Below are 57,671 nucleotides of genomic sequence, written 5' to 3' on the forward strand. Positions count from 1 at the left end.
GACGCGGGAGCAGCCTCCTGTGCGGGAGCAGCCTCCTGTGCGGGAGCAGCCTCCTGTGCGGGAGCAGCCTCCTGTGCCGGGGCGGCGGCCTCTGCGGGTGCGGCCTCCTGCGCGGGAGCGGCGGCCTCGGCCGGGGCTGCTTCAGCAGCCGGTGCGGCTTCGGGGGCCGAGCCGGCGCCGGAGCCGTCGCCGATCGTCACGAGCGCGGTGCCCACCTCGACGGTCTCGTCCTCCTGCACCAGGATCGCCTCGATGACGCCCGCGATGGGCGAGGGGATCTCGGTGTCGACCTTGTCGGTCGAGACTTCGAGCAAGGGCTCGTCGACCTCGACACGGTCGCCAACGTTCTTCAGCCAGCGGGTGACCGTGCCTTCCGTGACACTCTCGCCGAGTGCCGGGAGGCTGACGGATTCGCTCATGAGCTTCTCTCCTTCAAAACCTGATCGTTCAGTAGCTTATTGCAGCCGCTTGCGCGGCGGACGTCTTCAGAGGGTGTGCAGCGGCTTGCCCGCGAGGTACAGGAATGCCTCGCCCAGCGACTCGTTCTGCGTCGGGTGCGCGTGGACGAACGGGGCGATGTCCTCCGGGTACGCCTCCCAGTTCACGACCAGCTGCGCCTCGCCGATGAGCTCGCCGACGCGCGCGCCGATCATGTGTACGCCGACGACGGGGCCCTCGTTGACGCGCACGACCTTGACCGAGCCGCTGGTGCCGATGATCTCGCTCTTGCCGTTGCCGGCCAGGCTGTAGTCATAGCTCGTGACCGAGTCGGTGCCGTACTGCTCGACCGCCTTGGCCTCGGTGAGGCCGATGGAGGCGACCTCCGGGTCGCAGTAGGTGACCTTGGGGATGTTGACGTCGGGGACGACGATCGGGTTGAGGCCCGCGATCTCCTCGGCCACGAAGATGCCCTGCTGGAAGCCGCGGTGCGCGAGCTGCAGGCCGGGGACGATGTCGCCGACGGCGTAGACGCCGGGGATGTTGGTCTGGAGGCGCTCGTCGGTGATGACGAAGCCGCGGTCGAGTGTGACGCCGACCTCGTCGTAGCCCATGCCCTGTGTGAGCGGGCCGCGGCCGACGGCGACGAGCAGGAGCTCGGCCTCGACGCTGCTGCCGTCTTCGAGCGAGACGACGACGCCGTTCTCGTTCTGGGTCACGCCGGAGAAGCGGACGCCGAGACGGTAGTCGATGCCGCGGCGGCGGAACGCGCGCTCGAGCGACTTGCTGATCGCCTCGTCCTCGTTGGGGACCAGGTGCGGCAGAGCCTCGATGATGGTCACCTCGGCGCCGAAGGACTTCCAGACGCTGGCGAACTCGACGCCGATCACGCCGCCGCCGAGCACGGCGACCTTCTTGGGCACGAAGTCGAGCTCGAGAGCCTGCTCGCTCGTGATCACGCGGCCGCCGATCTCGAGGCCCGGAAGGCTGCGCGAGTAGGAGCCGGTGGCGAGGATGACGTTCTTGCCGACGATGGTGTCGTCGCCGACCTGCACGGTGGTCGGGGAGGTGAGGCGGCCCTCACCCTCGATGACGGTGATGCCGCGGGCCTTCACCAGGCCCTGAAGGCCCTTGTACTTCTTGGCGATGATGCCCTGGCGGTACTCGGTCACGCCGTTGATGTCGACGCCCTGCAGCTGGGTGATGATGCCGTACTTCGCCGACTCGCGCGAGTAGTCCGCGACCTCGGCCGCGTGAAGCAGCGCCTTGGTGGGGATGCAGCCGCGGTGCAGGCAGGTGCCGCCGACCTTGTCCTTCTCGATCATGCCGACGGTGAAACCGAGTTCGGCCGCACGCAGCGCTGCTGCGTAGCCTCCACTCCCACCGCCGAGCACCACAATGTCAAAGTTCTGCTCAGACACCCAGCTACTCCCTCGCGTGCATCAGGATTCGTGACACGATCCTGCCCCGAGGGGTGGCTCGAGGCAGGTTTGCATGGGCAGGATTTTCCCGCCCATACGACCCTACTACCTCTGGGAAAAGTCCTCGGCCAAACGGATGAGCGCACGTACGCTCACGGCGGACGGTCCCTTGCCGGTGAATCCGTACGGCGCCGACGGTCCCTTGGCCGGGCCGGCGATGTCGAGGTGCGCCCACGGGATGCGCGGGGCGTCCTCCTCGTCGCCGGTGCGGCCGATGAACTCCTGCAGGAACACGCCGGCCAGCAGCATCCCGCCGGCGGTGACGCCCGGGTTGGCGTTGGCGATGTCGGCGACGTCGGAGTTGATGGTCGCGCGCAGCTCGCTCGCGAGCGGCATCGGCCAGAGCAGCTCGCCGGAGGCCTTGGCGGCGGCGAGGACGTCGCCCACCAGGTCGTCGCTGCCCATCACGGCCGCGTAGCGGGTGCCCAGCGCGACCATTGCGGCGCCGGTGAGCGTTGCGACGTCGACGATCGCGTCGGGGTGCTCCTCGCCGGCGGCGACGAGACCGTCCGCGAGCACGAGCCGGCCTTCGGCGTCGGTGTTGAGCACCTCGACGGTGCGGCCCCCACGGATGCGCAGCACGTCGTTGGGCCGGATCGCCGATCCGGAGGGCATGTTCTCGGCGAGGCAGAGCCACGCGGTGACGTGCACGGGCAGCGCCAGTCGCGCGGCAGCGAGGGCGACGGCCAGCACCGTGGCGGCGCCGGTCATGTCGTACTTCATCCCGACCATGCCGGAGGCCGGCTTGAGCGAGAGGCCGCCCGAGTCGAACGTGATGCCCTTGCCGACCAGCGCGAGGTGCTTCGCGGCGCCGGCCGGCGCATAGTCGACCTTCACCAGCCGCGGCGGACGCGTCGACCCCTGGCCGACGCCCAGGATGCCGCCGAACCCTTCGGCGGCGAGGCGGCGCTCGTCCCAGACCTCGACCGTGACGGGAAGACCCTCCACGGCCTCCTCGACCCGGGCGGCGAAGGACGCGGGGTAGAGGTCGAGCGGGGGAGTGTTGACCAGGTCCTTGACGAGGGAGGCGGCGCCCGACACCGCTCGGGCGCGGGCGACGAGCGCGTCACCGTCGCTGGACGACCCGATCGCCTCGATCGTCTCGACCGGCGCCTTCACCCCCGCGCGGCTCGCCGTGCGGTACTCGGTGAAGGCGTAGGCGCCGAGCGCCGCGCCTTCGAGCACCGCGCCGAGTTGGGCGTCGTCGGCGGTCGGGAGGTCGAGGGCGACGTGACCGACGCCTGCGAGCTGCCGGATCGCCGTTCCCGCCGCATACCGGAGGGCGTCCTCGTCGACCGGCTCGGGGAGGCCGACGACCGCGAGTCCGGGACCTCCCGCGACGCCCGGGAGGCGCACCAGCTCGTCCTTTCCTCCGCCGAAGCCGACCCCGGCCAGTTCGCCGGCGAGCCCGTCTCGTGCGCCCGGGGAGACCACGGTGACGCCGTCGGAACCGGTGCGCGCCGCGAGGACCAGGACGGCGGCGTCGGATGAGGGAGCAGACGAGAGGCGCAGTGAGGGAGCGGTCATGTCTCGACATTAGCCGTTGCCGACCATGTCCTCACGGATGCCGCCTGTTCGCTGTGGGCGTGCTGCGAGGGGGTCCGGCCGCAGGGTCCGGGCAGGGAGCTCGGCCTAGAGTTGAGATATGCGAGACCCCCGCGAACTGTACGAGCTGAACCCGGCACTGGAGGTGCCGGAGGGCCTTCCGCTGATCGCGGGGCTCACCGGGTTCGCCGACGCCGGCTCCGGGGTCAGCCAGCTGGGAACGTATCTGCTCGGCACGCTCGACAGCGAGATCGTCGCGACCTTCGACGCCGACATCCTCCTCGACTATCGCGCGCGTCGACCGATCATCTACTTCGATCAGGACCACCTCGCCGACTACCAGCCGTCGACGCTGCGCCTGCACCTCGTCTACGACGAGCTCCGCCAGCCGTTCCTCTTCCTCTCGGGATTCGAGCCCGACTTCCGCTGGGAGGCGTTCACGGACGCGGTCCTCGGCCTCATCGACCGCTTCAAGGTCAAGAGCGTGACCTGGGTTCACGCCATTCCGATGCCGGTGCCGCACACGCGCCCGATCGGCGTGACCGTCAGCGGCAACCGCAGCGACCTGATCGAGGCCATGTCGATCTGGAAGCCGCAGACCCAGGTGCCGGGCAATGCCCTCCACCTCCTCGAGTTCCGGCTGCAGCAGCTGTCCTACCCGATCGCAGGGTTCGTCCTCCTGATCCCGCACTACTTGGCCGACACCGAGTACCCTGCTGCCGCGATCGCCGGGCTCGAGAGCATCAGCGCCGCGACCGGGCTCATCTTCCCCACCGACCGCCTCCGTGAAGAGGACCGGGAGTTCGTCGCGAACATCGACGAGCAGGTCGCAGGCAACGCCGAGCTCGGCAAGCTGGTCGGCACGCTGGAGGAGCGACACGACAGCTACATGGAGGACACCCAGCTGCGCTCGCCGCTCACCGACCGCGACGGGGAGCTGCCGAGCGCCGACGAGATCGCCGCCGAGTTGGAGAACTTCCTCGCCTTCCGCCGCCATGGCGACGACGAGAACCCGCGCGGCGACCGCCACTGATACTCTGCGACCCACCTCCGGTGAGGGGGGAGCGTCGGCCCGGGCATAGGATCGTGGGGTGAATTCGCGGCGGTCCTGGGTCATCTTCGGGATCGGGGTGTTCGCGTATCTCGTCGCCGTCATGCAGCGCACGAGCATCGGAGTGGCCGGCGTCGCGGCCACCGAGCGGTTCCACGTCTCGGCCGCCGTACTCTCATCGCTCGCCGTCGTGCAGCTCATCGTGTACGCGGCCATGCAGGTGCCCGTCGGCGTCCTCATCGACCGGGTGGGCTCCCGTGCGCTCATGATCGCCGGCACCGCCCTGATGGTGGTCGGTCAGGTCACCGTCGCCTTCGCACCGACCATCACGCTGGCGATCGTCGGCCGCATCCTCGTCGGGGCGGGCGACGCCACGGTCTTCACGTCCTTGATGCGGCTGGTGAACTCCTGGTTCCGCGGCAAGCTGGTCCCTCAGCTCTCACAGTGGATCGGCAACATCGGCCAGCTCGGCCAGGTGCTGTCCGCCGTCCCCTTCGCCCTCCTGCTGCACCTGTCGGGCTGGACGACCGCGTTCTTGAGCGCGGCGTCGCTGTCGGTCGTCGCCCTCATCGGCATCCTCGCCGCCATTCGCGACCGGCCGGCGGGATCGAGCGAGGGGCCGCGCCCCGCGACCTGGCCGGAGTCGATCCGGCAGCTGCGCATCAGCCTCGCGCGGCCCGGCACCCAGCTCGGCTTCTGGTCGCACTTCACGACCCAGTCCTCCGGCACCGTCTTCAGCCTGATGTGGGGACTGCCGTTCATGGTGTTCGCACTGGGCATCGACCCGGCGGAGGCCAGCGGCCTCCTCATCGTGGCGGTCGCTGCCGGACTGATCGCCGGACCGATCCTCGGGCTGCTGACCGCGCGCTTCCCGCTGCGGCGCAGCAATCTGGTACTCGGGATCGTCGCGATGATGGGCCTGGTGTGGGCTGTGGTGCTGCTGTGGCCGGGAACGCCTCCGCTCTGGCTGCTGATCCTGCTGCTGGTGGCGATCGGGATCGGCGGACCCGGCTCGCTGATCGGCTTCGACTTCGCGCGCACGTCGAACCCGCTGCACAGTCTCGGTTCCGCCAACGGCATCGTGAACGTGGGCGGGTTCCTCGCCAGCTTCGTGATGATGTTCCTCATCGGCGTCGCTCTCGACGCCCAGAACACCGCCCACACCACCGCGGGGCTGTATGCGCTCGACTCCTTCCGCTGGGCATTCGCCGTGCAGTACGTGATCGTCGGGATCGGCGCGGTCTTCCTGGTGCGGGCACGCCGCCGCACCCGTCGGCGGCTGGCGGAGGACGAGGGAATAGAAGTAGGGCCTCTGTGGGTTGCACTCGTAGACGTTTGGCGGAGGCGAAGTGGTCGGGAGCCTGGCGATAACGTGCAATAATTGATACCTGGACCCGTTCATGTCCTGGGGTCGGAGCGCTTGATGGCGCCCGTCGCATTACACCCAGTACTTGACATGGGTCTTAGTAATGTCCGCACGCGACCTCAGTCCGGCGCCCGGTCGGCGCACCACAGCCCTCCGCCCGGTATGAAAGCCAGCTTTGTATGAAAGGTAGGCACATGGCAACCCGTGCAGCTACGAAGGCCCGCGAGGCCGACAGCGTAGAAGAAATCGACGAGGTCGCCGCGGCTGAGGGGACCGCGACGAAGAAGCCTGCGGCCAAGAAGGCCGCCAAAGCGCCCGCGAAGAAGGCGACCACCAAGAAGGCCGCCAAGGGCGACGACGACGAAGAGCTCGACGACGACGCCGAGGTCCAGATCGACGAGGACGACGCCGCCGAGAGTGACGACGCCGCGGACTCCGAGGAGACCGAAGGCGACGAGGGCGACGACTCCGAGGAGTCCGGCCCCAAGGGCGAGAGCGCGGCCGTGCAGGCCGCTGCCGACGCCCCGCTGCCCACCGACGCCCTCGTGCTCCGCGCGGTCGACGAGGACGACGACGTCCCGGTCTACTCGACGACGATCACCGGCGCGACGGCCGACCCGGTCAAGGACTACCTGAAGCAGATCGGCAAGGTCCCGCTGCTGAACGCCGCAGAGGAGGTCGAGCTCGCGATGCGTATCGAGGCCGGCCTGTTCGCGGAGGACAAGCTTGCGAACACGCCGAACATGCCCAAGGAGCTCGAGCGCGAGCTGCGCTGGGTCGCCCGCGACGGCCAGCGCGCCAAGAGCCACCTGCTCGGCGCGAACCTGCGCCTCGTGGTCAGCCTCGCCAAGCGCTACACCGGCCGCGGCATGCAGTTCCTCGACCTCATTCAGGAAGGCAACCTGGGCCTGATCCGTGCCGTCGAGAAGTTCGACTACACCAAGGGCTTCAAGTTCTCGACCTACGCCACCTGGTGGATCCGTCAGGCGATCACGCGCGCGATGGCCGACCAGGCCCGCACCATCCGCATCCCGGTGCACATGGTGGAGGTCATCAACAAGCTGGCGCGCGTGCAGCGCCAGATGCTGCAGGACCTGGGCCGCGAGCCCACCCCGGAAGAGCTGTCGAAGGAACTCGACATGACCCCGGAGAAGGTCATCGAGGTCCAGAAGTACGGTCGCGAGCCCATTTCGCTGCACACGCCGCTCGGTGAGGACGGCGACAGCGAGTTCGGCGACCTGATCGAGGACACCGAGGCGGTCGTCCCGGCCGACGCGGTCGGCTTCACCATGCTGCAGAAGCAGCTGGAGAGCCTCCTCGACTCCCTGTCCGAGCGCGAGGCGGGCGTGATCCGCATGCGCTTCGGCCTGGGCGACGGTATGCCGAAGACGCTCGACCAGATAGGCGACACCTTCGGCGTGACGCGTGAGCGCATCCGTCAGATCGAGTCGAAGACGATGGCGAAGCTCCGCCACCCGTCCCGCTCGCAGTCGCTGCGCGACTACCTCGAGTAAGGTGCGCTACCGACTGGCGGTCATCGCCGGCCGCCTCGCCCGCCGGCTTCTGCGCCTGCGGGGAGGCGGCTCTGCGGTGCCGGGGCGTGTCGCGCTCGCGATCGCGCCGAAGTTCCTCGAGCGCGCGGTCAGCCGCCTCCCGCTCGGCGTGGTCTTCGTCTCCGGGTCGAACGGAAAGTCGACCACGACGAACATGCTCACGGCGATCCTGCGTGAGCACGGGCTGAACGTCTTCACGAACCCGTCCGGAGGCAATCTCCCGCAGGGCATCGCCTCCGCCCTGCTGGCGGACGTGCCGCTCGACGGGTACGTGCGCGGCGACGTCGGCGTCATCGAGGTCGACGAGGCGTACGGTGTCGACCTGGCGACGGTGCTCAAGCCGCGCGGCTCTCTGCTGCTCAACGTGCAGATCGACCAGCTCAACCGGTTCTTCGAGCCCACCCGCGTGATCGGGATGCTCCGCACCATCGCGGAGCGATCGGGCGAGTTCGTCGTGGTGAACGCCGACGACGACAGTCTCGCGCGGATCGGGGCGGAGCTCGCGGCCGAGGAGCGGGACGTCACGACGTTCGCGGTCGCTCCCGCGATCATCGAGTCCTCTCCGAACGGCCTCGCCAACGTCACGGACTTCTCCGGTGCGGCGGCGGGAGCATTGCCGGTGCCGGCGGTGTTCGTCAGCAAGCTGGAGACCCAGAGCGCGCAGCTGACCATCGGCGGCGAGTCCGTCCGCATCGGTCTCCCTGCGCGCGGTCTCCACTACGCGGTCGACGCGGCCGGGGCGACGGCGACGGCCCGCCGGGTCCTGGGCGATGACTTCCGCCCGGAGGCCGTGGTCGCGGCGATGAGTTCGCTCCGCACGGTCTACGGTCGCGGTGAGACACTGCGGGTGGGCGACGAGGACATCGAGATCATCATGATGAAGAACCCGCCGAGCCTGCAGCTCAACCTCGACTACCTGAGCCACAGTCCCGAGCAGGTGTTCGTCTCCGTCGACGAGGGCACGCCCGACCCGTCCTGGGTGTACGACATCGACCTCTCCAAGCTGGAGCACGTCGACATCGTGTCGGGCACGAAAGCCTGGCAGTTCGCCACCCGATTCGCCTACGCCGGCATTGAGGTCGACCAGGTGATGCCCGAGCTCAGGCCGGCCCTGCAGGCGTTCCTCGCCCTGCCGAAGCCCGCGCGCGGCACCAAGACGATGATCGTGAATTACGAGCAGATGATGGCGATCCGCAAGCAGCTGGGCTTCCTCGACCTGGAAGGCGGAGCCGCATGACCGTTCTGCGCATCCTCCACCTCTACCCGCGCGAGCTCGGGATCAACGGCGACGCCGGCAACGTTCTCGCGCTGGCCGAGCGCGCCCGCTGGCGCGGCGTGGACGCCGAGGTCGTGTCGCACGCGCCGGGCGGCGAGCTGCCGACCAGCGTCGACATCGTGCACATCGGCTCCGGGCCGCTCTCGTCGCAGCGCGCCGTCGCCGGCGACGTCGCGCGCATCGCTCCTCAGCTGCGGCAGTGGCGGGATGCGGGCGTTCCGATCCTCGCGATCGCCGGCGGCTGGCAGTTGCTCGGCACCGAGATCGAGACACCGGAGGGCGAGACCATCGCGGGCGCGGGCGTCTTTCCCACGCGGGCAGCGCTGGGATCGCGTCGTCACGTGGCCGAGGTCGTCGTCAAGACGCGCGACGGCCTCACCCTCGCCGGGTTCGAGAACCACTCCGCGACGACGAAGCTGGACGGCGGCGAGCCGCTCGGCGACGTCGTGAGCGGCTTCGGCAACGGCGACCGCACCGAGGGCGTCGTCGTCGGCAGCGCGATCGGGACGCACCTGCACGGTCCCGTGCTGCCGATGAACCCCGCACTGGCCGACCGCCTGCTGCAGATGGCGCTGCGCGGCGAACTGCCGCCGGTCACGCAGACCGAGCGCGTCGACCGCTACGCGACCAACGCGCGCCGGGCGATCGCCGAGCGCCTCAGCGTCGCGCTCTGACACCCCTCGGCGGTCGTCAGTTCACGTAGACGCGGGGGACGCGCGAGCCGACGCCGGTGACCATCTCGTCGGCGATGGTCTCGGCCCAGTCGGCGTACTTCTCCGCGGTGACGTCACCGGAACGACCGGTTCCGAACAACACGGCTGTGTCGCCCACGTTCACCCGGGCGGAGCGGGCGTCGACGATCATCGAGTCGACCTCCACGTCGATCACGGGGCAGCGGTGGCCGCCCAGCAGGACCGAGGTCTTGGCGATGCCGAGCGTCGGCACCCCGTCGCCGAAACCGATCGCCAGTCGCGCCCGGGTCGTGCCGCCGACATGCACCTCGGTGACCGGAGCCTCGAGGCGCATCACGGGCTCCAGTCCCAGTTCGGCGCCCGCGGTGTCGTCGAACGGCGAGAAACCGTAGGCGGCGATGCCGAACCGCACGAGGTCGAAGCGCGCCTCCGGCATGCGGATGCCCGCCGAGCTCGCCGCCAGATGCAACACCTCGAACCGGGCGCCACGCTGCTCCGCCTCGGCGACGGCGCTGCGGAACTCCACGAGTGCAGCCTCGTCGTCGGCGATGGAGGCGTCGGCCAGATGCGACCACGCGGCACGGATCCGCACGATCCCGCGACGCTCCAGGTCGAGGGCGGCGTCGATCAGGTGCGGCCACTCCTCGCGGGTGGCGCCGTTGCGGCTGAGTCCGGTGTCGACCTTGAGGTGCACCACCGCCGGCCTGTCGGCGCCGGCCTCCGCGATCGCCTCCAGCTGCCAGATCGCGGAGATGCCGAGTTCGATGTCTGCCTCGATCGCAGTGCGCCAGTCGGTGTCGTGGCCGTGCAGCCACGCGAGCAGCGGCACGGTGACACCCGCGCTGCGCAGCACGAGCCCCGCCGACACCTCCAGCACCGCAAGGGAGGTCGCGCCGGCCTCCAGCCCGGCCTCCGCGATCGGGATCAGCCCGTGGCCGTATGCGTCGGCCTTCACGGCGAGCATGGTCTGCGCCGGGGCGATCAGGCTGGTCAGGTGCGCCACGTTGCGGCGGAGGGCCGCCAGATCGATGACCGCGCGGGGGAGCGGTTCGGCGATCGCGTCCACGATGGTCATGCGCTCGCGCTCCTCAATCTGTCGTCGTCTTCGCCGGTCACGGCGCGTAGACCCGTTCGATGCGCCGGCCCAGCCGGCTCGTGATGACCGGCGCGGCGACTCCGAGCGCGGCCTCCCAGTCGGCCGCAGAGGGCTCGCCCCGCGCCGGGTCGCCGAAGAGGACGACCGGGTCACCGGGTGCTGCGCCGGCGTCGCCGATGTCGACGACGAACTGGTCCATCGCGATGCGGCCCGTGATGCGCCCCGTCGTCTCGCCGACAAGCACGGGCGCCTTGTTCGACGCGACCCGCAGGATGCCGTCGGCGTAGCCGAGTGCGACCAGCACGAGCGTGCTCGGCCGCTCGGTGCGGTAGGTGTAGCCGTACGACACGCCACGGTCGGCGCCCACGCGCTTGACGGCGATGATCTCGCCGGTCAGCCGGAGGGCGGCCGCCGTCGGCCGGGAGCCGTCGAGACCGAGGAGCTCGGGCCCGAGCAGGTTCTCCGGGCCGCGGGCGTGCCGCCCGGCAGGATATCCGACGTGGGCGGGGACGGGGATGCCCTCATCGGCCAAGGCCGAAGCGTCCTCCACCCGGGAGACGAGAAAACCGCCGACCCCCGCGTCCGTCAGCGCACGTGCCACGGGGATGAGTCCGTGGCCGTACGCGTCGGCGCGGAGGTCGGCGGTGCAGTCGGGGAGGGGTGCGTTGGCCGCCTCCGAAGCGTTCGAGCGGATGGCGTCGAGGTCGACGAATGCGCGTCTGCGCACGCCGGTGGCTCCTGCCATCGCCCGATCAGCTCCGTCTCGAGGCTCGCCTGCGTTCCCGCGGCAGACCTAGGCGCGCTGCTCTTCGAAGAGACGCGCGGTCTCGTCGTGCCAGCTGTGCGCGATCTGCGAGAGCTTCTCCTGGTGCTTCTTGCCGTGGTGGGCGCAGAAGAGGAGTTCGCCGTTGTTGACGACGACGCGGATGTACGCCTGAGCGCCACAGCTGTCGCAGCGGTCCGCGGCCGTCAGTTGCGGCCCCGACTCGAGCTCGTCAACCGCACCGTTCTCCGAGGTGATAGTAGACATGTGATGCTCCTTTCCGTCGCAACCGGTGAACTCGGTATCTCTATAGAACCACGTAAACCCGGCTGCAAGGCGCGTATTGGCTGCTATTTCGCTCAACGCGTAGCCTCCGGCCTCGCGGGTGTCGATCGTGGGTTCACCCGGCGCAACGCTTACTCTGGAGGATGCACAGCGCCTGCGATCCATAACGGGCGCGCACGGAACATGCACGGAACACAAGGAGCGCTCGTGGCCAGCTCGGACTATTCGGCGAGACACCTCTCGGTGCTCGAGGGCCTGGAAGCGGTGCGCAAGCGCCCCGGCATGTACATCGGCTCCACCGACTCGCGCGGCCTCATGCACTGCCTCTGGGAGATCATCGACAACTCCGTCGACGAGGCGCTGGCCGGGCACGGCGAGGCGATCGAGGTCATCCTCCACCCGGACGACAGCGTCGAAGTGCGCGACAGCGCGCGCGGCATCCCCGTCGACGTCGAGCCCAAGACCGGCCTGACCGGCGTGGAGGTCGTGTTCACCAAGCTGCACGCCGGCGGCAAGTTCGGCACCGGGTCGTACGCGGCATCCGGCGGCCTCCACGGCGTCGGCGCGTCTGTCGTCAACGCGCTGTCCGAGCGGCTCGACGTGGAGGTCGACCGCGACGGCAAGACCTGGGCGATGTCCTTCCACCGCGGCGAGCCCGGCGTGTTCGCCGACGGCTCCGCCGCGCCGAGCCCCGACGCCACTTTCTCGCCGTTCGTGAGCGGCAGCGAGCTGCGCGTCGCCGGCAAGGTCGCCAAGGGGGTGACCGGCACGCGCATCCGCTACTGGGCCGACCGCCAGGTCTTCACGAAGGGCGCGGAGTTCTCGGTCGACGACCTGATCGGCCGCGCGCGGCAGACCGCTTTCCTGGTGCCGGGCCTCGCCATCACCATCGACGACAAGCGCTCGCCCGAGGGGGAGCGGACCACCTTCAGCTACGACGGCGGTATCTCGGAGTTCGTGGACTTCCTCGCTCCCGACAGCCCGATCACCGAGACCTGGCGGCTCACCGGCGAGGGCCACTTCACCGAGACGGTGCCGGTGCTGTCCGACAGCGGAGCGATGGTGCCGACCGAGCTCAAGCGCGAATGCCAGGTCGACATCGCGCTGCGCTGGGGGACGGGCTACGACACCGTGATGCGGTCCTTCGTCAACATCATCGCGACGCCGAAGGGCGGCAGCCACCAGACCGGTTTCGACCAGGGCCTCCTGAAGTTCCTGCGCCAGCAGGTGGAGCAGAACGCACGTCGCCTCAAGGCGGGCACGGACAAGCTCGAGAAGGACGACGTGATGGCCGGCCTCACCGCGGTGCTCACGGTGCGCCTCCCCGAGCCGCAGTTCGAGGGCCAGACCAAGGAGGTGCTCGGCACCCCGGCGGTGCGGACCATCGTCGCCAACGTGATCCAGAAGACTCTCGCCGAGCGCTTCTCGTCGTCGAAGCGCGACGACAAGACGCAGTCGGCGCTGGTGCTCGACAAGGTCGTCGCCGAGATGAAGTCGCGGATCTCCGCGCGGGCGCACAAGGAGACGCAGCGTCGCAAGAACGCACTGGAGACCTCCTCGCTCCCCGCGAAGCTCGTCGATTGCCGATCGAGCGACGTCGCCAACAGCGAGCTGTTCATCGTGGAGGGCGACTCGGCGCTCGGCACCGCGCGTCGCGCCCGCGACAGCGAGTACCAGGCGCTGCTGCCCATCCGCGGCAAGATCCTCAACGTGCAGAAGGCCTCGGTGTCCGACATGCTGTCGAACGCCGAGTGCGCGGCGATCATCCAGGTGATCGGTGCGGGCTCCGGCCGGTCGTTCGAGCTGGGCTCCGCCCGCTACGGCAAGGTCATCATCATGTCGGACGCCGACGTCGACGGGGCGCACATCCGTACCCTGCTGCTGACGCTGTTCTTCCGGTACATGCGCCCGATGATCGAGGAGGGGCGCGTGTTCGCGGCCGTGCCTCCACTTCACCGCGTGATCGTGGTGAACCCGGGGTCGAAGCCCAACGAGACGATCTACACCTACTCGGAGGCCGAGCTGCAGGCGGTGCTCGCAGACCTGAAGAAGCGCGGCAAGAAGTACCAGGAGCCGATCCAGCGCTACAAGGGCCTCGGTGAGATGGACGCGGACCAGTTGGCGACGACGACCATGGACCGCACGCACCGGACACTGCGCCGCGTGCGGGTCTCGGACGCGGAGGCCGCGAACCGGGTGTTCGAGCTGCTGATGGGCAACGACGTGGCTCCGCGCAAGGAGTTCATCATCGCGGGGGCCGACGACCTCAGCCGCGCCCGCATCGACGCGTAGCCGGTAACGGAGGAGGTCCGCTCCCTCATCCCACCGGAGAGCCGGTAACGGAGGAGATTCCGGCCAGATCTGGCTCGATCTCCTCCGTTAGCTGGAGGCGCGCCGGGTAGACGGCCGGAAGTCCTCCGTCTGCGGCTAGGCCAGGCGACGGCCGATGGAGCCCACGACCATGTCGAGAGGCGTGCCGGAGCCGTCGCGGCGGGCACCGCCCTCGGGAAGCACACGCGCCGCGCCGTCGGGTCCGACCGCGAGCGCCGGGGAGGCTCCCACCCAGGCGAGCGAGAGCTCGGTCTCACCCTTGAGGAAACGTTGCGAACGCACACCGCCGGTGGCTCGGCCCTTGGCCGGGAACTCGCCGAAATCGCTCACCTTGCCGCTGCCCGGGTCGGCGCCGGGCAGGGTCTGGTCGCTGACGGCGATCGTGACGACCTCCGCCTGGTCGCGCTCCGCGGCCTCCACCGCTCCGAAGAACACCACGCGCGCGTCGGCGGCGAGATTGATACCCGCCATGCCGCCCGCCGAACGGCCCTGCGGGCGGACCGACTTCGCGCCGAACCGAAGCAGTTGCGAGTCGCTCGCCACGAACACGAGCTCGGCGTCGTCGGAGGTCTGCACGGCGCCGACCACGGCGTCGCCGGCCTTCAGCGTGATGACCTCGAAGTCCGGCTTGTTGGCCCAGTCGCCCGGGGTGACGCGCTTGACGACGCCCTGCAGGGTGCCGAGCGCGATCGGCAGCGGCGACTCGAGCGAGACGACCGCGAGCACGCGCTCCTTGCGGTCGGCCAGAGCGAGGTAGTCGGCCACCTTGACCCCGGCCCCGAGCTGCACCGAGTTGAGCGGTGCGGCAGGGAGATCGACCGGAGAGAACCGGATGAGGCGGCCGCGGTCGGTGATCGCGCCGATCTCACTACGGCTCGTGGTGTCGAGCCGGGAGAGGATCGCGTCGTGCTTGCTGCGGCGCGCGGGAGGCTGGATGCGGTCCAGCCCCTCGCCCTCGGCGCCGGCGTCGACGCGGAGGATGCGACCCGTGGTCGACAGGTACACGCGGCAGGGGACGTCCGCGACCTCCAGCTGGACGGTCATGGCCTTGCTGCGGGAGCCGGCCCCGGCGATCGACGGCTTGGCCTCGGTGAGCAGTGTGCGGCGCGGGGTGCCGAACTTCGCGGCGACCTGCTCCAGCTCGTCGCCCACGAGCGCGTCGATGCGCGCACGGCTGGCGAGGAGCTCCTCCAGCTCTGCGATCTCGGCCTGCAACTGGTCGCGCTCGGTCTCGAGCTCGATGCGCGAGAACCGCGTCAGTCGGCGCAGGCGCAGCTCGAGGATGTAGTCGGCCTGCAGGGTGCTCAGGTCGAAGACCTGCTGCAGGCGGGTGCGCGCGGCGTCGGTGTCGTCGGAGGTGCGGATGACCTGGATGACCTCGTCGATGTCGAGGATCGCGACGAGGAGTCCCTCGACCAGGTGCAGGCGTTCCTTACGCCGGGCCAGCCGGAACTCCGAGCGCCGGGTGACGACACGGATGCGGTGGTCGAGGTAGACGCGCAGCAGCTCACGCAGGCCCAGGGTCTGCGGGCCGCCGGCGACGAGGGCGACGTTGTTGATCGCGAAGCCCTCTTCGAGCGGTGTGTGACGGTACAGCTGCTCGAGCACGGCCTCCGGGCTGAAGCCGGTCTTGATGCCGATGACGAGACGGAGGCCGTGCTGCCGGTCGGACAGGTCGGTGACGTCGGAGATGCCGTTCAGCTTCTTGGCGTTGACACCGTCTTTGATCTTCTCGATGACCTTCTCGGGGCCGACCATGTACGGCAGCTCGGTGACCACCAGGCCGCTCTTGCGGGCGGTGATCGACTCGACGGACACCTTGGCGCGCATCCGGAAGCTGCCCCGACCGGTGGCGTAGGCGTCGCGCACGCCGGCGAGTCCGGCGATGGTGCCGCCGCTCGGGAGGTCGGGGCCGGGGACGTAGTCCATCAGCTCGTCGAGCGTCGCCTCCGGGTTGGCCAGCAGGTGCCGCGCGGCGCCGACGACCTCCACGAGGTTGTGCGGGGCCATGTTGGTGGCCATGCCGACCGCGATACCGCTCGCGCCGTTGACGAGGAGGTTCGGGAAGGCCGCAGGCAGCACGTCCGGCTGCAGCAGCTGGTTGTCGTAATTGGGGACGAAGTCGACGACGTCCTCGTCGAGATCCTCTGTCAGCGCGAGCGCGGCGGCGGCGAGCCGGGCCTCCGTGTAGCGGGCGGCCGCGGGGCCGTCGTCGAGCGAGCCGAAGTTGCCGTGGCCGTCGACCAGCGGGACGCGAAGTGTGAAGTCTTGCGCCATGCGCACCAGGGCGTCGTAGATGGCGCTGTCGCCGTGCGGGTGCAGCTTTCCCATCACCTCGCCGGTGACGCGCGCGGACTTCACGTGACCGCGGTCGGGCCGCAGGCCCATCTCGGTCATCATGTAGAGGATGCGGCGCTGCACGGGCTTCAGACCGTCCCGGGCGTCGGGGAGGGCGCGCGAGTAGATGACCGAGTACGCGTACTCGAGGAACGACCCCTGCATCTCCGTCGTGACGTCGACGTCTTCGATGCGTTCTGTAGTCCGGGCCTGATCGTCTGCTGGTGTCATTCGTGCATTCGGTGGTGGGGCGGCAGGAGGCGCGGGTTCGACGGCTCCCGTCCGTCCAGCTGTGACAGACTGGGCCGGATGCCCCCCATGCTACCGGCCGCGTTCACCACCCCGGCGAGCCTCGCCACGGTTCTGCCGAGTTGCCTCGCAGCGGTGCAGGGGCAGCAGAACGCGCTCGGGCTCCGCCCTCTGCAGCACGTGGTCGTGGTCGTGGTCGACGGCCTCGGCGCCGCCGCTCTGCGGGCCCGCGAGGGCCACGCGCGCACTCTGGCCCCGCGCCTCGGCAAGGCGACCACGATCGACGCGGGGTTCCCCACCACGACGGCCGCCGCGCTCGCGACGCTCACGACCGGCACGACGCCCGGAGAGCACGGCCTCGTCGGCTACCGGGTACGCGACGACGCGGGGCGGCTCACGAACCAGCTGAACGGCTGGGACGAGCGGATGGACCCGGCCACCTGGCAGCGCTCGCAGACGGTGTTCGAGAAGGCATCGGCCGAGGGGGTCGCCGCTTATGCGGTCGGGGTGCCGGCCTACGCCGACTCCGGATTCACCCACGCCGTCCTCCGCGGGGCCGAGTTCATCGCCGGCCGCACGATGGCCGACCGGTTCGACGCCGTGCGGGCGATCCTCCGCACACCGGATCCCGGGCTCACCTACCTCTATGTCGCGGAGCTCGACCAGGCGGCTCACGCGCGCGGTTGGGAGTCGCCGCGCTGGACTGCGGAGCTCGAGACGCTCGATGGCCTGGTCGCCCAGCTGGCGGCCTCCCTCGGCCCGGCCCACGGCGTGCTGGTGACGGCCGACCACGGGATCGTCGATGTCCCGGAGAGCGGACACGTGCTCTACGACACGGCGCCGGAGCTGCTGGAAGGCGTCGACGAGATCGCCGGCGAACCGCGACTGCTGCACCTCTATATCGGCGACGGCACGACCGCCGAGGAGGTCGCCGCCCGCTGGAATGCGGTCGAGGGCGGCCGGTCGTGGATCGCGACGCGCGACGAGGCGATCGCGGCCGGCTGGTTCGGACCGTCGGTCGACCCGGAGGTGGCGCCCCGGATCGGGGACGTGCTCGTCGCCGCCCGCAAGCGCATCGCCTACTACGACTCGCGCGACCCGCAACGCACCGGGCGCAGCATGATCGGGCAGCACGGCTCGCTCACGGTGGAGGAGACGCGCGTCCCGCTGCTGCGGTTCGGCGCGGCGGCCTGACCCGCAGCGGCACGAAGGCGCGCGCGATTCAGGCCAGGTCGTCGTCCGTGCGTGCGCCGAATACGATTTCGTCCCAGCTCGGCATCGCGGCACGGCCCTTGCGGCGGCCGCTCGTGGCGGGCGCCTGCTCCTGCTGGGCGGGCGCAGGAGCCGGAGGATTCGTGGGCCGCTCCGGCGCGGGCGCGGGCGCGAACTCCTCGACGATCGTGATGCTCTCCTCCACGAGCCGGAACGGCAGCGGGTCGAGGAGCGTGGGCTGCTCGGGCTCTGCGGGTCCGGCCTCGGGTCGACTGTGCTCGCGGCGATCCGGCAGTTCGGTGCGCGGTGGCGTCCGGTCGTCATAGGTCGCGGACTCGCGCTCGCCCCGTCGGCGGCGCAGAGCCTCCAACAGGTCGGCGGTCTGGTGGAGGTCGCGCGGCGTCTCTTCGGCGCGGTTGATCGCCGAGACGGCGATGGAATTGCTGGCGCGCCCCGGAGCGTGCGGCTCCAGCGGTTCGAGCGGCTGCGTCACCTCGGGGCCGAGCAGGTCGACTCCGGGCGCGGGGAAGGTGAAGGCTCCGCTGTCGAAGCGGGAGGTGTCCGGCTCGCCCTCGTGCGGCAGCACGGCGCGCAGCCGGGGGATGAGCGCTCCGCCGCGCAGCTCGCCGGCCTGGGAGAGCGTCGTGGCCTCGGAGTTCAGCGGAGCGAGGGCGTGCTTGCGGAGGTCGTAGCTCCAGCGGGCGTCGTGGTCGATCTCATCGGCCGTGAACTCCAGCTTGACGATCCAGCCGGTCTCCTCGTCCTTCCAGCTCGCCCAGCGCTCGCCGGCCACGCCGAGGGAGGCCAGGCGGTCACGGATGACCGACCCGAAGGTGTCGGGGTCGCCCAGCGGGTCGACCTCGGCCGCGGTGCGCACGGGCACGCTGAGGGCGCTCGCGACGACGTGCTCGCGCTCGGCGACGATCGGGCCCTCGAAGCGCTGGACGTAGTCCAGCGGTGCTCCGGTGACTGCGGCGACGTCCTCGGCCGACATCCCGGACCGGATGTGCGCCTGGATCTCGCGCGGCGAGAGTTTGGGTGTTTCGACCGATGCCTGCTGACGCACCTGCCGGATCTTCGACTGCAGCGTGTCGTCGACGGCGATGCGGAAGCGCTCACCGTCGTCGCCGACGGCGACGATCGCGCCGTTCTCGACCCCGATGACCTTCAAATCCTGCATTGTGATGCCTTCCGAGCTCGCGTTCGTTCCGGCCCAGAATGCCACGAGAACGGGGGCTTTACGGGGAATACCCCGGGCGTGCCGGAAGTTGAACACCGAGCAATCGCTGAGAGCCTCCTGCGTGGTTTTGCTATTCGCAGGGGATTGATGCAAACTATGGCCGCCGATTGCGAGAATCGGCCGTTACGACGAGAAGTGGATGGGCATGGCAACGGATTACGACGCACCGCGGAAGACCGAGGACGACTCCGAGTCGATCGAGGCCCTCAAGGAGCGAGTTCCGGACAAGATGTCTGGTGTCGTCGACGTCGAGGACGCCGACAACCCGGGCGGCTACGAGCTCCCCGGTGCCGACCTGTCGGACCTCGACCTCGACGTCGTGGTGCTGCCTCCTCAGGCTGATGAGTTCACCTGCGTGAGCTGCTTCCTGGTGAAGCACCGCTCGCAGATCGACCACGAGAGCAAGCTCGGACCGATCTGCGTGGAGTGCGCCGCCTGAGCGACGCACCGCACCGCTACGACGCCGGCTAGTCCCCGAGGGGGCTGGAGGAACGTCGGGCCTCATCGAGAACCCGGACCAGCTGGTCCGGGTTTCTTGTCGAGAGGAGCCAGTAGGGCGCCGGGTCGTCGACGTCGAGCACCGGAACCTTCACGACGGGCTTGATCCAGCCGCGGATGAGCAGCCAGGCGCGGGCGTCGAGGCGCTGGCCGCGCTCGAGGGTGGCCTCTTCTGCCAAGTAGGCCCGCGGCTCTCCGATGAACTCCAGCGGAATGCTCGCGTGCCCGGCCTTCAACTCGGTGGACGTGACCCGGATGACCGGCGCGGAGACCAGTAGCGCGACCACGATCGCCACGTAGAAGACGATCGCGAGCGCGACGCCGACCGCGAAGTTGATCGGGGCGAACACGAGCATCACGGCCGGCACGACCAGGATGGTGGAGATGAAGAGCCAGGGGGTCGCCCAGAGCCGTTCGCGGTAGAGGTCCATACGCCTATTCGATCATCCTTCGTGCACTACCCTCGACACGTGACCCAAAGCGTGGACGTCCCGATCATCGCCGAGCGCCTCCCGGTGTACGCCCATCCCGGTGACGCCGGCGCCGACCTGTGCGCGGCGGAGGCCGTCGCGCTGGGTCCCGGCGAGCGGCACACGGTGCCGACGGGCGTCTCGATCGCCCTGCCGGATGGTTACCTCGCCTTCGTCGTGCCCCGCAGCGGCCTCGCCATGCGACACGGCATCACCATCGTCAACGCGCCGGGGACGGTGGACGCCGGCTACCGCGGCGAGATCAAGGTGACCGTTCTGAACACGGACAGGTCGATGTCGTACGATATCGCCGTCGGCGACAGGATCGCCCAGCTGATCGTCATGCCGGTCGTGCAGGCCCGGTTCGTCCCCGTCGACACCCTCCCGGACAGCCACCGCGGCACCGCGGGCTTCGGCTCGTCCGGCTACACCGTCACCCAGGCAGGAGAACACGCTTGACCGACAGCAGCGACACCCCCGGCGAGGACCTCGCGGCTCCTCAGGACGCGGACAAGTCCGCACCGGAGGATCGTGAGACGGAAGGTCCCCTCGACGAGAGCGAGGCGAACCCGGTCCGTCCCTATGTCGACCTCGGCGGCGTCAAGATCCTGCCCCGTGAGGGCCTCCACCTGCGGCTGGAGGTCGAGGAGGAGTCGCAGCGCGTCGTCGCCGTCGGCCTCGACTACGCCAACTCGACACTGCAGGTGCAGCCGTTCGCCGCGCCGCGCTCCACGGGGCTCTGGCACGAGATCCGCGGCCAGATCGCGGAGCAGGTGCAGCGGCAGGGCGGCCGCGTCAGTGAGCGCGACGGCGTCTTCGGCCCGGAGCTCGTCGCCGAGATCCCCGTCGCCCCTCCGCAGGGTGCGCCCGGGGAGACCCGCGTCGCGCGGTTCGTCGGCGTCGACGGCCCGCGCTGGTTCCTGCGTGGTGTGATCGCGGGCGACGCGGCCGTCAAGCCCGATGCCGCCGCGCTCGTCGAAGACCTCTTCCGCAGCATCGTGGTCGTGCGCGGCAACGTGCCGATGCCTCCGCGCGACCTCATCCCGCTGCGCATGCCGTCGGCGCCGAGCACCGGCGACAACGGCTACTCGTCCCTGTGAGCGGTGCCGACGTGACCGAGCAGCACGACCCCGAGAAGCGCACCGGGCCGGACGGCCCGGAGCGCGAGGGCGCCGAGGAGCGCGACGATCAGGTCGCCTCCAGCGTCGGCGAGTCCCTGGCCCGCGCGGCCCGCAACTCGGGCATGGGCCAGCTCGTCGACGGCGGCACGCCGACCGGCACCGCGCTGCTCTCCGCCCTCGGCGGCGTGCGCGGACTGCTGGAGACCATCCTCCCCGGCCTGGTCTTCCTCATCCTCTTCACGTTCACTCAGAACGTCCCGCTCTCCATCGGCGTCTCCGTCGCGGTCGCGGTGGTGTTCACCGCGGTGCGGATCATCGGCAAGACGCCGGTCACGCAGGCCCTCGCGGGTCTGATCGGCGTGGGGTTGTCGGCGATCTTCGCGCTGATCACCGGCCGCGGCGAGGACAACTTCATCCTGGGGATCTGGACCAACGCCGCCTACGCGGCCGCCCTCCTGATCTCGATCCTGGTGCGCTGGCCGCTGATCGGCCTCGCGGCCGGCTACCTGATGGGCGACGGGCTCGCCTGGCGCTCGGTGAGGTCGAAGTTCCGGGTCATGCAGGCGCTCACCTTCCTCTGGTTCCTGCTGTTCGCGGCGCGGCTCCTCGTGCAGGTGCCGCTGTATCTGGCGCACACCGACGCGGCCACCAGCGCGCTCGCGCTCACGAAGCTGCTGATGGGCGTGCCGCTGTACGCCCCACTGCTGCTGGTGACGTGGTTCGTGGTCAAGGGGCAGTTCCCGCAGAAGCCGCAGCAGGCCACGCGCTCGTCGGAGAAGAACGCCGGCTAGCCGGCACCGCGTCCAGGAGGGGGAGGGATGCTCGACGCGCGCACCAGAGAGGGGTTGAGTGCCGCGCAGGTGGCGGAGCGCCAGGCGGACGGCCGGGTCAACCTCCAGCGCCAGGCGGGTTCGCGCTCGTTCGGCGACATCCTGCGCGAGAACATCTTCACGCTGTTCAACGGCATCCTCACCGTCTGCTTCATCGCCGTGGTGCTGCTCGGCGACCTCCGCGACGGCTTCTTCTACGGCGTCGTCGTCGTCAACGCGCTGATCGGCATCGTGCAGGAGATCCGCGCGAAGCGGGTGCTCGACAAAGCCGCTCTGCTCGCCGCCCCCGAGAGCCGGGTCCGCCGCGGTGGTGAAGTCGTGACGATCGGGCTGCAGGAGGTCGTGCTCGACGACCTCCTGGTGCTGCGGCCGGGCGACCAGATCCCCGCAGACGCTGTCGTGGCGGAGAGCACCGGCCTGTCGCTCGACGAGTCGCTGCTGACGGGGGAGTCCGACCCGGTCTTCAAGGACGAGGGCGCGCAGCTGCTCTCCGGTTCGCATGTCGCGACCGGGACCGGGTACGCGGTCGTCACCGCCGTCGGCGCCGACTCCTACGCCAGCAAGCTCACCAGCGAGATCCGCCGGCACTCGCTCGTGCACTCCGAACTGCGCGACGCCACCAACCGCATCCTCGTCTACCTGTCGTGGATCCTCGGCCCGGTGATCCTGGTGACCCTCATCGGCCGCGTGCTCGCGTACGGAGGTTTCGCCGAGCTGTTCACGGACTCGCGGTGGAGGCGTGCCCTGCTCGACGCGGTCGCCGCGGTCGTCGGCATGATCCCGGAGGGGCTCGTGCTGCTCACCAGCCTGGCGTTCGGCGTCGCAGCGATCCAGCTGGCCGCGCGCAAGGTGCTCGTCCAGGAGCTCGCGGCGGTGGAGGTGCTCGCCCGTGTCGACGTGCTCTGCCTCGACAAGACGGGCACGCTGACCACCGGCGAGCTGGAGCTGGAGGGGACGGAGCCGGTTGGGAACGTGCCGGCCGAACTGGCGGAGACGGCGCTCGCCGCGTTCGGGGCGGACGACACCGGCAACGCGACCTCCGGAATCCTGTCCTCCCGGTTCCGCAGCGATCGCTTCCGGGTCGAGCGGCGCATCCCGTTCAGCTCGGCGACCAAGTTCAGCGGGCTCGTCATGCTGGTCGACGGCGAGCAGACCTCGTGGGTGCTCGGCGCGCCGGAGCGGGTGCTCGCCGACCACGCGGAGGCGTTGGAGCGGGCGAACGCGATCGCCGCGACCGGCCGTCGCACGCTCGCCCTCGCCCGGGCGGTCGACCCGCTGCCGCAGGGCACGCACGTCCCACTCGTCGGTGTGCGAGTGGCGCCTGCGCTGCTGGTGATCCTGGGGGAGAACCTGCGGCCGGAGGCCCCGGAGACGCTCGGCTACTTCAGCGAGCAGACCGTGCGGGTCGTCGTGATGTCGGGAGACAACCCGGTCACGGTGGAGGCCGTCGCCCGCGCCCTGAACATGGAGGGCGACGCGATCGACGCCTCCACTCTCACCACCGACGAGGAGCTCGCCGACGCCCTCGGCAGGGCGAGCATCTTCGGCCGGGTCAGCCCCGAGCAGAAGCGGACGGCCGTCGGGCTGCTGCAGCGCGAAGGCCGTACCGTCGCGATGACCGGCGACGGGGTCAACGACGCCATGGCGATCAAGGACGCGAACCTCGGTATCGCGATGGGCACGGCGACGGCGGCGACCAAGGCGGTCTCCCGGCTCGTGCTGCTCGACAACCGCTTCGACCGGCTGCCGGACGTGCTGGCCTCCGGCCGTCGCGTCATCGCCAACGTCGAGCGCGTCTCGAACATCTTCCTGGCCAAGACGGTCTACGGCATCCTCCTGGCGCTGGTGAGCGCGGTCGTGCTGTGGCCGTTCCCGTTCCTGCCGCGGCAGCTGACCCTGGTCTCGACGCTCGCGATCGGCATCCCCTCGTTCTTCCTCGCGCTCGCGCCGAACAGGCGCATCTACACGCCGGGCGTCCTCCCGCGCATCCTCCGCTACTCCATCCCGACCGGTGTGATCGCGGGCCTGACGGCCGTCGTCGCGTATGCGCCGCTGCACCGCGCGATCCCGCTGCACGAGGCGCGCAGCGTGACCACGGTCGCGCTGTTCTGCGTCTCGCTCTGGATCCTGTGCGTGCTCACGCGGCCCCTCACCACCTGGCGCTGGTTGCTGCTCGGCGGGGTGGCGGCGGCTTTCGTGCTGGTGTGCGTGATCCCGGCCACGGCGACGTTCTTCGAGATGCATCTGTCCCTGGACGCCGCACTGGCCTGGGGTATCGCGGTCGGAGCCGTCGGCTCGGTGGGGATCGAGCTGTTCTACCGGTTCGCCCGGCGGCGCGGCCTGGTGTTCGACCGGGTGTGAACGTGCTAGTTTTATCTTGACGTCAAGATACTTTCCTGAGCTGACCACTTAGGCTTGCCTTGCTGGAAACACGCTTCGACGCACGACCAAGATGGACACGGCTCGCGGTGAATCGCCTGCCGACGAAGGAGAAGGCACAGTGTCAGCTACGAGTGACTCAGGATTCGGCAGTTTCGGTGCGAAGAGCACCCTGACGGTGGGGTCGAAGGACTACACGATCTTCAGGATCGACACGGTCGACGGCTACCAGAAGCTCCCGTTCAGCCTCAAGGTGCTGCTGGAGAACCTGCTTCGCACCGAGGATGGCGCGAACATCACGGCGGACCACATCAACGCCCTCGGCGGCTGGGACCCGCAGGCCGAGCCGGACACCGAGATCCAGTTCACGCCGGCCCGCGTGATCATGCAGGACTTCACCGGCGTGCCCTGCATCGTCGACCTCGCCACCATGCGCGAGGCTGTGTCGTCGCTCGGCGGCGACCCGAACAAGATCAACCCGCTCGCCCCGGCCGAAATGGTCATCGACCACTCCGTCATCGCCGACCTGTTCGGCACCGAGAACGCACTCGAGCGCAACACCGACATCGAGTACGAGCGCAACGGGGAGCGTTACCAGTTCCTCCGCTGGGGCCAGACCGCCTTCGACGACTTCAAGGTCGTCCCGCCGGGCACCGGCATCGTCCACCAGGTCAACATCGAGTACCTCGCTCGCGTCACGATGACCCGTGAGGTCGGCGGAGAGCTCCAGGCCTACCCGGACACCTGCGTCGGCACCGACTCGCACACCACCATGGTCAACGGCCTCGGCGTGCTCGGCTGGGGCGTCGGCGGCATCGAAGCCGAGGCCGCCATGCTGGGCCAGCCGGTCTCCATGCTCATCCCCAAGGTCGTCGGCTTCAAGCTGACCGGTGCCATCCCGACCGGCGTGACCGCGACGGACGTGGTGCTCACCATCACGCAGATGCTGCGCAAGCACGGCGTCGTCGGCAAGTTCGTCGAGTTCTACGGCGCCGGCGTCGCGGAGGTCCCGCTGGCCAACCGCGCCACCATCGGCAACATGAGCCCGGAGTTCGGCTCGACCGCCGCGATGTTCCCCGTCGACGACGTGACCCTCGACTACCTGCGCCTCACCGGCCGCAGCGAGGAGCAGGTCGCCCTGGTCGAGGAGTACTCCAAGGCGCAGAGCCTGTGGCACGACCCGGCGATCGAGCCGGTCTTCTCCGAGTACCTCGAGCTCGACCTGTCGACGGTCGTCCCGTCGATCGCCGGCCCGAAGCGCCCGCAGGACCGCATCGAGCTGAGCGAGGCGAAGAGCCAGTTCGAGAAGGACCTGAACGACTACGCGGAGATCTCGCACGACCTGGTCGACCTGACCATCGCCGAGTCGTTCCCGGCGTCCGACCCGGGCGAGCTGCAGCCGGAGGACACCTACAGCCACCACGTGCACACCCACCACAGCCACGCTCCGAAGACGGCCTCCAACCCCACACCGGTGAAGCTGGAGAACGGCACCGACTTCGTGATCGACCACGGCGCCGTCGCAATCGCGGCGATCACGTCGTGCACGAACACGTCGAACCCGTCGGTCATGCTGGCCGCCGGCCTCCTGGCCCGCAACGCCGCCAAGAAGGGCCTCAAGGCCAAGCCGTGGGTCAAGACCACGCTCGCCCCAGGCTCGAAGGTCGTGACCGACTACTACGAGAAGGCCGGTCTGACGAAGGACCTGGAGGCGCTGGGCTTCTACACGGTCGGCTACGGCTGCACCACCTGCATCGGCAACTCGGGCCCGCTGCTCGACGAGATCTCGCAGGCCGTCAACGACAGCGACCTCGCCGTCACCGCAGTGCTCTCGGGCAACCGCAACTTCGAGGGCCGCATCAACCCCGACGTCAAGATGAACTACCTGGCGAGCCCGCCGCTGGTCATCGCCTACGCGCTCGCCGGCTCGATGAACTTCGACTTCGAGCTCGACGCGCTGGGCACGGACACCGACGGCAACGACGTCTTCCTGAAGGACATCTGGCCGGACGCCGCCGAGGTGCAGCAGACGATCGACTCCTCGATCAACGAGGGCATGTTCGTCCACCAGTACTCCTCGGTCTTCGAGGGCGACGAGCGCTGGAAGTCGCTCGCCACGCCGACCGGCTCGGTCTTCGAGTGGGACGAGAAGTCGACGTACGTGCGCAAGCCTCCGTACTTCGAGGGCATGACGCTGGAGACCACCCCGGTCTCCGACATCACCGGCGCCCGCGTGCTCGCCAAGCTCGGCGACTCGGTCACCACCGACCACATCTCGCCCGCCGGCTCCATCAAGGCGGACAGCCCGGCCGGCCAGTACCTCAACGAGCACGGCATCGACCGCAAGGACTTCAACTCGTACGGCTCGCGCCGGGGCAACCACGAGGTGATGATCCGCGGCACGTTCGCGAACATCCGTCTGCGCAACCAGCTCCTCAGCTCCTTCAACGAGGGCAGTGGCGTCGAGGGTGGATACACGCGTGACTTCACCCAGGCCGACGCCCCGCAGTCGTTCATCTACGACGCGTCGCAGAACTACCAGGCGCAGGGCACCCCGCTCGTCGTCCTGGGCGGCAAGGAGTACGGTTCCGGCTCGTCGCGCGACTGGGCTGCCAAGGGCACCAGCCTCCTCGGCGTCCGCGCGGTCATCACCGAGAGCTTCGAGCGAATCCACCGGTCGAACCTGATCGGCATGGGCGTCGTGCCGCTCCAGTTCCCGGCCGGCGAGAGCACAGAGTCGCTGGGCCTGGACGGCACCGAGTCGTTCTCTATCACGGGACTCGAAGAGCTCAACGAGGGCCGCACGCCCAAGACCGTGCGCGTCGTCGCCGAGCCCACCGAGCACTCGCCCGCGGGCAAGCAGGTCGTCGAGTTCGACGCGGTGGTCCGGATCGACACCCCCGGTGAAGCCGACTACTACCGCAACGGCGGCATCCTGCAGTACGTGCTGCGGAGCCTGGTGTAACCAGACCGTTGTCAAGGGGAGGCTCGGGATCGCAAGGTTCCGAGCCTCCTCCGATTCACACAGTTCTACACTGAAATCCATGAGCATCCTCGAAACCATCCACGGGCCGCGTGATCTCGACCGGCTCACGGACAAGGAGCTCGACCAGCTCGCCGGCGAAGTGCGAGCCTTCCTGGTCGCCAACGTCGCCAAGACCGGCGGTCACCTCGGGCCGAACCTCGGCGTCGTCGAGACGACGATCGCCATCCACCGGGTCTTCGACTCGCCGCGCGACGCGATCGTGTTCGACACCGGCCACCAGTCGTACGTGCACAAACTGCTCACCGGGCGTCAAGACTTCTCGCACCTCCGACAGCGCGGCGGCCTCGCCGGCTACCCGCAGCGCTCCGAGTCCGAGCACGACATCGTGGAGAGCTCGCACGCTTCGTCGTCGCTGAGCTGGGCCGACGGCATCTCGCGCGCCTTCGGCATGACCGGGCAGGACGACCGGCACGTCATCGCGGTCGTCGGCGATGGCGCGCTCACCGGCGGTATGACCTGGGAGGCGCTCAACAACATCTCCGACGACAACAACCGCCGGCTGATCATCGTCGTCAACGACAACGGGCGCTCCTACGCGCCGACCATCGGCGGCATGGCGCGCTTCCTCAATACCGTGCGCACGCGCCGCGGGTACCGCAACCTGTATCTCAGCAGCCGCAAGGCGTTCGACAAGCTCGGCTCGCCCGGCCAATCGTTCTACCGGGGCATCCGGGGCGGACTGCACGGCTTCCTGAGCCGGTTCTCGAACAACGAGGCGCTCTACTCGAACCTCGACATCAAGTACATCGGGCCGGTGCACGGCCACGACATCCCGGCGATGGAGGAGGCGCTCCGCCAGGCGAAGAACTACGGCGCGCCGGTCATCGTGCACGCGATCACTCAGAAAGGCCGCGGGTACGAGCCGGCCCTGCGCGACGCCGCCGACCAGTTCCACGCGGTGGACAAGATCGACCCGGAGACCGGGGAGCCCCTCGACAGCACGAAGAAGCACACCTGGACGGGCGTGTTCGCCGACGAGATCGTGACGCTCGCCGAGCAGAACCAGAAGATCGTGGGCATCACCGCCGCGATGCTGCGGCCGACGGGCCTCCACAAGTTCGCCGAGCGGTTCCCGGACCGCGTGCACGACGTCGGCATCGCCGAGCAGCACGCCGCAGCGAGCGCCGCCGGTCTCGCGTACGGCGGCCTCCACCCGGTGGTCGCGATCTACGCCACGTTCATCAACCGCGCGTTCGACCAGGTGCTGATGGATGTCGCCCTGCACAAGGCGGGTGTGACGTTCGTGCTCGACCGCGCCGGTGTCACCGGCCCCGACGGCCCCAGCCACCACGGCATCTGGGACCTGGCGATCCTGCAGGTGGTGCCGAACATCCGGCTCGCCGCGCCGCGCGACGGCACCCGCTTCCGCGAGGAGCTGGCGGAGGCCGTGGCCGTGGACGACGCGCCGACGGTGCTGCGGTTCCCCAAGGGCAGTGTGCAGCCGGACATCCCCGCGATCCGCCGGCTCGACGACGGCGTGGACGTGCTGCGCGAGTCGGACGCCCGCGACGTGCTGCTGGTGACGGTCGGCCCGATGGCCGACCTCGGGCTCAAGGTCGCCGACCGGCTGGCCGCACAGGGCATCGGCGCGACGGTCGTGGACCCGCGCTGGGTCGTCCCCGTTCCGCGCAGCATCCTGAGCCTCGCCGCAGACCACCGCATCGTCGTCACCATCGAGGACGGCATCCGGGTCGGCGGGATCGGCACCCGCGTGCGCCAAGACCTCCGCGAGGCCGGCATCGACACGGCCGTCGACGAGCTCGGTCTGCCGGACGCGTTCATCGACCACGCGACGCGCGACCAGATCCTGGACGACGCGGGGCTCACGCCGCAGAAGATCGCCCGCGACTTGGTGGCGCAGGTGTTGGGCAGTCGCATCCCGATCGCGCGCCCGCTGCCCCTGGAGGACTCCTCCGCGGACGGCGTGGACGCCAAGAAGCGCCGCGCGTAGCGGCGTCCCTCCGAATGCGGAACAGGGCTCAGGCGAAGCGGTAGACGTGCTCGACGCTCCCGGACGGGAACGTCTTGGTGCTGGACAGCACCAGCGGACGACTCGCCTCGGCGACAGGGAGCAACGGCTTGCCGGAGCCCACGAGCACCGGCACGTAGGTAACGTGCAACTCGTCGATCAGCCCGCGGTCGGCGAACTGCGCGGCCAGTGCGCCTCCGCCGACCATCCATACGTCGCGGTCGTCCGCGGCCTCCCGCAGCTCCGTGTCGAGCTGGTCGACGTCGCCGGCGAAGAACGTGATCGAAGCGCCCTCGACGCTCGGCAGTGCACGGTGGGTGACGACCCAGGTCGGGATCTCTGCGTACGGCCACTCGCCCTGCGCCAGCACGAACTCGTACGTCGTCGCGCCCATCACGAGCGCCCCGATGCCGGACAGGAAGGCCTGATAGTGCTCGTCGAACTCCTCGAAGCCGAACTGCTCGAGCCATTCGATGCGATCGTGGACGTCGGCGATGAAGCCGTCGATGGAAGAGGCGACGTAGTACTTGGTGAGGGCCATGCGGCGACGGTACCAGGAGGGTCGGACAGAGGGTTATCGTGACCGTATGGCATTGATGACGATCACCCTCGGAACGGAGAAGCTCGAGGTCTCGCGGCTCGGCCTCGGCTGCATGGGCATGAGCGCGTTCTACACCGGAGCCGGCACCGACGATGCGGGCTCGATCCGCACCATCCACCGCGCGATGGACCTCGGGGTCACGTTCTTCGACACCGCCGAGATCTACGGTCCGTACACGAACGAGGAACTCCTGGCCCGCGCCTTCGCGGGCGGACGCCGCGACCAGGTGGTCATCGCCACCAAGTTCGGCACCATCCTGCACCGCTCGAAAGACGAGCGCGGGCTCGACGGCTCGCCCGAGAACGTCCGCCTGTCGGTGGAGGGGTCGCTGCGACGCCTGCAGACCGACCGCATCGATCTCTACTACCAGCACCGGATGGACCCGGGCACCCCGATCGAGGACACCGTCGGCGCCCTGAAGGAGGTCATCGAGGAGGGCAAGATCCGGCACTACGGGCTCTCGGAGGCCGCGCCCGAGACGATCGTGCGCGCGAACGCCGTGCACCCGGTCACCGCCGTGCAGACCGAGTACTCGCTGTGGACGCGCGACCCCGAGTCGGAGGTGCTGCCCACGGTGCGGGAGCTCGGCATCGGTTTCGTGCCGTACTCGCCGCTCGGCCGCGGCTTCCTCACGGGCTCGATCCGCTCTCTCGACCAGCTCGCCGACGACGACTTCCGCCGCTTCAACCCGCGCTTCGAGGGCGACAACCTGGAAGCCAACATCCGGATCGTCGAAGAGGTCGACGCCGTGGCGAAGGAGGCCGGTGCGGCCCCCGGTCAGGTCGCCCTCGCGTGGCTGCTGTCGAGGGGCGACGACCTGGCGCCCATCCCCGGCACGCGGCGCGTCGAGAACCTGGAGCAGAACGTGGCGGCCGCCGACCTCGACCTGACTCCCGAGCAGCTCGCGCGCCTCGACAAGGTCGCCGCTCCGGTCGGCGACCGCTACGCGGACATGAGCCCGCTCAACAAGTAACGGTCAGGCGCGGAACCGCAGCCGCAGCGTGCGCGCCTCCGGCCGGAGTGCGAACGCGGGCCAGACATCCGGCCCACAGGCGCGCGAGCCGAGGCCGTGCTGGGCGGCGTCCACGAACAGGTAGGTCGTGCCGGACGCCGGCAGCTCGTGCGGGTGGCCGGCGGCGGCGATCTGCTGCGGCGTGTGCCGCGACAGCGAGAAGCCGGGGAGCCGGCCGCGGCTGTCAGGGAGGGCGGTGAAGGCGAAGGCGCCGAGGTCGACCTCCCGTGCGCCTGAGCGGTGCCCGGTCTCCTGCGGGCGGGCGTACTCGACGTTCAGCTCTTCGAGCGAGGCGCGGAAGCGGCTGACGTAGGCGGCGCGGGTGCTGTCGGGGTACGACTCCAGCGGACCGGTGCCGAACCATTCGGCGGTATCGACCGGGCTCTCGCCGTCCGGGAGGTCGAAGCGCACGCCGATCCGCGGCCAGACGGTCGGCCAGCCGGCCGACGGCTCGACCTCGACCCGCAGCTCCAGTTCGTCCTCGATCGCCGTCCAGGTGGTCTCGACCGTGACGGAGTGCACCGAGTTCGCCGCGGAGACGCGCGTGGTCGTTCGCAGGGCGTCGCGCGCCTCCTGTACGCGCACCAGACGATGCGTGAGCCGGTCGAGGCCCTGTTCGCGCCAGAGCCGGGCGCTCGAGACGCCCGCGATGCTCGCGTCGCTGTACGCCGGGTCGCTGAACGCACCGCCCTCGTCGTTGTCGGTCGGAGCTCGGAAGAGCTCGAGGCGCGGACCGGTGACCGGTCGTCCGGCCAATCGGACCAGCCGTCCGTCTTCGAAGGAGGCGAGGCCGAGATCGCGCGTTCCGCCACCTTCCTGCCACACGGCACCGGAGGCCGCGGCAGGCCGAGGACGCACAGCCCGGGCCGCGGTGTAATCGAACTGGGCTCGCGCGACCACGTGACCGGCCGGCGCCCACGGCTCGTCACGGGCGAGCACGGCCTCCACCGTGAGCCAGGTCTCTGCCGCGTCCGCGATCGGGATCACGGGCACCGGCACGAGCACAGCGTCTCCGGCCGCGATCGGCGGTGCCTCCAGAACTCCTGATGCGACCTCCCGACCGTCGTGCTCGGCCCGCCAGCGCAGCGCCAGGTCGGAGGTGGTCGCGCTGTGCCGGCGATTGGTCACGACGACCTCGTCACCGTCCCCGGAGAATGCGAATGCCACCGGCTGCGCCACCGCGGCGAACTCGTGGAGCCCGGGCGTCGGCACGTCGTTCGACAGCACCATCCCGTCCATCACGAAGTTGCCGTCGTGGACGACCTCGCCGAAGTCGCCGCCGTAGGCGTAGAACGGGGTGCCGTCGGCCGTGCGGGCCAGGATGCCGTGGTCGCGCCACTCCCACACGAAGCCGCCGTGCAGTCGCGGGTGGGTGTCGACGAGCGCCTCGTACTGGTCGAGTGCGCCGGGGCCGTTGCCCATCGCGTGCGCGTACTCGCACAGGATGAACGGCTTCGTGCGCTGGCGCGCCCCCTGAGCCGGCGTGCAGTTCAGCAGCGGAGCGAGCGAGCCGTCGGTGCCGATCTGCTCGGTCTCCGGCACAGAGGAGTACATGCGCGAGTAGACGTCCGTGTACTCGCCGGTGTAATCGCCCTCGTAGTGCACCGGACGCTCCGGGTCGCGGTCGTGCACCCACGCCGACATGGCCGCCAGGTTGGCGCCGGTGCCCGACTCGTTGCCGAGCGACCACATCACGATGGCGGGATGGTTCTTGTCGCGCTCCACGGTTCGGCGGATCCGGTCGAGGTACGCCTCGCGCCAGCGCGGGTCGTCGCTCGGGTTGTCCCGCCACCCGGCCTTCTCGAAACCGTGCGTCTCGAGATCGCACTCGAGGATGACCCAGAATCCCAGCTCGTCGGCAAGGTCGAGCAGCCGCGGATGCGGGGGATAGTGGCTGGTGCGGATCGCATTGACGTTGAACTGCTTCATCCGCATGAGGTCGGCTCTGGCATGCTCCTCATCGAAGACGCGGCCGCGCTCGGGATGCGTCTCGTGCCGGTTCATGCCGTGGAAGACGACGCGGCGCCCGTTGACGAGGAAGCGGTCGCCGCGGATCTCCACGGTGCGGAAGCCGAGCCGGAGCGACACGGACTCGCCGCGGGCGGCCAGAGTCGCGTCGTAGAGCCGCGGTGACTCGGCGGTCCACGGTTCGACGGCTCCGACGTCGACGCGCGCTACCTCGGCGGCCGTCGCCCAGACCACCTCGACGCCGAGCTCTGGCACGCGCAGCGTGACGGGGAAGGCGTCCTCCGCTGCGGTGAGCTCGGGTTCGAGCGTCCCCCGGCCGCCGGAGAAGCCGGTGCGCAGCCAGACGTCCTCCACGCCGTCGACGGGCCGCGCGGTCAGCGTGACATCTCGGAAGATCCCGGGCAGCCACCACTGGTCCTGGTCCTCCAGATAACTGGCGGGCGACCACTGGTGCACGCGCACGGACAGCAGGTTGCCACCGGCGTGCACCATGTCGGTGACGTCGAACTCGTGGGCGAGCCGGCTTCCGCTGGCGGAGCCGACCTCCGTGCCGTTGACCCACACCCGGTACAGCGACTCGACGCCGTCGAACCGCAGCACGATACGCGCATCGAGCGGCCAGTCGTCCGGGAGGTCGAAGCGGCGCCGGTAATCGCCGGTCGGGTTCTCGTCGGGAACGAACGGCGGCTCGATCGGGAACGGGAACTGCACGTTGGTGTAGATCGGCCGTCCGTAGCGCCCGTCGCCGTGCAGCACCCAGTGCGCGGGTACGGGGAGGAGGTCCCAGGCGCCGTCGTCGAGCGCGGGCGACGCGACGTCGTCGGGGAGGTCGGCGCCGGGGGAAAGGCGGAACCTCCACTCGCCGTTCAGCGAGAGCGACGGGGCGTCGGAGTGCAGCCAGGAACGCGGCGGCCGCAGCGCACCGCGACCGGGTGCAGTGTCGGAGAGGAGTGCGGAGATCGGCACGGGTGCTCCTAAGGGTTCGTCATCGTCGTCGGGTCGTCATCGTCGTCGGTTCGTCCCGGGCGTCGTGCTGGGATAGCATCGACCGTAGTCGAAACCCGTGCGACTGACCTAATTTGGAGGCTGACCGTGGCTGGACGCGACGACGACAGCGAACGACCCCGCCGGCGCGGTCCGTACGCGAAGACGGCCGAGCGGCGGCAGCAGATCGTCGACGAGGCCTACCGCGCGTTCGCCACGCGCGGCTACCACGGCAGCTCGCTCCGCGAGATCGCGGCGGCGGCGGGAATCGGCCTCAGCACCCTCCAGCACCACTTCGCAGGCAAAGAGGACCTGCTCGTCGCGGTGCTGGGCCGCCGCGACGAGCTCGGCGGCGACCCCGACGCGGTCGGCGGCGACGGCCGGGCGCCGTTCGCCGGGCTGCCGTTCAGCGACGGCATCACCGCGCAGGCCGAGCGCAATGAGCGCATCCCCGGGCTGATCGCCCTCTACAGCGTGCTCGCCGCCGAAGCCGCAGACGCCGACCACCCCGCGCACGACTACTTCCTCGACCGGTACGCCCGGATGCGCGAAACGTACGAGGCCGAATTCACGGCGCTCGCCGAGGCGGGCCGCCTGCGCGCCGGCGCCGACCCCGCGCTCGCCGCCGCGACCGTCGTCGCCCTCTGGGAGGGCATCCAGCTGCAGTGGCTCTACAGCCCGGAGCGCATCCACGCAGCCGAGGCTCTGCGCGGTTACCTCGAGCTGGTGATCGTGCGCCCGGGGGTGGAAGACTCCGCCCCTCAGAACTCCACCGCGTCGCGCAACAGCGGGCAGGTCATGCAGTGACCACCGCCGCGGCCGCGGCCGAGCTCGGCGCCCACGATCGGGATGACCTCGACGCCGGCCCGGCGTAGCGCGTCGTTCGTCGCCGTGTTGCGGTCGTACGCGTAGACGACGCCGGGCCGCAGGGCCACCGCGTTGTTGCCGCTGTCCCACTGCTGGCGCTCGGTCTCGTAGTTGTCGCCCGCGGTCTCGATCACCCGGAGGCGCGGGAGGTTCAGAGCGGAGGCGACCACGTCGACGAACGCCCGGTCGCCTTCGTCGCGCACCTCAACTCCGGAGCGGACGTCGCCCGGCCGTAGCGTGAAGGTGTGCACGCGGTCCATGATCTCCGGGTAGAGCGTCACGAGGTCGCGGTCGGCGAACGTGAAGACCGTGTCGAGGTGCATGGCCGACCGCAGCTTCGGCATGCCGGCGACGATGACCTGCTCGGCCGCGCCCGCCGCGAACAGCGCCGCCGCGGTCTGCGTGATCGCCTGCCGGGAGGAACGTTCGCTCATCCCGATCAGCACCGCTCCGTTGCCGACCGGCATCACATCGCCGCCCTCCAGCGTGGCCTCGCCCCAGTCGAGCTCCGGGTCGCCCCACCAGACGGTCGCGCCCGCGAACGCGGGGTGGAACCGGTAGATCGCCTTCATCAGCAGCGTCTCGTCGTGGCGGGCGGGCCAGTAGAGCGGGTTGAGGGTGACACCGCCGTAGATCCAGCAGGTCGTGTCGCGGGTGTACAGCGTGTTGGGGAGCGGCGGCATCAGGTACTCGCGGATCCCGGTCGACTCCCGCGCGAGCGCGATGTAGTCGGTGCGGAAGTCCTCCGGGAGGTCGACCGTCGACAGGCCCCCGATGAGGAACTCGGCCAGCCGCTCGGGCGGAAGGGACTCGAGGAACGCACGGGTACCCTCCACCAGCCCGAGCCCGACCTGGTTCGGGACGACTTTGCGGTCGAGCAGCCACGCCCGGGCGTCCGGCTGGGCGACGGTCTCGGCCAGCACCTCGTGGAGCTCGAGCACCTCCACGCCGTTGGAGCGCAGGTCGGCGACGAAGTCGGCGTGGTCGCGCCTGGCGTTCTCCACCCACAGCACGTCGTCGAAGAGCAGGTCGTCGGCGTTCGAGGGGGTGAGCCGATGGTGCGCGAGCCCGGGGGAGGCGACGAGCACCCGTCGCAGCTGCCCGACCTCGGAGTGGACGCCGAACGTCGTCTCTGTCATGTCTCGCCCTTCTTCTTCGGTTCGATCGGTGCGTCGTGCACTGTCAGAGACGGATCCAGCCCACCGAGAGCGCCACGATGCCCGCGATCGCCCCCAGCACCGATACCGCCAGGATCACCAGCTCGCGGCCGCTGAACCAGCGGCGGCCCTGCTCGCGCCGCACCATGATGAACAGGATGGTGGCCGGCGCGTAGACGATGAACGAGAGCAGCACGAACGTGAGCCCGGCCGCGAACAGCAGGAACGCCGTGTAGACCGTGGCCAGCACGGCCACCACCAGGTCGCCGCCCCAGCCGCGCGGCTGCTCCCGGTACGTCTCGCGGGTGACCACGAGTTTGAGGGCGTAGAGCGCGGCCAGGAAGAACGGGATGAGCGTCAGCGCGCTCGTGAGGTCGAGCGCCAGGTTGAGCGCGTCGTGCGCGAAGTAGATGATCACGAGCACGGCCTGCACGAAGAGCGCGGTCAGCAGCAGCGCGGCGACCGGGACGTCCTGGTCGTTGGATCTGCCGAGGAAGCGCGGCATGTCGTGATCCTTGGCGGCGACGAAGAGCACCTCGGCCGCCATCAGCGACCAGGCGAGGTACGCGCCGAGCACCGAGACGATCAACCCGATGCTGACGAACCAGGCGCCCCAGGGCCCGACGGCTGCCTCCAGGACCCCGGCCATCGACGGCTGCCGCAGCTTCGCGATCTCTCCCATGGGCAGCACGCCGTACGACACGATCGTGACCGAGGCGAAGACGGCGAAGACGCTCACGAATCCGAGGATGGTCGCACGCCCGACGTCCTCCCGTCGTTTCGCGTGCCGGGAGTACGTGCTCGCGCCCTCCACCCCGAGGAACACGAAGACCGTCACCAACATGGTGTTGCGCACCTGGTCGAAGAGCGAGCCTGCGTAGTCGGCGCCGCCCCAGTTGGCGGCGAAGACGTCGGGCTTGAAGACGAAGAGCGCCAGGAGGACGAACACGATGATCGGGACCATCTTCGCGACCGTGACGATGCGGTTGATCGCCGCGGCCTCCTTGATACCGCGGCGGATGAGGAAGAAGAACCCCCAGAGCGCCGCCGACGAGATCGCGATGGCGATGATCGTGTCGCCGTCGCCGAACGCCGGCACCACCGCGCCGATGGTCGACATGATGAAGACCCAGTAGAAGACCAGGCCCACGGAGGCGCTGGCCCAGTAGCCGAAGGCCGAGAAGAAGCCGAGGTACTCGCCGAATCCCGCCTTCGCGTAGGCGTAGACGCCGGCGTCGAGCTTGGGCTTGCGGTTGGCGAGCAACTGGAACACGAACGCGAGCATCAGCATGCCGACGCCCGCGATCGTCCAGGCGATCAGCGCGCCCGCGACACCCGTCTCCTGGGCGAAGCGGCGCGGGAGCGAGAAGACGCCGGCGCCCACCATGCCGCCGACGACCATTCCGGTCATCGTGATCATGGAGAGCTTGGCGGGCGCCGACTGCGCGGGAGGGGCGGTCGTCTTCTGCTCGGTCACGCGACCCCCTCCGTCGACTGCCTGTCTCTTATCCGACGCTAACGACCGCGTTTCCCAGCGGTCAAGACCCGTCGCGGGTGAAAAAACGAAACCGCCGAGTACGCGGATTCTCTGCGTACTCGGCGGTTTCGGCCGTTCTTCGTGCGGCCTCGCGGGCTAGACGACGGCCTCCACAGGGGCCGTGACGCCGCGGACGGGCGGGTGGTGGAAGGTGTCGCCGAAGGCGCGCTCCGAGGCGCCGACCCGGTCGAGGTACGGCGTGATGCCGCCCATCTGGAACGGGAAGCCCGCGCCGAGGATCATGCACAGGTCGATGTCCTCCGGCGCCTCGACGACATGGTCGTCGACGAGCATGCGGTGGATCTCGTCGGCCAGGCCGTCCTCGAGACGCTGCAGGATCTCCTGCTCGGTCCACGGGTTCTTGCCGCCGGCCAGGATCTTGGCCGCGCCCTTGTCGAGGCCCTTGATCTTGCCCTTGCCGTCCTTCTCCAGCAGCGTGCCGTACTCGGCGAGCCGGTGGAGGTTCTCGCTGCGGTAGAAGCGGTCGGGGAAGGCCGCGTGGTGCGTGTCGAGCACGTGCGCGCCGACCTTCAGGCCGACCAGGTCGAGCAGCACCGAAGGAGCCATCGGGAGGCCGAGCGGCGCGAACGCCTTGTCGACCGTCTCGAACGGGGTGCCGTCGTCGACGGCGTGCATCGCCTCGCCGAGCACCTTCGCCAGCACCCGGTTCACGACGAAGCCGGGGGTGTCGGCCGTGATGACCGCGTTCTTCTTGAGCGCTGCCGCCGTGACCATCGCCGTGGACAGGGTGGCCTCGTCGGTGTGCGGCGTCTTCACGACCTCGATCAGCGGCATGACCGCGACAGGGGTGAAGAAGTGGAAGCCCACCAGGCGCTCCGGGTGCTTCAGCTTCGCGCCGATCTGCTCGACCGACAGCGAGGAGGTGTTGGTCGCGAGCACGGCCTCGTCGGAGAGGTATTGTTCGACCTCCGCGAAGACGTTCTGCTTGACGGTGAGCTCTTCGAACACGGCCTCGATGACCCAGTCGCAGTCGGCGAAGTCGGCCTTGTCGGTCGTGCCGGTGACCAGCGCCCGCAAGCGGTTGGCCTCGTCCGGGTTGATCCGCCCCTTCTCTTGCAGCGTGCCGATCTCGTCGTGGATGTAGGCCACGCCCTTGTCGACGTGCGCCTGGTCGAGGTCGGTGATGACGACGGGCACCCGGAGGCGGCGGACGAACAGCAGCGCGAACTGGCTGGCCATGTAGCCGGCGCCGATGACGCCGATCTTGGTGACCTTCTTCGCGAGCTTCTTGTCCGGAGCCCCTGCCGGGCGCTTGGCGCGCTTCTGCACGAGGTTGAAGGCGTAGATGCTCGCCTGGAACTGGTCGCCCGAGATGAGCTCGGCGAGGGCGTCGTCCTCCAGCTCGAAGCCGGTCGCCCGGTCGTTCGACTTCGCGGCCTTGAGCAGGTCCAGCGCCCGGTACGGCGACTTCGGGACGGTGCCGATGCGGCTCTCGAGCATCTTGCGGGCGATGCCGATGGCGGCGTCCCACTTGACCATCCGCTCGACCTTGCCCGGCATGTTCGGGCGCTTGACCTCGATGGCGCCGGTCAGCACCTTGTCCGCCCACTTCAGCGAGTCTTCGAGGAAGTTGGCCGAGTCGAAGATCGCGTCGGCGATTCCGAGGTCGAAGACCTCCTGCGGCTTCAGCATCCGATTCTGCTTGAGCGGGTTCTCGACGACGACCTTGAGGGCGTTCTCGATGCCGATCAGGTTCGGGAGGATGGTCGCGCCTCCCCAGCCGGGGATGAGGCCGAGGAAGACCTCGGGAAGGGCGAACGCGGCGGCGTTGCGGTCGATGGTGCGGTAGTCGGCGTTGAGGCCGATCTCCACGCCGCCGCCGAGCGCCAGGCCATTGGTGAAGACGAACGATGGGACGCCGAAGGTCGCCTGCTTGCCGAGCACGTAGTGGCCCAGCTGGGGGAGCAGCTTCGCGACCTCCACGCTCGGGATGTCGCCCACCCGGCTGAGGTCGGCCCCGGCGGCGAGGATGAACGGCTTGCCGGTGACGGCGACCGCGTCGATCTCACCGCGCGCGGCGCGCGCTGTCAGCTCGTCGAAGGTCTTTCCGAGCTCCAGGAGCGTCGCAGGGCCCATCGTGTTCGGCCGGGTGTGGTCCCGGTCGTTGTCGAGGGTGACCAGCGCGAGTGTCTTGCCGCTGGGCAGCGGCACGTCCTTGACGTACGAGTGGGTGACGACCTCGTCGGAGGTCAGCTCGACGAGCGGGGAGAAGTCGATGGTGCTGTAGTCGGTCACTTCTGGCTCAGCCCTTCCGCGCAGCGCGCTTGTCGAAGTTGGGGTTCTCCCAGATCACGGTGCCGCCCTGGCCGAGGCCGACGCACATCGCGGTCAGTCCGTAGCGGACCTCCGGGTGCTCTTCGAACTGGCGGGCGAGCTGGATCATCAGGCGGACGCCGCTGGCCGCGAGCGGGTGGCCGATCGCGATCGCGCCGCCCCACTTGTTGACGCGCGGGTCCTGATCGTCGATGCCGAAGTGGTCGAGGAACGACAGCACCTGGATGGCGAACGCCTCGTTCAGCTCGAACAGGCCGATGTCGTCGATGGTCAGGCCGGCCTTGCGCAGCGCCTTCTCGGTGGAGGGCACCGGGCCGATGCCCATGATCTCGGGCTCGACGCCGGCGAACGCGAAGCTGACCATCCGCATCTTCGGCTTCAGGCCGAACTCCTTGACGGCGTCGGAGGACGCCAGCAGGCTCGCGGTCGCGCCGTCGGTGAGCGGTGAGGCGTTGCCCGCGGTGACGCGCCCGTGCGGGCGGAACGGCGTCTTCAGCGTCGCGAGGCCCTCCATGGTGGTCTCCGGGCGCATGCCCTCGTCCTGCGTGGCGAGGCCCCAGCCCTGCTCCGAGCGGATCGCGACGGAGACCAGGTCGGGCTGCAGCTTGCCCGCCGCGTAGGCCGCCGCGGTCTTCTGCTGGCTGCCCAGCGCGAAGCGGTCGGAGCGCTCCTTGGTGAGCGCGGGGAACCGGTCGTGGATTCGCTCGGCGGTCATGCCCATGTTGAGGGCGTCCTCGGCGACCATGCGCTCCGACAGGAAGCGCGGGTTGGGGTCGGCTCCGAAGCCCATCGGGTGGCGTCCCATGTGCTCGACGCCGCCGGCGATAACCAGGTCGTAGCTGCCGAACGCGATGCCGGAGCCGAGGGTGGTGACGCTGGTCATGGCGCCCGCGCACATCCGGTCGATCGCGAATCCGGGCACCGACTTCGGCAGCCCTGCCAGCAGCGCCGCCGTGCGCCCGAGGGTGAGCCCCTGGTCGCCCTGCTGCGTCGTGGCGGCGATGGCGACATCGTCGATGCGCTCCTTGGGCACGTTCGGGTTCCGCTCGAGCAGGCCGATCATGGCCTTGACGACCAGGTCGTCCGCGCGGGTGTTCCAGTACTGCCCTTTTTCGCCCGCACGCCCAAACGGAGTACGGACTCCGTCGACGAACACGACTTCCGTTCTTTCGGCCACAGTGCCTCCCAATCAGATCGACAACGATCCTAAGGAGGCCCGCAGCCGGGGCGGGAATCGTTTGATTCTTTCTACGAAACCGCTTCGGACGCGTCGTCGGGCGTTTGGCTGCTTTCCACAAACGCTTGGGCGATCGACTGTGAGGTTGCCTCAATCTGCCAGGCCCGTGCACCGTGCTGAGCGAGCGCCTCGGCGATCGACTCGGGCGTGACCTCTGCGGGCGGCGCCCACGCGACGCGGCGCAGCGTGTCGGGGGTGAGCAGGTTCTCCAGCGGGAGCGAGAGCCCTTCGGCGAGGGACGTCAGAGCGGCGCGCGCGGCCTTGAGCCGGGCGTCGGCCTCGGGATTGCGATCGGCCCACGCGCGCGGCGGCGGCAGGCTCTCACCGGTTCCGCGCAGCACGGGGAGGTCTTCGGTCGTGCGGCCGGCCTCGATGGCCGACCACCAGCGGTCCAGCTCGGTGCGGCTCGCCCGGCCGGTGAACTCGCGCATCGCGGCCAGGGTGCGCTTGCTGTCCGGCATCGCCTTCGCGGCGGCCGTGAGCGACGCGTCGGGGACGAGCCGTCCCGGGGCCACGTCGAGCTGGCGCGCGAGGGCGTCGCGGCTCGTCCAGAGCTCGCGCGCGACCGCGAGGTTGCGGATGCCGCGGATCGAGTGGATGCCGGACAGCCGCCTCCACGGCTCGCTGCGCGGCACGGACAGCTCGCGCGTCAGTTCGTCGGCGAACTCCTGCCGGGCGATCTCCGTCTTGCCGGACTCGACCAGCAGGCCGGCGATGGCGTCCCGGAGGTCGGGGAGGAGCTCCACGTCCAGCGCTGCGTAATCGAGCCACGGCTCCGGCAGTGGACGCGTCGACCAGTCCGCCGCGCTGTGCTCCTTGGCGAGGTGGATGCCGAGCAGCTCCTCGACCACGGTCCCGAGTCCGACGCGCGGCATCCCCAGGAGCCGGGCGGCGAGCTCGGTGTCGAAGATGCTGACGGGGTCGAGCCCCACCTCGCGCAGGCAGGTCAGATCCTGGGTGGCGGCGTGCAGCACCCACTCGTCGGTGGCGATCGCCTCGTTCAGCTCGTCGAAGCGGCCGATCGCGGGCGGGTCGAACAGGAAAGTACCCGAACCGCGCCGGAACATCTGGATGAGGTAGGCGCGCTGCGAATAGCGGAATCCGCTCGCGCGCTCGGCGTCGACCGCGATCGGGCCCTCGCCCGCGACGATCCGGTCGACCGCGGCACGGTAGCCGTCCCGGGTGTCGATGACGATGTGTTCAGCCACGCGGTGACCGTCTCGTGCTCAGCAGGCTCACGCCCTCTCCTGTCGGTGGGAGGCCGGCCAGCATGCAGAGCAGCTCGCCCCAGCCTTCGACGTGCGCGGCGAGGTCGGTCTCCAGCGGGCTCCACGAGGCCCGGAGCTCGATCTGGGCGCCGTCGCCCTGGCTGGCGAGCTCGCCGAAGCCGGTGGAGATGATCTTGGTCGCGGTGCCGCTGGCCGCGGTGTAGCTCGCATGCCGGGCGTCGAGCGCGTCGACGAGCCATGACCAGGCGACGTCGGCGAGGAACGGGTCGAGACCGATGTCGGTCTCCAGTGGCGCCTGCGCGAAGCAGACGACGCGGAACGGTCCGCCCCACGCCTCGGGCTCGTCGGGGTCGTAGAGCAGGATGAAGCGTCCGGTGCCGAGGTCGGAGTCGTCTCCGTGCCGCGCAGGACGCACATCGGCGGCCAGCGCAACGGAGAAGGGTGCGAGCTGGGCCGGCGCCGGGATCTCTGTGACCACGAGCTCCGGGCGCGAGTGAGCGCTGCGGATCGATTGCAGCGCTGCCCGGTACTCCGCCGGAAGGTGCGGCTCCCCGGGCTGGTGCGGGGTCGAGGTTGGTGTCGACACGCTACGAACACTAGAAGCCTTCGGGGGCTCGCAGCGGTAAGGCACGCCGCCTGAGGATGTCCTGAAGACACGCGCACGCGGCCCCGGCTACGCTGTGGCCCATGGCGGGGACCAGCGGTGCATCGGGCGGACACAACGCATTCGGCAAGGCGCTCGGCCTCACCGCCGCGATCGCCGGAGGCCTCGTGCTCCTCACGGCGGCCGGTGCAGGGTACGCGATGGCCCGGGTGGCGCGGACCGTCATCACCCCCGTTCGCCGGCGCCCGCAGCGGGAGGTGGTGCGCGTCGTCGACCGCGGGAACGGCACGATCACGCTGCGGGATACTCCCGATGCCGCGATGCCCGGCCGCTTCGGTCTCTGGTTCGGGTCCGAATCCGGCTACGCGAAACTCGGCGGCCTCCTGGACCGCCGCGACGGGGAGGTCGTGCGTGAGCTCGAGCGGGTCGAGTTCGGCGACCTCGGGCCCGGACGGGCACGGATCAGCGGCTACTACTACCTCGACCCCGAGGAGCTCGCCCTGCCTGTTATGAGCGTCGAAATCGAAACCGACCTGGGGGCGGCGCCGGCGTGGGTGTTCCCGGCGGCCGACGAGGCGGGCTCTGATCGGTGGGTCATCCAGGTGCACGGCTGGGGCGCCACCCGTCAGGAGGGCCTGCGCGCGGTGCGCACTTTCCACGACGCGGGTTACACGTGCCTGCTCGCCTCCTACCGCAACGACGGCGACGCACCGGAGAGCGCGGATCGCCGCTACGGGCTCGGCGGCACCGAGTGGCGGGACATCGACGCGGCCATCGGCTACGCGGCCTCCCAGGGCGCGCGCTCGATCGTGCTGATGGGCTGGTCGATGGGTGGAGCGGTCGTGCTGCAGACGGTGACCCGCTCGCAGAACCTCGGCCTGGTCACCGGACTGGTGCTGGAGTCGCCCGTGATCGACTGGATCGACACACTGGAGTACCAGGCCAACCTCCTGCGCCTGCCCGACCCCATCGCTCGCGGCGCGATCCGGCTGATCGAGGCGACCTGGAGCGGGCCGATCACCGGCCTCGGCGCCCCGATCGACCTGCGCAGCATGGACTTCGTCGCGCGCGCCGCCGACCTCAGCCTCCCGATGCTCGTGCTGCACAGCGAGGACGACGGATTCGTGCCGGACACCGGTTCGCGTGCGCTCGCGAAGGCGCGGAGCGACATCGTCACGTTCGTGCCCTTCGCCGTCGCGCTGCACACCAAACTCTGGAACTACGACGAGGCGAAGTGGAGCTCGGCGATCCGGGAGTGGCTGGAGGAGGCGCACGACCGGGAGGCGCGCGGTCGGGAAGCGACGCGGTGACGGGAGCGCACCGCCCGGTCCTTCCGCCCGTCGCGCGGCCCGGCGACCGCATCGCCGTCGTCTCGCCGTCCTTCGCCGCCCCGGGCCGCTGGCCGGCCGTCCACGAGCAGGCGATGCGCAGGCTCCACGAGGTGACCGGCCTGCTACCGGTGGAGTATCCGACCACACGTCAGGTCGGTGCGTCACCGCAGGACCGCGCGCGGGATCTGAACGCCGCCTTCGCGGATCCGGACATCCGGGCGCTCATCGTGACGCTCGGTGGAGACGACCAGCTGCGCGTGATCCCGCACCTCGACCGGGAGGCCGTGCTGGCCGATCCGAAGCCGTTCCTCGGCTACAGCGACAACACGAACCTCCTCAACTGGCTGTGGGGTGCTGGCGTGGGTGGTTTCTACGGCGGCAGCACGCAGGTGCAGCTCGGCCCGGGGCCGGGAGTCCACGACATCCAGGCGCGATCACTGCGCGCGGCGCTGCTCGGTGGCGTTCCCCTCGAATTGAGCGACCCCGGGGAGTCGGAGGACATCGGGGTCGACTGGGGCGACCCGCGCGCGCTTGCCGAGACGGGCGAGCGCGAGACGACGGAGGGCTTCTCGTGGGCCGGCCCCGCCCGCAGCGTCACCGGCACGACCTGGGGCGGCTGCCTGGAAGTGGTCGACTGGGTCCTGCTCGCTGACCGCTTCCCGTTCCCGCCCTCCGCGCTCGAGGGCGCCGTGCTCCTGCTGGAGACCAGCGAGCTGACGCCGCCCGCGCACTGGGTGCGGTACACGCTGAGGGCATTGGGGGAGCGCGGCCTGCTCGCGCCGCTCGCCGGGGTCCTCGCGGCCCGGCCGCCGGTGAGCACGTTCGAGCACCGTCCGGATGCGGCCGAACGCGAGCGGCTGCGCGCGGAGCAGCGGGACGCGGTGATCGAGACGGTCGCCGAGTATAACCCCGACGCGGTCGTCTGCGTCGGGGTCCCGTTCGGTCACACCTCGCCGCAGTGGATCGTGCCGTACGGCGGGAGCGTCACGCTCGACGGCGTCGACCGGCGCGTGTTCGCCGACTACCGGAGGCCCTAGGCCGCCAGCTTCGCCCGCACCTGCCGCTTGGTGCGGCCGAGCAGCGCCGACATCCCGCGGATGCGCAGCGGCGAAACCGCCTGCGTGAGGCCGAGCGTGTTCGGGAAGTCGTCTGGCACCGCGAGCACTTCGTCAGCCGTGAGCCCGGCGAGACCCTGCACCAGGATCGACGCGAAACCGCGCGTGGTCGGAGCCTCCTTGGGCGCAGTGGCATAGAGGTGCACGATGTTCGCGTCGTCCACCTCTACGAAGATGAACACCGGGGCCTGGCACTCCTCGACGCGTTCGAGGAGGTCGGGGTGGTCGCGGTAGCGCTCCGGGAGGTCGGGCAGCTCGTCGGAGAACTCCAGCAGCAGCTGGAGGCGGTCGTTCTGCTCCAGTGCCTGGAAGTCGTCGCGGATCTCGGCGAGCGTGCCGGTGAGGGCGGTCATCCCTCAAGGCTACCTTCGGCGTGGGACAGCAGGGTCAGTGCGCCGGGACTTCGCCCGGCTCGGTGCCCGTGACGATCGGCACCCGCACCGCCGAGCCCCATTCGGTCCACGAGCCGTCGTAGTTGCGCACGTTCTCGAAGCCCAGCAGGTGGGTGAGGACGAACCAGGTGTGGCTGGAGCGCTCGCCGATGCGGCAGTACGCCACCACGTCGTCGCCGGGCTTCAGCCCCGCGTCGCCCAGGTAGACGGCCTCCAGCTCGGCGCGGCGCTTGAACGTCGCGTCGGGGGCGGCAGCGCGGGCCCACGGCACGGACGCGGCGGACGGGATGTGGCCGGCCCGCAGCGCGCCCTCCGTCGGATAGCCGGGGATCTCGGTGCGCTCGCCGCTGTACTCCTCGGGCGAGCGGACGTCGATCAAGGCCCCTCCTCCCGAACGGACCAGTCCCAGGTGGGCGAGCACGTCCTCCTTGAACGCCCGGATGGTGTGGTCGTCGCGCTCGACGACCGGGTACTCCACCGCTGCGGGCGACGGGACGTCGCGGGTGATCTCGCGGCCCTCTGCGATCCACTTGTCGCGGCCGCCGTCGAGCAGGCGGACGTCCTCGTGGCCGAAGAGCGAGAACACCCACAGCGCGTACGCCGCCCACCAGTTGTTCTTGTCGCCGTAGATCACGACGGTGGTGTCGCGGGCGATCCCCTTGGAGCCGAGCAGTTCGGCGAACTTCTCCGGGCTCACGTAGTCGCGCACGACCGGATCGTTGAGGTCGGTGTGCCAGTCGATCTTGACCGCGCCGGGGATGTGGCCGGTGTCGTAAAGAAGCACGTCCTCGTCGGACTCCACCACGACCAGCCCCGGTTCGCCGAGGTGCTCCGCGAGCCATCCAGTGGTGACCAGGCGTTCGGGATGGGCGTAGCCGGCGAAGTCGGACGACGGGTCGGAGGCGATGGCCATGCTGCTGATCCTTACGGCTTAGGCTGGAACCCTGCGATTTCGCGGGGCGCGACCTCCAGGCTACGCGGCGTGCCGCACCTGCAGGACGCCCCGTCAACACTTCGACACAAAAACGACCCGAAGGTGCACACCCGCCATGACGTTCGAGACGACCGGAGCCCTGCCCCGCCTCGCTGACCGCTCGCCGCAGATCACCGGCGCCGAGATCGCCGCGAGCCTGGTGCCGCCGTCGCAGTTCGAGCGCGCGACCTTCGACTCCTACCGCCCCGACCACGACTACCCGTCGCAGTCGGAGGCCGTCGCCACGCTCAAGCTGTTCGCCAAGTCGTGGGAGCCGCAGCGGCCGGCCGGGCTGTTCAGCCGTAGCCGCAAGAAAGTGGAGGCCATGAAGCCGGGCGTCTACCTCGACGGCGGGTTCGGCGTCGGCAAGACCCACCTCCTCGCCGCTCTGTGGCACGAGGCACCCGGGCCCAAGTACTTCGGAACGTTCATCGAGTACACCGCCCTCGTCGGCGCCCTCGGCTACGCGGGGGCCGTGCAGCTGCTGAAGGGCTCCACGCTGATCTGCATCGACGAGTTCGAGCTCGACGACCCGGGCGACACGATGATGATGACCCGGATGCTGGGCGAGCTCGTGGCCTCCGGAACCCGTATCGCCGCCACCAGCAACACCCCGCCGAACGCGCTCGGTGAGGGCCGGTTCGCCGCGAGCGACTTCCTCCGCGAGATCCAGTCGCTGTCCGCCAACTTCCAGACCCTCCGCATCGACGGCCTCGACTACCGCCGTCGCGACACGACCGGCTCCGCGATCACGGTGGACGCCGGCGAGTACGACCGGGTGCTGACCGCGCTCGCCGGCCGGGGCGAGATGGCGACCAGCGACACCTTCGACGCGCTCATCGGGCACCTGGCGACGGTGCACCCCTCCCGCTACATCAAGATGCTCGACGGTGTCGACGTGATCGGCCTGGCCGACGTGCACGTGCTGCACGACCAGATGGCGGCGCTGCGACTGGTCGCGTTCATCGACCGCGTCTACGACGCCGAGATCCCGATCGTGCAGACCGGCACCCCGCTGAACGACGTCTTCGACGACGAGATGCTCGGCGGCGGATACCGCAAGAAGTACCTCCGCTCGGTCTCGCGCATGATCGCCCTGACCGCGGGGGAGTTGCCGCCGCACGACGAGTGAGCGCGCATCTTCCTCTCTCCGGCGGATTCGTGGAGACACGAAACAGACTGTTTACACAGCACAGGATCGCGTAACACCCGCGAAACACCAGCATCCCGCCCCCGAAACGTCGCGAGAACAGACTGGCTCCACCCCGAAGCGCCCGGCTCGGCTCCGATGAGCTCGAACCACCCCCAGGGCGTCGCACAGAGAGGTAGAGATCCGGCATGGTGTTGCACACAGCAGCGGACTACGCAGACGCAGGGACCGTGAACGCCCTGTGGCTGTTGGTAGCCGCAGCCCTCGTTCTTCTGATGACGCCCGGCGTCGCGTTCTTCTACGGCGGCATGGTCCGCGCCAAGAGCGTGGTGTCCATGATGATGATGAGTTTCGGCGCGATGGCCATCGTGGGCGTGCTCTGGGTGGTCTACGGCTACGGGCTGGCCTTCGGCACGCCCCTCATCCCGCACGTGCTCGGCACGCCCGACTGGTTCCTGTCCAGTCTGATGGGCAAGGACGGCATGACGCCCGACCTGGGCGGTCTCGCCTTCGCGGGCTTCCAGGCCACCTTCGCCATCATCACGGTGGCGCTGATCTCCGGCGCGATCGCCGACCGCGCCAAGTTCGGCGCGTGGATGGTCTTCGCCGGTGTGTGGGTGACCGTCGTCTACTTCCCGGTCGCGTTCTGGGTGTTCAACCTCTCGCAGGGCTGGATCGCATCGGTCCTGCACGTGAACGACTTCGCCGGCGGCACCGCGGTGCACATCAACGCCGGTGCGGCGGGCCTCGCCCTCGCCCTGGTGCTCGGCAAGCGCGTCGGGTTCTCGAAGGGCATGAGCAAGCCGCACAACGTTCCGCTGACGCTGCTGGGCGCGGCGCTGCTGTGGTTCGGCTGGTTCGGCTTCAACGCCGGCTCGGAGGCTGCGGTCGACGGCGTCGCCGCGATCGCCTGGGTCAACACGCTCGCCGCTCCGGCTGCCGCGACCATCGGCTGGCTGATCGTGGAGAAGATCAAGGACGGCAAACCGACCTCCATCGGCGCCGCTTCCGGAGCGGTCGCAGGTCTGGTGGCGATCACCCCGGCCTGTAACATCCTGACCCCCGGGTTCGCCATCCTGCTCGGCCTGGTCGCCGGCGCCGTCTGCGCGGTCGCCATCGACCTGAAGTTCAAGCTCGGCTTCGACGACTCGCTCGACGTCGTGGGCATCCACCTCATCGGCGGCATCATCGGAACGCTGTGGATCGGCGTCTTCGGCTTCACCCACATCGACGGCGACGCCACCAAGCCGTTCTCGAGCCTCTGGTACGGCGGCAGCTGGGTTCAGCTGGGCGCGCAGGCGGTCGGCGCGTTCAGCGTTCTGATCTACTCGTTCGTCCTGGCCTACGCGATCGGCTGGGTCATCCAGAAGACCATGGGCTTCCGGATCAAGAACGAGGACGAGCTGGCCGGCGTCGACACCGTCGTGCACGGCGAGGAGGGCTACTCGCTCGAGACGGTCTGATCGCTCGGCTCCCTGGAGCACGACGCACACGGACGGGGTGCCGCCTTCGGGCGGCGCCCCGTCCGGCGTGTGTGCCGTTCGTCCGCACCCGAGCGGGGACGGCGCGACGGCTAGGGTAAGGGAGGCACGGAGGGCGAAGGAGCGGGATGGTCGCGACGAGCGGGCAGGTGGACGCACTGCTGCTGTTCGTCTGCGGAGCCCTGACGCTGCTCATCCCGCCGGGCCTCGCGTTCTTCGTCGGTGGTCTCGGAGGTCGGTCCGCGGCCTCCCGTGCCCTGCTGTTCGCGTCGACCGGGACGGCGACGACCGTCCTGCTCGGGGTGCTCGGCGGCTACGGGATGCTGGCCGGATCCCCGTGGATCGCCCACGTCGTCGGGATGCCCTCGTTCGACCTCGCCACGGGTTTCGGCGCGGGCGGGCCGCACGGCGGTTCGCTCTACGAGATCGCGCGAGCAGGCGCCCTGCTCGCTGCCTGCGCGGTGTCCGTCTCGATCGTGGGCGTCGCCGTGGCCTCCCGGATCACCCTGCGCGCCTGGCTCGTGTTCGCCGCACTCTGGTCCGTGCTCGTGCTCTACCCGGTGGGCTACGCCGTGTTCGCACTCGACGACGGCTGGGCGACGGGCGTGCTGGGCGTCATCGACTTCGGCGGCGCGCTCCCCATCGGCGTCGCGGCCGGGGCCGCTGCGGCCGGGGTGATCCTCGCCTGCGGGCGCGGCGAGCACCGGCCTCCCGAGGAGCGCAGCTTCGGCGCGATCGCGATCGGCGGATCGCTGGTCTGGGTCGGGTGGCTGGGGCTCACCACCGGCTCGGAGGGGGCCGTCGATGCGTACACCGGCCTGATCGCGATCAATTCTTTCCTCGCGTCGGCGGGAGGCTGCCTCGCCTGGATGGCGGTCGACCGCGTGCTGCTGCGGCGCCCGACGACGACGAGCGCGCTGTGCGGAGCGTTCTCCGGGCTGGTGGCCATCACTCCGGCCTCCGGAGTCCTCACCCTGGGCTGGTCGCTCCTGCTGGGCGTGATCGCCGCGCTCGCCTGCGCGACGATGGTCGACCTCGCCTCCCGCGCCCGGTTCGGACCTTCCATGGCGTTGATCGTGGTCGTCACGGTGGCGAGCCTGGTGGGTCTGCTCTACATCGGACTCTTCGCCAATGGCGGCGGCATGGTCGACAGCGGCAACTTCGATCTGTTCACGGCACAGGGGATCGCCGGCTTCTCGGTGCTCATCGGCTCGTTCCTGGTCTCGCTCGGCCTGGCGCTCGCGCTGCGCTTCACCATCGGGCTCACGCGGGTCCGCTATCGTGCCCAGGGTGAGCCGACTCCTGACCGCGATCTCCAGACTGTTCCGCCCGGGAGCGGCTAAGACCGCTGAGCGGGCCACCTCCGCTCGCGTGGCACCGTCCCGCGCGACGGAACCGGGACGCACCGGCGTCAACGCCACCATGGAGGTCGATCCCCACCGGCTCTCGCGCATCCGCACCTCGTACAACCCTCGGGTCGACGGCGATCCCGATCCCGGTGAGATCGTCTGGACGTGGGTGCCCTACGAGGAGGGCGACGGCCGCGGCAAAGACCGTCCGGTGCTGGTCGTGGCCTCCGAGCCGGGCGACTCGGTGATCGCGGTCGCGCTGACCAGCCAGGCCCATCCCGGGAGGCCTGAGTATCTCGCGATCGGCTCCGGCTCGTGGGACGGGCAGGGGCGACCAAGTTACGTCCGCCTCGACCGGGTCTTCCGCGTGCACAAGAACGGCATGCGCCGGGAGGCCGCCGCTCTGGACGGGCGACGGTTCGACATCGTCCGGGCTGCCTTGCAGAGCCTCTACGGCTGGGCCTGACCCACGCCTGCCGGCCGCATGACGAACGGTGAAGTGGACCTCCACGACCCCACCTCCTCATCACTACAGTGGCCGCATGCCTGACGACTGTTCGCGCCCCCTCGACTTCGAGACCCGTCAGATCCACGCGGGCTCGGTCGTGGATGCCGAGACCCGCGCCCGTGTCACGCCCATCTACCAGACCGCCGGTTATGTCTTCGACGACTTCGACGACGGCGAGAGCCGCTTCGCCGGCCGCAGCCGCTACCGCGCCTACTCGCGCAACGACAACCCGACCAACGCGGTCGCGGGCCGCCGCATCGCCGATCTGGAGGGCGGCGTCGACGGCATCGTCGTCTCCAGCGGCCAGGCCGCCATCGCCGCCGCGATCAACGCGCTCGCCGAGTCCGGAGACCACATCCTGGCCACGCGCTCGCTCTACGAGGGGACGCGCGAGATGTTCCGCGGCATCCTGAGGCGGCAGGGCATCGCCTTCGAGTACGTCGAGGACGACGCGACCGGGGAGGAGTGGGCTGCTCGGTTCCGGCCGAACACGAAGGCGGTCTACACCGAGACGCTGCCGAACCCGTTGAACCAGGTGGTCGACATCGCCCGGTTGGCCGCCATCGCGCACGCCGCTGGGGTGCCACTGGTGGTCGACAACACCGTGCCGACGCCCTACCTGTGGCGCCCGATCGACGACGGCGCGGACATCGTCGTGCACTCGACCTCCAAGTGGCTCTCGGGCCACGGGTCGGTGATCGGCGGCGCCGTCGTCGATGCCGGCCGCTTCGACTGGACCGCACAGGCGGGCAGGTTCCCGCAGCTGACCGAGCCTCCGCGCCCGGGCGTGGCCTCCTTCGTCGAGCGGTTCGGCGCGGGAGCTCTGCTGGCGTACCTGCGCACGGTCATCGTGCTCGAGTACGGGCCGACTGTGCCTCCACTCAGCACGTTCCTGCTGCTGCACGGCATCGAGACCCTGTCGGTGCGGATGGACCGCCACGTGCAGAACGCCCAGGCCGTCGCCGAGTGGCTGCAGGGGCGCCCGGAGGTCGCGCGCGTGCACTACCCGGGGCTGGAGGGCGATCCGTACCACGTCCTCGCGCGCCGCTACCTCCCGCGCGGCGCGGGCTCGATCGTCTCGATCGACCTCGTGGGAGGCCGGGAGGCCGCGCGCCGCTTCCTGGACGCCCTGGAGCTGATCTCACCGATGACGCACATCGGCGACGTCCGCACGCTCGCCATCCACCTGGGCAGCACCATCCATGCCAAGCTCACGGAGGCCGAGCGGCTGGAGGCCGGCATCACCCCCGGCCTGATCCGTCTCTCCATCGGCCTCGAAAGCGCTCGCGACATCCTCGCGGACCTCGATCGCGCCCTGCGCGCCTGATCGGTTCGCGCGGCGTCAGCCGGCCAGGGCGGGGGACTGGACGGCTGCGATGGTGCGGGCGATGCGCTGCACGGCCTCCACGACGGTGCTCGGGTCGCATGCGAGGTTGATGCGCGCGAAGCCGCGGCCCTGCTCGCCGAACGCGAGCCCCGAGTTGAGCGCCACCCGGCCGACATCGATGAGCGTGCGGGCCGGATCGTCGCCGAGCCCGGCGGCGCGGAAGTCGAGCCAAGCGAGGTACCCGGCGTCCGGGCGCACCACCAGCACGTCCGGCGCGTGCAGGGCGAGTTCGGCCTCCAGGAGGCGCACATTCGCTACGAGCTGGTCGAGCAGCCCGTCGCGCCAGCGCAGACAGGAGAGGGCCGCGACGTTCGCGTGGAGGCCGAGGATGCTCGTGCGGGCGGCGAGCTCCTCCGGCAGACGTTCGAGGAGGTCGGCGGACGCGGGCTCGGCGGCGACGATGACCGCGCACTTGAGGCCTGCGAGATTCCAGGCCTTGCTGGCGGAGGTCACGGTGACCGAGCGCGCTCCCGCGGCGCGGGCGACGGGCGCGAAGGGGGTGAAGCGCGCGCCGGGGTGGGCGAGCGGGGCGTGCACCTCGTCGCTGACGACGAACACCCCGTACCGGGCGGCGAGACGCGCGAGCGCCTCCAGCGTGCGGCGGCTGTGACATCGACCCGTCGGATTCTGCGGGTTGCAGAGCAGCATCGCGTCGACGCCTGCGGCGAACGCGGCCTCCAAGCCGTCGAGATCGAGCGCCCAGCCGGCGTCCTCGCGCAGGGGGACCGTGACGGCGACGGCGTCGGCCTCGTCGATCATCTCGAAGAACGGCGGGTACACCGGAGGCGTGAGCACGACGCGGCCTCCTGACTCCGGCAGCACGAGCCGCAGCGTCTCCACGACGCCCACGGTCACGTCGGTGGCCAGGTGCACCCACTCCGGGTCGACGCCCCACGCCCAGGAGCTCCAGGCGAAGTCGGCGAACGCGGGCGCGAGCGGGCCGGCGGAGTCGAGGTAGCCGGTGTCGGAGTTGCGGAGGGTGTCGGCGACCCGATCGAGGATGGCCGGCTCCACATCGAAGTCCATCTCGGCGACGAACACGGGCAGCACGTCGGCCGGATACCGGCGCCACTTGATGCTCGACCTGGACGCGAAGAGCTGCTCCAGGGGGCGTGCCGGCGTGAAGCTCATTGAGAAAGGGTGCCGTACGGCGGGCGGAGGCGCGAGCGCCGGTGTCACGGAACGTAAAAAGGGCCCCCGATGCTCGAGGGCCCTTTCGTGGCGGTGGGCGATACCAGACTCGAACTGATGACCTCTTCCGTGTGAAGGAAGCGCGCTACCAACTGCGCCAATCGCCCGTTGCTGCTGCCGGATGGTTCCGGCTGCGAGACTCGATACTAGCCGACCCCGCGCCCCGAATGCACATCGAGGCCACGCACCGGGCGTTGCGCGGCGCGACACACCCGGCCGGCGTGCCCGGTTTGGTCATCGGCGCGGGGATCGGCTAAAGTCATTCAAGTGCCGCGGGAGACCGGGGCGCGAAATGCGGATGTAGCGCAGTTGGTAGCGCATCACCTTGCCAAGGTGAGGGTCGCGAGTTCGAGTCTCGTCATCCGCTCGAGTCGGCCTGGTTTCCTCGGATTCCAGGCCTCTCGAATACGGTACGGTTCTTCCGTGTTGTGGCTTCGGTGGATTGGCCGAGAGGCGAGGCAGCGGCCTGCAAAGCCGTATACACGGGTTCGAATCCCGTATCCACCTCGATCCTGAGTGATTCAGGCTCGGGCGATTGGCGCAGCGGTAGCGCGCTTCCCTGACACGGAAGAGGTCACTGGTTCGATCCCAGTATCGCCCACCAACAGAAACCCCGGTTCAGCCGGGGTTTTCTTGTTCCCCGGCCCCTCCTGAGCCGTCGGCGTGCCAGCTACGTGCCACACGCGGCGAGGTAGACGCTGCCTTGCGCTGCACGACCGCCTCGGACGTTTCGACCCCGATCGGCTGAGTGCGGCCCCGTACTCGGCGATGGCCAGCAGCTGTTCCTGGATCTGCCGGCGGGACTCTACGGTGTCCGTCCCGAGAAGCACACCCTCACGCAGACCCGTGGCAACGGTGGCGGGTCTGCGTGAGGGCTACTACGTGTTCGAGGACGGTATGTGGCTCTGGCCGCTTCAACGATGATCGCCGCACTCACCGACGCGAGCTGAGGCATGCGGATCGACCGGCGGTAGCGTCTCCAGCTCAGGTGTAGACCGCGTCCCCGCCTACAGCTCCGGAAATCGGCGCCGGCGCTCCGCGACGGGCGGCGCCGCAGGGCCGAGGCGGGGTCTCCGATTCCGGGTGTCCTCACCGCCGACACGGTTGCTGCGCTCGGTGAGCGCCACGAGCGCGAGATGCCGATCGGCGCTCCAGCAGATCGTACGACCCTTCTGATCCTTCGTCCGGCCGAGGATGCCGGCCTCGTGCAGCTCTGTGAGCGCACGGTGAGCCGCCTGCGGTGAGGCCTCCAGCCGCTCGCTCGAACTCTCGGCGGTGACAATCGGGTCAGTGGCGAGCGTCTCCAGGATTCGCAGCGAGACGGCGTCGCGACGGGGCGCGGAGGGGCTCCGTCCCTGTGCGCGGCGGAACTCGACCAGCTGCTCGTACAACTCGACGTCGAGCGTGGCGATGTCGTCGGCGAGCTTCACTGCGGTGCCGGCGGCTCGCTCCGTGGCCTGAGCGAACCCGATCACCCAGTCATCCAGTGCCGGCGGCTCGGTCCGGAAGCCGGTGAGGCCTGCGATGTATGCATCGGTGCTGCCGGCGAACACCGTGCTGATGGGGATCAGCGTGTTGCGCACGGCGTCCGCGCGACGCAGCACTGTGTGGATGAGGGCCCGGCCGGTGCGGCCGTTGCCGTCGATGAACGGGTGGATGGTCTCGAACTGGGCATGGGCGATCGCTGCGCGCACGAGCGCGTTGCCGGAGGTCTCGGTCAGGAAGCCCGCGAGGTCGTCTACCAAGCGCTGCACCTCGGCCTCCGGTAGCGGCACGAACGCAGCGCGGAGCGGGGAGTAACCCGGGCCCCCGACCCAGTTCTGCTCGGTGCGGAGACCGCGGTCGAGGTGCGGCTCGATGACGTGCTGCAACTCGACGATGTCCTCCGCAGTGATGGGCCTGCTGCGGTCGGCCAGCTCAGCGATCGCCTGCTCGGTGGCGCGGACGTTGGCGACGACGTCGAGTGCCTGTCGCGGACCGTGGTGGAGCAGCTCGGCGATGGCGAGACGCTTGGGGGTGACGCGGTTACCCTCGATCCACGAGGAGGAGATCGACTCCAACCGGATGAGCAGGTGATTCAGGTAGCCACCCTTGGCCGCGAGGCGCTCGTCGGCGCGCGCGAGAACGACGAGCGCGTCCTCGGCTGCGGCTGTGGCTTCTGCGCCGATACGGGGAAGCGTGGTGCCGAGCTCGTCGGGAACATACGCACGGTAGTGACCCGCGGCGCGGTCCTTGCGGCTGAGCCCGGCGGTGTCTTCCGGGAGCCAGGTCCGCTCGATGAACGTGGCCATGCGTAGCCTCCTCTCGACGTGAACTATTTCTACTTTAAGCGATCTAAGCGAGAAATAGGTGAGCTTCGTGGCAGTCGCAGTCGAGGTTGTCCGGCGGCGCCCCGCACGTCGCTGAACCCCGGCATCGCTACTTCCACCGGAAGTGCACGAACACCCGGCCGAAGTTCTTCGAGTCCTTCTCGACACGGTGGTACTGCGCCTTGATCTCCGGCTGGTCGAGGAAGCGGAGCACCCGCTTCTTCAGTGCGCCCGATCCCTTGCCCGGGATGATCTCGACCAGCGGAGCCTTCTTCGCGACGGCGTCGGCGATCACTGCCCGAAGCGCGCGATCGATGTCGCCGCCCCGGTTGTAGATGTCGTGCAGGTCGAGCGTCAGCTTCATCTGGTCATCCTGCACCCGGAACATGGCTGCGACCGACCGGACCTTCATCGACGTCCGCGGACGCGGCCAGCGCCACCAGGCGGGCGTGCGCGTACTCGCAGATGAGCGCATGCGTGTACACGGCGTGCGGCACGTCGACGTTCGAGTCGACCCGGAGGCTCAGGGTTCCGGACTTCCAGCGCCGGAATCCGTCATCGCCACTGACGGTCGCCAGCACGTCGAGCAGCGAGTCGTCGAATCTGATCGAGTGGATGGCGCGTCGGTATTCGTCGCGGGTGAGTGCCATCGAGAACGGGATGTTCATGAAGCAGAGCGCGGTCTGGATGTCGAGTCGCAGGGCTCGGAGCCGACCTCGCTCCGGATCCAGCGGCGGGATGTCCAGCTGCTCGAAGTCGATCGGTTCCGCCCGGGAGAGGGGCGCGCCGTCGAGCGCGATGAAGACGTCGTAGACGTTGATGTCGTGCTCGACGACCGCGTGCTCGCCCAATCCGGCGAGCGTCACCGGTCGGAGTGTGACGGGCTCCATGGCCGCGGGGCTGTTACGGATCAGGAAGTTGAGGAGGTTCGTCTCGACGACGAAGTGCCGGATCAGCAGCTCGACGGCATCGGGGGAGACGAACCGCCGGAGGAACCAGATGCAGAGCGTGTCCATCGTCTCGAGCGACATCCACCGCATCGGCACGAAGCGTTTTGCGATCGAGACGAGCGCGACGATCACTCGGCTGAAGATGCGCGCGAGAGGGTAGAGCCATTGCCGGGAGGGCCGCTGCTGATCCTCGAGGATCATCCGCACGAGGGCGCGGTCGAGGGGGACCGACGGATCGGCCGCGATCGCCTCCCACAGGCTGGGGTCGGACAACGCGCGCCGCGTCATGTCACCGGTCCAGTTCTTCGAGCTGCAGCGCGTAGAGGCGTGCGACGACCTGAGCGCAGCGGACCACTTCGTCAGCCGCCTCCTCGTCGACCAGGGGCGATGTCAGGATCGCATCCAGGGCTCCGGTGTGCTCGGCGTCGGCCTCCTGGTGATACCGCATGAAGTGCACCTGGTTGTCAGCGAGACCGAGCACCTCCTGAAAGCGTGCGGCCCATTGGGCGGCCCGCTGCGCGCCGAGCCCTTCGATGATGAACATCGCTCCGAGCAGCCCGATGGGATTCGGGCGGCTCGCGTAGGTGAACATGTACCCGGAGAGCGCCTCCGAGCCGATGTTCTTGCGGCCACGCCGGAGGTCGTCCAGAGACCCGCCGACCGCGACGTAGTCGCGCTCGAGCATGAGGTGGTCCCGGTGCTCCTCCTCGGCATGACGGATGGCGGCGGAGCGCAGCTCGAAGTGCCCGGCATCGAAGTTGGACGCTGCGCGCGAGATCCAGGGCGTCCCGTCGACGACCTGCTGGCGGAGGTTGA

Annotated in this window: 47 protein-coding genes and 4 tRNA genes (1 of these 51 cut by a window edge); 26 read left to right on the forward strand and 25 right to left on the reverse strand. The window is 69.7% G+C overall.

Features of this window, described 5'->3' with window-relative positions:
- The 3 genes from AC0HS0_RS04015 to AC0HS0_RS04025 all read right to left on the reverse strand — a co-directional run.
- Window positions 1-419, reverse strand: a 419-nt coding sequence (locus AC0HS0_RS04015) for a biotin/lipoyl-containing protein (RefSeq protein WP_472961810.1), incomplete at its 3' end; no start/stop codon positions are given.
- A 66-nt stretch (window positions 420-485) separates the two neighbouring features.
- On the reverse strand, window positions 486-1,859 hold the full coding sequence (gene lpdA, locus AC0HS0_RS04020) for a dihydrolipoyl dehydrogenase (protein WP_472961811.1): 1,374 nt from the start codon (window positions 1,857-1,859) through the stop codon (window positions 486-488).
- Between the two features lie 105 nt (window positions 1,860-1,964).
- Window positions 1,965-3,446, reverse strand: a complete 1,482-nt coding sequence (locus tag AC0HS0_RS04025; protein ID WP_472961813.1) for a leucyl aminopeptidase — start codon at window positions 3,444-3,446, stop codon at window positions 1,965-1,967.
- Between the two features lie 118 nt (window positions 3,447-3,564).
- On the opposite strand from AC0HS0_RS04025, the gene AC0HS0_RS04030 reads away from it, so the two are divergent.
- The 5 genes from AC0HS0_RS04030 (at window position 3,565) to AC0HS0_RS04050 (ending at window position 9,384) form a co-directional block, all read left to right on the forward strand.
- On the forward strand, window positions 3,565-4,497 hold the full coding sequence (locus tag AC0HS0_RS04030; RefSeq protein WP_472961814.1) for a proteasome assembly chaperone family protein: 933 nt from the start codon (window positions 3,565-3,567) through the stop codon (window positions 4,495-4,497).
- A gap of 58 nt (window positions 4,498-4,555) precedes the next feature.
- Entirely contained in the window at window positions 4,556-5,896 is a 1,341-nt protein-coding gene (locus tag AC0HS0_RS04035) for an MFS transporter (RefSeq protein ID WP_472961816.1), read from the forward strand.
- Window positions 5,897-6,075: 179 nt separating this feature from the next.
- Window positions 6,076-7,395 carry an RNA polymerase sigma factor gene (locus AC0HS0_RS04040; protein ID WP_472961818.1) on the forward strand — a complete coding sequence of 440 codons (1,320 nt, stop codon included), beginning with the start codon at window positions 6,076-6,078 and terminating at the stop codon, window positions 7,393-7,395.
- A gap of 1 nt (window position 7,396) precedes the next feature.
- A complete protein-coding gene (locus tag AC0HS0_RS04045; RefSeq protein WP_472961820.1) occupies window positions 7,397-8,671 on the forward strand; it encodes a MurT ligase domain-containing protein in 1,275 nt (424 codons plus the stop codon).
- Entirely contained in the window at window positions 8,668-9,384 is a 717-nt protein-coding gene (locus AC0HS0_RS04050) for a type 1 glutamine amidotransferase (RefSeq protein WP_472961822.1), read from the forward strand. The genes AC0HS0_RS04045 and AC0HS0_RS04050 overlap by 4 nt, the downstream gene beginning before the upstream one ends.
- Before the next feature lie 16 nt (window positions 9,385-9,400).
- Here the strand turns inward: AC0HS0_RS04050 and alr are convergent, their stop codons facing one another.
- The 3 genes from alr to AC0HS0_RS04065 form a co-directional block, all read right to left on the reverse strand.
- Window positions 9,401-10,477, reverse strand: coding sequence for an alanine racemase (gene alr, locus AC0HS0_RS04055; protein WP_472961823.1), 1,077 nt, complete (start codon window positions 10,475-10,477; stop codon window positions 9,401-9,403).
- A gap of 37 nt (window positions 10,478-10,514) precedes the next feature.
- Window positions 10,515-11,225, reverse strand: a complete 711-nt coding sequence (locus tag AC0HS0_RS04060) for an alanine racemase (RefSeq protein ID WP_472961824.1) — start codon at window positions 11,223-11,225, stop codon at window positions 10,515-10,517.
- 66 nt (window positions 11,226-11,291) lie between these two features.
- Window positions 11,292-11,528, reverse strand: coding sequence for a DUF7455 domain-containing protein (locus tag AC0HS0_RS04065; protein ID WP_055915732.1), 237 nt, complete (start codon window positions 11,526-11,528; stop codon window positions 11,292-11,294).
- Window positions 11,529-11,753: 225 nt separating this feature from the next.
- Here AC0HS0_RS04065 and AC0HS0_RS04070 point away from each other — a divergent pair, with 225 nt between their 5' ends.
- Complete coding sequence (locus tag AC0HS0_RS04070; protein ID WP_472961825.1) at window positions 11,754-13,838, forward strand: DNA gyrase/topoisomerase IV subunit B; 2,085 nt, start codon at window positions 11,754-11,756, stop codon at window positions 13,836-13,838.
- Between the two features lie 135 nt (window positions 13,839-13,973).
- Here AC0HS0_RS04070 and AC0HS0_RS04075 read toward each other — a convergent pair whose 3' ends face one another.
- Complete coding sequence (locus AC0HS0_RS04075; protein WP_472961827.1) at window positions 13,974-16,445, reverse strand: DNA gyrase/topoisomerase IV subunit A; 2,472 nt, start codon at window positions 16,443-16,445, stop codon at window positions 13,974-13,976.
- A 78-nt stretch (window positions 16,446-16,523) separates the two neighbouring features.
- Between AC0HS0_RS04075 and AC0HS0_RS04080 the strand changes: the two genes are divergently transcribed.
- Window positions 16,524-17,657, forward strand: a complete 1,134-nt coding sequence (locus AC0HS0_RS04080) for an alkaline phosphatase family protein (protein ID WP_472961829.1) — start codon at window positions 16,524-16,526, stop codon at window positions 17,655-17,657.
- A gap of 28 nt (window positions 17,658-17,685) precedes the next feature.
- Here the strand turns inward: AC0HS0_RS04080 and sepH are convergent, their stop codons facing one another.
- A complete protein-coding gene (gene sepH / locus AC0HS0_RS04085; RefSeq protein WP_472961831.1) occupies window positions 17,686-18,855 on the reverse strand; it encodes a septation protein SepH in 1,170 nt (389 codons plus the stop codon).
- 205 nt (window positions 18,856-19,060) lie between these two features.
- Here sepH and AC0HS0_RS04090 point away from each other — a divergent pair, with 205 nt between their 5' ends.
- Window positions 19,061-19,354: a DUF4193 domain-containing protein gene (locus tag AC0HS0_RS04090; protein ID WP_025155643.1), complete on the forward strand. Its 294-nt coding sequence runs from the start codon at window positions 19,061-19,063 to the stop codon at window positions 19,352-19,354.
- 28 nt (window positions 19,355-19,382) lie between these two features.
- Here AC0HS0_RS04090 and AC0HS0_RS04095 read toward each other — a convergent pair whose 3' ends face one another.
- On the reverse strand, window positions 19,383-19,844 hold the full coding sequence (locus AC0HS0_RS04095) for a DUF3093 domain-containing protein (protein WP_472961833.1): 462 nt from the start codon (window positions 19,842-19,844) through the stop codon (window positions 19,383-19,385).
- Window positions 19,845-19,883: 39 nt separating this feature from the next.
- Here AC0HS0_RS04095 and dut point away from each other — a divergent pair, with 39 nt between their 5' ends.
- The 6 genes from dut to dxs all read left to right on the forward strand — a co-directional run bounded on the left by dut (window position 19,884) and on the right by dxs (window position 29,210).
- Window positions 19,884-20,342 (forward strand): dUTP diphosphatase, encoded by a 459-nt coding sequence (gene dut / locus AC0HS0_RS04100; protein ID WP_472961834.1) that lies wholly within the window; start codon window positions 19,884-19,886, stop codon window positions 20,340-20,342.
- Window positions 20,339-20,983: a DUF3710 domain-containing protein gene (locus tag AC0HS0_RS04105; RefSeq protein ID WP_472961836.1), complete on the forward strand. Its 645-nt coding sequence runs from the start codon at window positions 20,339-20,341 to the stop codon at window positions 20,981-20,983. The genes dut and AC0HS0_RS04105 overlap by 4 nt, the downstream gene beginning before the upstream one ends.
- Window positions 20,984-20,994: 11 nt before the next feature.
- Window positions 20,995-21,795: a DUF3159 domain-containing protein gene (locus tag AC0HS0_RS04110; RefSeq protein ID WP_472961837.1), complete on the forward strand. Its 801-nt coding sequence runs from the start codon at window positions 20,995-20,997 to the stop codon at window positions 21,793-21,795.
- 27 nt (window positions 21,796-21,822) lie between these two features.
- A complete protein-coding gene (locus AC0HS0_RS04115; RefSeq protein WP_472961838.1) occupies window positions 21,823-24,195 on the forward strand; it encodes a cation-translocating P-type ATPase in 2,373 nt (790 codons plus the stop codon).
- 91 nt (window positions 24,196-24,286) lie between these two features.
- A complete protein-coding gene (gene acnA / locus AC0HS0_RS04120) occupies window positions 24,287-27,178 on the forward strand; it encodes an aconitate hydratase AcnA (protein ID WP_472961840.1) in 2,892 nt (963 codons plus the stop codon).
- A gap of 79 nt (window positions 27,179-27,257) precedes the next feature.
- A complete protein-coding gene (dxs, locus tag AC0HS0_RS04125) occupies window positions 27,258-29,210 on the forward strand; it encodes a 1-deoxy-D-xylulose-5-phosphate synthase (RefSeq protein ID WP_472961841.1) in 1,953 nt (650 codons plus the stop codon).
- Window positions 29,211-29,238: 28 nt separating this feature from the next.
- On the opposite strand, the gene AC0HS0_RS04130 is transcribed toward dxs, so the two are convergent.
- Complete coding sequence (locus AC0HS0_RS04130) at window positions 29,239-29,769, reverse strand: dihydrofolate reductase family protein (protein WP_472961842.1); 531 nt, start codon at window positions 29,767-29,769, stop codon at window positions 29,239-29,241.
- 52 nt (window positions 29,770-29,821) lie between these two features.
- Between AC0HS0_RS04130 and AC0HS0_RS04135 the strand changes: the two genes are divergently transcribed.
- On the forward strand, window positions 29,822-30,802 hold the full coding sequence (locus tag AC0HS0_RS04135) for an aldo/keto reductase (protein ID WP_472962128.1): 981 nt from the start codon (window positions 29,822-29,824) through the stop codon (window positions 30,800-30,802).
- A gap of 3 nt (window positions 30,803-30,805) precedes the next feature.
- Here the strand turns inward: AC0HS0_RS04135 and AC0HS0_RS04140 are convergent, their stop codons facing one another.
- Complete coding sequence (locus AC0HS0_RS04140) at window positions 30,806-33,775, reverse strand: glycoside hydrolase family 2 TIM barrel-domain containing protein (RefSeq protein ID WP_472961843.1); 2,970 nt, start codon at window positions 33,773-33,775, stop codon at window positions 30,806-30,808.
- A gap of 126 nt (window positions 33,776-33,901) precedes the next feature.
- On the opposite strand from AC0HS0_RS04140, the gene AC0HS0_RS04145 reads away from it, so the two are divergent.
- Window positions 33,902-34,600, forward strand: a complete 699-nt coding sequence (locus AC0HS0_RS04145) for a TetR/AcrR family transcriptional regulator (protein ID WP_472961845.1) — start codon at window positions 33,902-33,904, stop codon at window positions 34,598-34,600.
- On the opposite strand, the gene AC0HS0_RS04150 is transcribed toward AC0HS0_RS04145, so the two are convergent.
- From AC0HS0_RS04150 to AC0HS0_RS04175, 6 genes are all read right to left on the reverse strand, one after another.
- Window positions 34,555-35,799: an arginine deiminase gene (locus AC0HS0_RS04150; RefSeq protein WP_472961846.1), complete on the reverse strand. Its 1,245-nt coding sequence runs from the start codon at window positions 35,797-35,799 to the stop codon at window positions 34,555-34,557. The genes AC0HS0_RS04145 and AC0HS0_RS04150 overlap by 46 nt on opposite strands.
- A 43-nt stretch (window positions 35,800-35,842) precedes the next feature.
- Entirely contained in the window at window positions 35,843-37,294 is a 1,452-nt protein-coding gene (locus tag AC0HS0_RS04155) for a basic amino acid/polyamine antiporter (RefSeq protein ID WP_472961847.1), read from the reverse strand.
- Between the two features lie 156 nt (window positions 37,295-37,450).
- On the reverse strand, window positions 37,451-39,610 hold the full coding sequence (locus AC0HS0_RS04160; RefSeq protein WP_472961848.1) for a 3-hydroxyacyl-CoA dehydrogenase NAD-binding domain-containing protein: 2,160 nt from the start codon (window positions 39,608-39,610) through the stop codon (window positions 37,451-37,453).
- Window positions 39,611-39,617: 7 nt separating this feature from the next.
- Window positions 39,618-40,826 carry a thiolase family protein gene (locus AC0HS0_RS04165; protein ID WP_472961849.1) on the reverse strand — a complete coding sequence of 403 codons (1,209 nt, stop codon included), beginning with the start codon at window positions 40,824-40,826 and terminating at the stop codon, window positions 39,618-39,620.
- A 71-nt stretch (window positions 40,827-40,897) separates the two neighbouring features.
- A complete protein-coding gene (locus AC0HS0_RS04170; RefSeq protein WP_472961850.1) occupies window positions 40,898-42,094 on the reverse strand; it encodes an HRDC domain-containing protein in 1,197 nt (398 codons plus the stop codon).
- On the reverse strand, window positions 42,087-42,701 hold the full coding sequence (locus tag AC0HS0_RS04175) for a DUF3000 domain-containing protein (RefSeq protein ID WP_472961853.1): 615 nt from the start codon (window positions 42,699-42,701) through the stop codon (window positions 42,087-42,089). Before AC0HS0_RS04175 ends, AC0HS0_RS04170 begins: the two co-directional genes overlap by 8 nt.
- Window positions 42,702-42,802: 101 nt before the next feature.
- On the opposite strand from AC0HS0_RS04175, the gene AC0HS0_RS04180 reads away from it, so the two are divergent.
- Together AC0HS0_RS04180 and AC0HS0_RS04185 are read left to right on the forward strand one after the other, a co-directional pair.
- Window positions 42,803-44,029: an alpha/beta hydrolase family protein gene (locus AC0HS0_RS04180; protein WP_472961855.1), complete on the forward strand. Its 1,227-nt coding sequence runs from the start codon at window positions 42,803-42,805 to the stop codon at window positions 44,027-44,029.
- The gene (locus tag AC0HS0_RS04185) at window positions 44,026-45,087 is read left to right on the forward strand and encodes a S66 family peptidase (RefSeq protein WP_472961856.1); all 1,062 of its coding nucleotides are present in this window, start codon (window positions 44,026-44,028) and stop codon (window positions 45,085-45,087) included. Before AC0HS0_RS04180 ends, AC0HS0_RS04185 begins: the two co-directional genes overlap by 4 nt.
- Here the strand turns inward: AC0HS0_RS04185 and AC0HS0_RS04190 are convergent.
- Both AC0HS0_RS04190 and AC0HS0_RS04195 read right to left on the reverse strand, forming a co-directional pair.
- Entirely contained in the window at window positions 45,084-45,518 is a 435-nt protein-coding gene (locus AC0HS0_RS04190) for a SufE family protein (RefSeq protein WP_472961858.1), read from the reverse strand. The two genes, AC0HS0_RS04185 and AC0HS0_RS04190, sit on opposite strands and share 4 nt — an antisense overlap.
- A gap of 34 nt (window positions 45,519-45,552) precedes the next feature.
- A complete protein-coding gene (locus tag AC0HS0_RS04195) occupies window positions 45,553-46,470 on the reverse strand; it encodes a sulfurtransferase (protein ID WP_472961859.1) in 918 nt (305 codons plus the stop codon).
- A gap of 136 nt (window positions 46,471-46,606) precedes the next feature.
- Here AC0HS0_RS04195 and zapE point away from each other — a divergent pair, with 136 nt between their 5' ends.
- From zapE to AC0HS0_RS04220, 5 genes are all read left to right on the forward strand, one after another.
- Entirely contained in the window at window positions 46,607-47,662 is a 1,056-nt protein-coding gene (gene zapE / locus AC0HS0_RS04200) for a cell division protein ZapE (RefSeq protein ID WP_472961860.1), read from the forward strand.
- Between the two features lie 206 nt (window positions 47,663-47,868).
- Window positions 47,869-49,143 carry an ammonium transporter gene (locus tag AC0HS0_RS04205; protein WP_472961861.1) on the forward strand — a complete coding sequence of 425 codons (1,275 nt, stop codon included), beginning with the start codon at window positions 47,869-47,871 and terminating at the stop codon, window positions 49,141-49,143.
- A gap of 146 nt (window positions 49,144-49,289) precedes the next feature.
- On the forward strand, window positions 49,290-50,504 hold the full coding sequence (locus AC0HS0_RS04210) for an ammonium transporter (RefSeq protein ID WP_472961862.1): 1,215 nt from the start codon (window positions 49,290-49,292) through the stop codon (window positions 50,502-50,504).
- Window positions 50,505-50,532: 28 nt separating this feature from the next.
- Window positions 50,533-50,976 (forward strand): type II toxin-antitoxin system PemK/MazF family toxin, encoded by a 444-nt coding sequence (locus AC0HS0_RS04215; protein ID WP_472961864.1) that lies wholly within the window; start codon window positions 50,533-50,535, stop codon window positions 50,974-50,976.
- Window positions 50,977-51,052: 76 nt separating this feature from the next.
- Window positions 51,053-52,345, forward strand: coding sequence for an O-acetylhomoserine aminocarboxypropyltransferase/cysteine synthase family protein (locus AC0HS0_RS04220; RefSeq protein ID WP_472961865.1), 1,293 nt, complete (start codon window positions 51,053-51,055; stop codon window positions 52,343-52,345).
- Between the two features lie 15 nt (window positions 52,346-52,360).
- Here the strand turns inward: AC0HS0_RS04220 and AC0HS0_RS04225 are convergent, their stop codons facing one another.
- Complete coding sequence (locus tag AC0HS0_RS04225; protein WP_472961866.1) at window positions 52,361-53,536, reverse strand: MalY/PatB family protein; 1,176 nt, start codon at window positions 53,534-53,536, stop codon at window positions 52,361-52,363.
- 94 nt (window positions 53,537-53,630) lie between these two features.
- A tRNA-Val gene (locus tag AC0HS0_RS04230) sits at window positions 53,631-53,703 on the reverse strand.
- 187 nt (window positions 53,704-53,890) lie between these two features.
- Here AC0HS0_RS04230 and AC0HS0_RS04235 point away from each other — a divergent pair.
- The 3 genes from AC0HS0_RS04235 to AC0HS0_RS04245 all read left to right on the forward strand — a co-directional run bounded on the left by AC0HS0_RS04235 (window position 53,891) and on the right by AC0HS0_RS04245 (window position 54,200).
- A tRNA-Gly gene (locus tag AC0HS0_RS04235) sits at window positions 53,891-53,963 on the forward strand.
- Between the two features lie 69 nt (window positions 53,964-54,032).
- Window positions 54,033-54,103 (forward strand) — tRNA-Cys (locus tag AC0HS0_RS04240).
- Between the two features lie 22 nt (window positions 54,104-54,125).
- Window positions 54,126-54,200: transfer RNA gene (locus tag AC0HS0_RS04245), tRNA-Val, on the forward strand.
- A gap of 403 nt (window positions 54,201-54,603) precedes the next feature.
- Here AC0HS0_RS04245 and AC0HS0_RS04250 read toward each other — a convergent pair.
- From AC0HS0_RS04250 to AC0HS0_RS04265, 4 genes are all read right to left on the reverse strand, one after another.
- Window positions 54,604-55,887 carry a Fic family protein gene (locus AC0HS0_RS04250; protein ID WP_472961867.1) on the reverse strand — a complete coding sequence of 428 codons (1,284 nt, stop codon included), beginning with the start codon at window positions 55,885-55,887 and terminating at the stop codon, window positions 54,604-54,606.
- A gap of 127 nt (window positions 55,888-56,014) precedes the next feature.
- Entirely contained in the window at window positions 56,015-56,269 is a 255-nt protein-coding gene (locus AC0HS0_RS04255; protein ID WP_431348654.1) for a Smr/MutS family protein, read from the reverse strand.
- A 4-nt stretch (window positions 56,270-56,273) separates the two neighbouring features.
- A complete protein-coding gene (locus AC0HS0_RS04260) occupies window positions 56,274-57,128 on the reverse strand; it encodes a DUF6999 family protein (protein ID WP_472961868.1) in 855 nt (284 codons plus the stop codon).
- A gap of 16 nt (window positions 57,129-57,144) precedes the next feature.
- Window positions 57,145-57,671 carry the 3' portion of an iron-containing redox enzyme family protein gene (locus AC0HS0_RS04265; RefSeq protein WP_472961869.1) on the reverse strand. Its footprint extends 148 nt past the window's final position, so 527 of the gene's 675 nt are visible here — the last part of the coding sequence; its start codon lies off the right edge, out of view — the gene reads right to left on this strand; it ends in the stop codon at window positions 57,145-57,147.

This window comes from Leifsonia sp. PARNA 1/14, assembly GCF_055720965.1.

What these genes read in the sequence shown, in the direction of transcription:
- AC0HS0_RS04025 (WP_472961813.1), bottom strand. Translation starts at nt 3,446, where the DNA reads ATGACCGCTCCCTCACTGCGCCTCTCGTCTGCTCCCTCATCCGACGCC.
- AC0HS0_RS04030 (WP_472961814.1), top strand. Translation starts at nt 3,565, where the DNA reads ATGCGAGACCCCCGCGAACTGTACGAGCTGAACCCGGCACTGGAGGTG.
- AC0HS0_RS04040 (WP_472961818.1), top strand. Translation starts at nt 6,076, where the DNA reads ATGGCAACCCGTGCAGCTACGAAGGCCCGCGAGGCCGACAGCGTAGAA.
- AC0HS0_RS04050 (WP_472961822.1), top strand. Translation starts at nt 8,668, where the DNA reads ATGACCGTTCTGCGCATCCTCCACCTCTACCCGCGCGAGCTCGGGATC.
- alr (WP_472961823.1), bottom strand. Translation starts at nt 10,477, where the DNA reads ATGACCATCGTGGACGCGATCGCCGAACCGCTCCCCCGCGCGGTCATC.
- AC0HS0_RS04065 (WP_055915732.1), bottom strand. Translation starts at nt 11,528, where the DNA reads ATGTCTACTATCACCTCGGAGAACGGTGCGGTTGACGAGCTCGAGTCG.
- AC0HS0_RS04075 (WP_472961827.1), bottom strand. Translation starts at nt 16,445, where the DNA reads ATGACACCAGCAGACGATCAGGCCCGGACTACAGAACGCATCGAAGAC.
- AC0HS0_RS04080 (WP_472961829.1), top strand. Translation starts at nt 16,524, where the DNA reads ATGCCCCCCATGCTACCGGCCGCGTTCACCACCCCGGCGAGCCTCGCC.
- sepH (WP_472961831.1), bottom strand. Translation starts at nt 18,855, where the DNA reads ATGCAGGATTTGAAGGTCATCGGGGTCGAGAACGGCGCGATCGTCGCC.
- AC0HS0_RS04090 (WP_025155643.1), top strand. Translation starts at nt 19,061, where the DNA reads ATGGCAACGGATTACGACGCACCGCGGAAGACCGAGGACGACTCCGAG.
- AC0HS0_RS04095 (WP_472961833.1), bottom strand. Translation starts at nt 19,844, where the DNA reads ATGGACCTCTACCGCGAACGGCTCTGGGCGACCCCCTGGCTCTTCATC.
- AC0HS0_RS04115 (WP_472961838.1), top strand. Translation starts at nt 21,823, where the DNA reads ATGCTCGACGCGCGCACCAGAGAGGGGTTGAGTGCCGCGCAGGTGGCG.
- acnA (WP_472961840.1), top strand. Translation starts at nt 24,287, where the DNA reads ATGGACACGGCTCGCGGTGAATCGCCTGCCGACGAAGGAGAAGGCACA.
- dxs (WP_472961841.1), top strand. Translation starts at nt 27,258, where the DNA reads ATGAGCATCCTCGAAACCATCCACGGGCCGCGTGATCTCGACCGGCTC.
- AC0HS0_RS04130 (WP_472961842.1), bottom strand. Translation starts at nt 29,769, where the DNA reads ATGGCCCTCACCAAGTACTACGTCGCCTCTTCCATCGACGGCTTCATC.
- AC0HS0_RS04150 (WP_472961846.1), bottom strand. Translation starts at nt 35,799, where the DNA reads ATGACAGAGACGACGTTCGGCGTCCACTCCGAGGTCGGGCAGCTGCGA.
- AC0HS0_RS04180 (WP_472961855.1), top strand. Translation starts at nt 42,803, where the DNA reads ATGGCGGGGACCAGCGGTGCATCGGGCGGACACAACGCATTCGGCAAG.
- AC0HS0_RS04190 (WP_472961858.1), bottom strand. Translation starts at nt 45,518, where the DNA reads ATGACCGCCCTCACCGGCACGCTCGCCGAGATCCGCGACGACTTCCAG.
- AC0HS0_RS04195 (WP_472961859.1), bottom strand. Translation starts at nt 46,470, where the DNA reads ATGGCCATCGCCTCCGACCCGTCGTCCGACTTCGCCGGCTACGCCCAT.
- zapE (WP_472961860.1), top strand. Translation starts at nt 46,607, where the DNA reads ATGACGTTCGAGACGACCGGAGCCCTGCCCCGCCTCGCTGACCGCTCG.
- AC0HS0_RS04205 (WP_472961861.1), top strand. Translation starts at nt 47,869, where the DNA reads ATGGTGTTGCACACAGCAGCGGACTACGCAGACGCAGGGACCGTGAAC.
- AC0HS0_RS04210 (WP_472961862.1), top strand. Translation starts at nt 49,290, where the DNA reads ATGGTCGCGACGAGCGGGCAGGTGGACGCACTGCTGCTGTTCGTCTGC.
- AC0HS0_RS04220 (WP_472961865.1), top strand. Translation starts at nt 51,053, where the DNA reads ATGCCTGACGACTGTTCGCGCCCCCTCGACTTCGAGACCCGTCAGATC.
- AC0HS0_RS04225 (WP_472961866.1), bottom strand. Translation starts at nt 53,536, where the DNA reads ATGAGCTTCACGCCGGCACGCCCCCTGGAGCAGCTCTTCGCGTCCAGG.
- AC0HS0_RS04250 (WP_472961867.1), bottom strand. Translation starts at nt 55,887, where the DNA reads ATGGCCACGTTCATCGAGCGGACCTGGCTCCCGGAAGACACCGCCGGG.
- AC0HS0_RS04255 (WP_431348654.1), bottom strand. Translation starts at nt 56,269, where the DNA reads ATGAAGCTGACGCTCGACCTGCACGACATCTACAACCGGGGCGGCGAC.